We start from the raw sequence: 55,265 nt of genomic DNA on the forward strand, positions 1-55,265 counted from the left end.
GTCGAGCATGGCGGCGAGCCGGGAGCGGGGCACGCACACGTCGTCGATCATCGTGGCGGTCTTGAGTGCCTCCAGGGCGGGCAGGGTGAGGCGGCCCGCCGCCTCGCGCATCTTCAGCGCCGCCTCCTGCGCGGGCCCGTACGCCCACCCGGCGCCCAGGAACGTCCACTGTCCGGCGGCCAGTACGGCGGGCGGCAGTGGTTCGGTGACCGCCGTCTCCGCGTGTGCCGCCGCTTCGGCGACCGTCCGTACGCCTGCCGGGAGTGGGCCGCGCGCCTCCAGCCCGGCGCGCAGGAACGCGAGGGCCGTGGTCGCGAAGCGGGTCTGGACGACGGACTCCTCGTCCGCCCAGTCCAGCACCGCCAGCGTGGCGGCGGCGTCCCGTACCGGTGTCGCGGCGTCGGCGGTCAGCGCGAGCGTCGGGGTGCGGCCGCGGAGGGCCGCCAGCAGGTCCAGTACCTCGGTCGTGGTCCCGGAGCGGGTGATCGCCACGACCCGGTCGTACGCGCGGGCCGCCGGGAACTCGGACGCCGCGAAGGCGTCCGTCTCGCCCTGCCCGGCGGCCTCGCGCAGCGCCGCGTACGCCTGCGCCATGAACCACGAGGTGCCGCACCCGGTCACCGCGACCCGTTCGCCGGGTTCCGGCAGGCCGGACGCGCCGCCCGCCGCGTCGGCGGCGCGCCGCCAGCAGCCGGGCTGGGTGGTGATCTCTGCCGCCGTACGGGAGGGAGAAGGCTGCTGCATGCGCTGAGGCTCCTTGGAAGAGGTGCGGTGGGCGTCGGAACGTGGATAGCAGCCCCGTGGCGAGCGAGGGAAGAGGGGGACAGGAGGGGAAGGGCGATACCGAAGCGAAACCGGAGTCGGCTGGACCGTAAGGTTGCGCGCGGGAGAGACTCACGGTCTCCAGCGACGGACGAACCACGAAGGTGGGAAGCAGTAGTGCAGCGGCGGCGGTTCTTGGGTCTGACGGCGGCAGGTGCCGCCACTGCGGCGTTGGCGCCCGCACTGACGGCGTGCGGCAGCAGCGGTCCGGGCGGTGCCAAGAAGCTGAAGCTGATCGCCGCGGACTACGGCGACAAGTCCTCCAACAGCTCCAAGAAGTACTGGGACAACCTGGTACGCGCCTTCGAGGACCAGCACAGCAAGATCAAGGTCGAGGTCGAGGTCTACAGCTGGACCGAGGTCGACAAGAAGGTCGCCGACCTGGTCGCGGCGGGCAAGGCCCCCGACATGGCGCAGATCGGCGCGTACGCCGACTTCGCGGCGGCGGGCAAGCTCTACAGCGCCGACCAGCTGCTCTCCATCCCCACCCAGGCGGAGTTCATCACCTCGATCGAGCGGGCCGGCGAGGTGAACCGGGTGCAGTACGGCATGCCGTTCGTCTCCAGCACCCGCCTGCTCTTCTGCAACAAGACCCTCTTCGCCAAGGCCGGGATCGCCCAGCCCCCCGAGAGCTGGGACGAGCTCCAGGCCGCCGCGGTCAAGCTCAAGGCGGCGGGCGTGAAGATACCCTTCGGTCTGCCCCTCGGCCCGGAGGAGGCGCCCGCCGAGACCATGATGTGGTTCCTCAGCGCGGGCGGCGGCTACACCGACGCCAACGGCGTCTACACGATCGACCGCACCGAGAACGTCCAGGCCCTGACGTGGCTGCGCGACGAGCTCGTCGGCAAGCAGCTCACCGGCCCCGGCGACCCCTCCCGCACCAACCGGCAGGAGGTCTTCGACGCGTTCTGCCGCGGCGAGGTCGGCATGCTCAACGGCCACCCCACGCTGATGCAGCAGGCGGAGCAGAAGGGGATCGAGTACATCACCGCTCCGCTGCCGGGCGTCAAGGGCAAGGCCAGGTCCACGATGGGTGTGGCCGACTGGATGATGGCGTTCAAGCAGAACGGCAACCGCGACCAGATCGGCACCTTCCTCGACTTCGTCTACAGCAGCAAGAACGTGCTGGAGTTCACCGGCCAGTACGACCTGCTGCCGGTCACCTCGGCGGCCTCCAAGGCGATGGCCTCGGACGACAGCCGCAAGAAGCTCCAGCCGTTCCTGGCGCAGCTGGAGAACGCCGAGTTCTACCCCGCCGACAAGACGTCCTGGGCGGCGGTCAGCAAGGCGATCAAGGAGAAGGTCGGCGCCACGGTGAAGACCGGCGGTGATCCGGCGAGCGTCCTCAGCGAGATCCTGCGCGAGGCGAACTCCACGGAGAGCGCGAACCACAGCGGTTAGGTTGGGTCTGTGAGTCTGTCCGATCGGGATCGCGCGGTGCTGGCCCTGGAGCGGCGCACCTGGACCGGGGCCGGGGCGAAGGAACGGGCGATCCGCGAGGAGCTCGGTCTCACGCCCACGCGCTACTACCAGTTGCTGAACGCGCTGCTGGACGACCCGGCGGCACTGGAGCACGACCCGCTGACCGTGAACCGGCTGCGGCGCGTACGCGAAGCGCGCCGGGGCCGCCGGTAGTCCGCCGGTACGGCGCGCCGGGCGTCAGCGGCCTCCGCCGGTGATGTCGTGGACGCCCGGCAAGGGGTCCCGCTCGGTGGGGCGGTACTCCGGGTCGCCGTACAGGCGCAGCAGTACCGTGGCCGCGCCGATCTCCTCGGCGGGGATGTGGTCGACCAGGTCGTGCAGGTGCTTTCTCGGGTCCATGCGCGTGCTACAGGGCGCGGGAGATGACGACGCGCTGGATCTGGTTGGTGCCCTCGATGATCTGCAGGAGCTTGGCCTCCCGCATCCAGCGCTCGACCGGGTGGTCCTGGGAGTATCCGTAGGCGCCGAGGATCTGGACCGCGTCGGTGGTGACGCGCATGGCGGTGTCGGTGGCGAAGAGCTTGGCGCGGGCCGCCGCGGCCGTGATCTCGGTGGCGGGGCGTCCTTCGTCCAGGGTGCGTGCGGCGTCGCGGACCAGGGCCCGGGCCGCGGCGATCTGGGTGGACATGTCCGCGAGGGTGAAGGAGACGCCCTGGAAGTCGGCGATGGGCCGGCCGAACTGCTTGCGGTTCTTGGCGTAGTCGACGGCGTGGTCGAGCGCCGCCTGGGCGAGGCCCACCGCGCAGGCGGCGATGCCGAGGCGGCCGCGGTCGAAGAGGCCCATGGCGATGAGGAATCCCTTGCCGGGGCGTCCGACGAGACGGTCGGCGGGGATCCGCGCGCCGTCGAGGACGACGGTGGCGGTGGGCGAGGACCGCACGCCCATCTTGCGCTCGGCGGGCAGGACCGAGAGGCCGGGCGTCGCGGCGTCGGCGTTCAGGAGGGAGAGGCCGCGGATGCCGGGGCCGCCGGTGCGGCAGAAGACGTTGTAGAAGTCGGCGTGGCCGGCGTGGCTGGTCCATGCCTTGTTGCCGGTGACGGTGTAGTGGTCGCCGTCCTGCCGGGCGGTGCAGGCGATGGCGGAGACGTCGGAGCCGACGTCGGGCTCGGACAGGCAGTTGGCGCCCAGCTGTTCGCCGCCGAGCATGCCGGGCAGCAGCCGGGCGCGCTGTTCGTCGCTCCCGTAGGCCGCCACCCCGTAGCAGGACAGGACGTGGATGTTCACGGACTGGGCCACGCACAGCCAGCGCCGGGCGAGGATCTCCAGTACCTCGAGGTAGACCTCGTACCGCTGGCCACCGCCCCCGTACTCCACGGGGTAGGGCAGGCCCAGCAGGCCGCAGCCGCCGAGGGTGCGCAGCACCTCGCGGGGGAATTCGCCCCGGGCCTCGAAGTCGTCGGCGCGCGGGGCGAGTTCCCTGACGGCGAGTTCCTCGGCCAGCGCGAGCAGGGCGCGGACCTCTTCGGCGTCGTCGTGCGCCGCCGGGCGGGTGGTGTCGGGGGTCGGGGTGTGGGCCATTGGGGTGTGGTCTCCGCGGTTCGGTGTGGTGGTCGGGGCGTCGGAAGGCCGAGGGGATGGGAGCGGTGGCCGGGGGCCGCCGGGCGGACGTGCCCGGCGGCGCGGCCCGTCCTACGCGCGTCCCCAGTCCGCCGTCTCGGGCCAGATGCGGGTCACCCGGCGGACGGCGTACTCCCAGTACGAGCGGACGGAGAGGTCGGCGTAGATGAAGTCGCGCTTGAGCTGGACGTCGGCGGCCGTGGACCAGGTGTAGGGCCGGCCGCTCCCTTCGGCGAGCAGTTGCAGGCGGCAGGCCCGCTCCAGCACCTGGGCGAAGACGGTCGCGTGCCGCACGCTCTTGCCGACGATCACGCCGCCGTGGTTGCGCAGCATGATGGCCTCGTTGTCGCCGAGTGCCGTGGCGATGGCATCGCCGGTGGCCTGGTCGAGGACGGTGTTGCTGGTGTCGGTGAACAGGCCGAGACGGCCGGTGAAGTGCGCGCCGTCGTGGGAGACGGGGCGCACGGGCAGGTCCATGGTGCCGAAGACCAGGGTGTTCGGGGCGTGGCTGTGGACGATGCCGTTGACGTCCGGGCGCGCCCGGTAGATGGCCTGGTGCAGGGGCAGTTCAGGGGGCGCGAGGGGGTCCACGGGCGCCTCGGGGCGGACCGAGGCGGCGACCACCTGCGTGGGGGTGGCCTCGTCGAAGCCGCAGAGGGCGTTCTTGATGTAGAAGGTGTCGGAACCCGGGAGACGGGCGGATATCTGGCCTTGGTTGAAGTCGTCGTGCCCGTCGACGGAGAGCATGCGCGCGCCGAAGGCGAGCTGCACGGCGATGCGTTGGGGGATGGGCTGGGGGACGTGTCCTTCGGGACGGGGTGTGGTGCTCATAGGGGGTGTCCTCTGTCGTCGGCACCGGTGGTGGGTGGTGTGCCGGCCGCGCCGGCGGCCAGGTCGTCGAAGACGGAGTGCAAGCCGTAGAGGCCGGGGGCCCGGGTGGCGGCCCAGCGGGCCGCGGCCACCGCTCCGGTGGCCGCGGCCTCCAGGGAGTGCACTTCGTGCCGGACGACGAGGGTCTGTGCCTGCCATCCGAGCCGGATCTCGTGGTCGCTGACGGGGAGCCCGGCGCGCAGGGAGGCGATGTCGCCGACCGGGGTGCCGGTGCGTTCCTCCCAGCGCCGGGCCAGGGCGGTGGCCGTGGCGCTGGGCCGGTGGGCCTTGGCCGCCGTGTGGCGTTCCAGGACCGCCGCCTCGGGCAGGGCGGTGGCCAGCCCGGCGCGTTCCAGGCCGGTGAGCAGGTCCGTCAGCCGTTCGAGTACGCGGGTCTGGAGGTAGTTGCCCAGGGAGAGATTGGTGGCACGGACGACGGGGACGTCGCGGGCGAGGTGCGCCATCCGCGCCAGGTGGTCCTCGGTCAGGTCGGACACGCACTCGATCAGGGGGACGCGCAGGTCGGCGCAGAGGGCCAGGACCCGGTGGGTGGCCGCCCCGGCGCCGCAGTCCACGATGACGTCGGGCACGGGCAGGTGCGCCCAGTCCTGCGGGCTGCGTGTGTCGAACGTGCGGGTGGCCAGTCCCTCCCGCGCGCAGTGCCGGAGAACGGCCGTGCCCAGCCGGCCCGTTCCCGCGACGCCGACGGCGGGGCCGGACCGCGGTGCGGTCCGGCCGTCCGGCTCAGGCATGGGCCGGCTCGGGCAGTTCCTCGCGCACGAGGGCGAGGATGCCGTCGACGGTCGCGAAGTTCTCCTCCCGCACCTCGGGGTCGAGGTAGACGCCCAGTTCGTTCTCGACGGCGTCGATCATGCGGATGTAGGAGAGCGAGGAGTAGCCGAGGGCGGAGAGCGACCCGTCGACCGAGGCGAGCTCCTGCTCCGTGAGGCCGCCCTCCGCGGAGTTCACGATGATGCGGACGATGCGGGTGCGCAGGGCGTCCTGCTGGTTGGCGGACATGGTCTTGTTCTCCTTGGGTGTCACTCGGTGTCCTGGGGGTGCTCGAACATGCGGCGCAGTTCGGCCAGGGAGGGTTTGCCGGTGGTGCCGCGCGGGATCTCGCCCACGGTGCGCAGCAGGGTGGGCACCTTGTGGGCCGCGAGGTGCGCGGCGGTGTGGCGGCGTACGGCGGCGGTGTCGGGCGCGGGGGTGCCCGCGAGGACGGCGGCGAGCGCGGTGCTCCCGTGCCGGTCGGTCACTTCCAGGACGACGGCGTCCGCGACGCCCTCGGCGCGCCGCAGCACGTCGGCGACCTCGACGGCGTCGACCTTGCGGCCGCCCACGTTGATCACCTGGCTGGTGCGTCCGGTCAGCACGAGGCTGCCGTTGTCGAGATAGCCGAGGTCGCCCGTCCGGTAGTGGCCGTCGTCGGTGATCCTGCTTTCCAGCAGGCCGGGACCATTGAGGTAGCGCGTGCCCATGGACTCGCTGCGGACCTCGACGCCGGCCGGGGCGCCGGGGGTGCCCGCGCGCAGGGAGACGCCGGGCAGCGCCTGGCCGAGTCCCGGGTCGTGGGCCGGGTCGTCGGCGAAGGTGAGCGGTCCGGCCTCGGCGGCGCCGTAGTAGTTCTGGACGGGCACGCCGGTCAGCTCGGTGAAGCGGTCCTTGGTCCCGGCGCGCAACGGTGCCGCCGAGGAGATCGCCATGCGCAGGTCGGGGAAGTCGGCCCGGTCGCGCCGTGCGAGGGATTCGTACAGCGCGGGGAAGCCGACCAGCCGGGTCGCGCGGCTGCTCTCCAGCATGCGCGCGACGCGTCCGGAGGTGGGCAGGCCATGTCCGAGGTGGAGCTGGGCCCCGGTGAGGAAGGCGGCCAGCAAGGACGTGTTGAAGGCCAGGCCGTTGGACAGGGAAGCGAAGCACAGGATGCGGTCCTCGCCGGTCAGGCCGGTGCCCTCGATCCAGTTGACGGCCGCCCGGTGGACGGCTTCGCCGGAGAACTCGATGCAGTGCGGCCTGCCGGTGGACCCCGAGGTGAAGCGGCAGACCTGTGTGCTGTCGTGCAGCCGCGGACGGTCGTCACGGTGGGGGAAGGCGGAGACCACGAGCCCGTGGAGGGTGCCACGGCGCGTGGCGTGCGGGAGCCCGGGCGCTTCCTCGTCGTGCAGGAGCAGGTCGAGCCCGCAGTCGTCGACGATGGCCGCGGTCTCCTGGGGGCCAGTGGCGCGGTCGATCAGGAAGGGCACGCAGCCCGCGCGCAGCAGGGCGAGGTAGAGCACCACGTAGGCGATCGAGTTGCCCGCGCGCAGGCCGACGCGTTGCCGCTCGCCCGGCGGGAGGTGCGGGGCGAGTTCGCGCGCCGCGGCGGCGCCGAGCACGTCCAGCTCCCGGTAGGTGAGGGCCGTGCCGCCCGCGACGAGTGCGGTGCGGTCGCCCTGGGACAGGACGGCGGTGGAGATCAGAGCACTGAGCACGGTCCTACCTCTCGTTGTGGGCGTACGCCTGCTGCAGCCGGTCGAGCTTGACCGCGGTCCGCCCGGGCAGGCCCAGCAGCGCGATGTAGAGGACCTCGTGCCGCTCGGGGAGCCCCGCCAGGGTTCGCCAGCGGGTGGCGTCGAAGCCGCCGATCGTGGTGACGGCGATGTCCTCCCCGGCCGCGCCGAGGTAGAGCAGGTGGGCCAGGGCGCCGGCGCGCAGCAGGGTCTCGTCCAGGCCGTTGCCGCCGCGCTGGAGGACCTCGTGGCGCGGGGCGTGGAAGACCACGAGGGCGGACGCGTGCCGCAGGTGCTCCTGACCCATGCATGCCCGCACCAGGGTGTCGCCGTCCAGGGCCGTGCCGGTGGTGGCCTCCGGCGTGGGGGCGAACAGGGTGTGGTTCCCGGGCGCGCGGCCGGAGACCCGCCGCGCCACCAGGGTGGCGCCCAGCTCGCTGTCCGCCGTCAGGTCGGTGGCCAGGGGGGTGCGCAGTGCGGCGAGCGCGCGGTCGAGGTCCCGCCCGGACAGCTCCTGGGGGGCGAAGTCCTTCGTCGAGCGGCGCCGGGCGGCCAGGGCGGTCAGTGTGCCAGGGGCCGGAAGTCCTACGGGTCCGGGGGCCGTCGGCCGCAGGAGCGGCCGTACGGACACGGCGCTCCTCGGGTCGGTCCCGCCCGTGGGGCGGTTGGTGGTCAGCCAGTTCCAGCACTCCGTCTCGAGCCAGGTGGACGAGGCCCGGTTCAGGCCGCCCCCCAGGTCGTCGGTACAGCTCCAGCCGCCGTCGGCCGTGTCGACGGCGGGGGACGGCCGGTTGGTGAGCACCAGCACGCTGTGCACGAAACGGTGGCCGCCGGCCAGGCCGAGCAGCTCGGACAACGGCCGCGCGTCGATGTGCGCGCGCAGCTCGGCAGGGCCGTGGGAGTCGCTCGCGACGCACAGCAGCTGGGTCGCCACGTGCGCGGCGTCGAGCTGGGCGTACAGATAGCCGCGGTCGCCGTACTTGCGCATGGACAGCCAGGGTCTGACGACGGTCAGGACGAGCGCCTGCCCCTGTTCGCACAAGGGCAGTCCGCCGGTCTCCAGGGCGTGCCGCACGCGGGAGCCGGCGCGGACGAGCCGGCACGCGCGGCGGGCGGCGTCCACGGCGTAGACCGCGGGCCCGTCCTGGCCGGCGACGACGGCGTAGTGCTCGTAGGGATAGAGCGCCCCCGCCGAGGGCGCGGACGGTCCGCCGGTGCGTGACCCGTCGGCCGCCGCCGCGAACAGGCGCAGGACGCCGCGCAGTTCCTCCGGTACGGCCATGGGAGTGGCGGACGGCTCCGCGGACGGCATGGCGCTCAGCGTCATCCGGTCCCAGAACCGCGCCGCCCCGCCGGCCGGGCCGACGGCCAACTCGCCGGTACCGACAGGCTTTTCCAGGACGCCGACGCGTGTCGCGGAGGGCCTCACAAGCATGGATTCCTTCACCCGGTCACTCCTCGCTTCCTCTATCCGGACTTCAGTGACAGAACAGACAGGTGATCCCGGTGGAGTGGCCCGGGTGAACCTCGAAGTGTCGGAGCTTCGACATGTAGTTGCTCTTCTCCCGTGTGTAGGGGCCGGGCGGTCGCCGCTCGGCGGTGTCGGGCCGCTGGGCCCGCTGGGGCCCGGTGCGGGGTGGATGCCGGGAGCGCGGGGCGCGGGGCCCGCTCACGGGGCTGCCGCGTGCGCGCGCACCGATGGCCGGCCGCTGTCGGCGGCGGTGCGCGCGAGAAGGCGGCCCGCGCCCGACGGGTGGCGCCGCCGGGCGCCGGACGGGACGGACAGGTCCGCGGGCTTCCGGTCCACCACCTTCCCGTACCGGCTCGCCGCCGCCGTTCCCTCGTCTGCCTCTTCCGCCTCGTCGGCCGTCCGCCGGACCGGGCGGCGAAAAGCCATCCGGAAACGACGGAAATTCGAAAGTAGTAAGGGACCGGCTTTGCGACATTCCAAAATCGTGACGGCCGCGGGGCGGAAGTCCGTCAGTAACGTGATCTTCTCAGAGAATCATGGCCTGTTGAACGTGCATTGATGGCCCGTGGCGGTCGTGACCACGGGCGGACACCGATTCTCGGGGGAAGCGAATATGAGCGACCGGCTGACAGCACAGGACGTTGTCCCGGAGCCGGCGGCGCCGGAAGGGGACGGGCCGTGGGGCGGGCTGCTGAACCTCTTGCAGCAGCAGGAGGAGAGCCTGGCGACGGGCGCGGACCACATGCGCTCGCTCATGGCCCAGGTGTCCGCGCTGGCCCTGTGCGGCTGGTCCCCCCAGCCGGGCGTACCGGAGATCGAGGTGGTCAAGGACCCGCTGCGCGTGGCCGAGGTGCTCGACAAGGCCGTGCTGCTGGCCTCCCACCGCATCCTGTGGATGAGTCCGGCGGGGACCACCCACCACACGCTCGCCGACAGCCTCACCCGCAACCGGCTCGTCATCGACCGGGGCGTGGTGATCCGCACGATCCAGCAGAGCGCGACGAGCGACAGCGCGGGGACCGCCCATCTGGAGAGGCTGGCGAAGCTGGGCGTACAGGTCCGGACGGCGTCGCTGCTGCCGTTCCGGCTGATCGTGGCGGACGAGAACCTCGCCATGGTGTCGCTCGAACCCGCCGACGCCACCGAGGAACTGCTGCTGGTGCGGCAGCCGACGGTGGTGCGGATGCTCAGCCGCCTGTTCGAGTTCTGCTGGGACGGGACGACCGACTTCATGCCGCCCAGCGCCGTCGAGTTCCCGGACGCGGCGTTCGCCGACGGCGACGGGGTGGGGGACTATCCCTTCCAGCTCACCGAGCAGCAGATCCTGGTGCTGCGGCTGTGGGCGCGGGGCCGCAAGGACACTGCCATCGCACGGGAGTTGCAGGTCTCCCCGCGTACGCTGCGCCGCATCATCCCGGCGCTGCTGAACCGGCTCGGGGTCAACTCCCGCTTCGAGGCCGGTCTGGTGGCGGCCCGTATCCACGATCTGCTGGACGCGCCCGCGTACCCGGCGTCCCCCCTGGCGGGCGTCTAACGTTCGGCCCGGCGGGGGCCGCCCGGACAGCACAGCGGGGCCGCGCGTCGTGCTCGGCCCCGCTGTGCTGTCCCGTTCCCGATTTCCCGGATCGCTTTCGGATTACCGCCGCGCGTCCCGCCCGGTGGGCACCGCGACGCACGGGGACGCGGGCGCCGACACCTCGCCGGCCCGGCCTCCCATGGACATCCACACGGGCAGCGGCCTGCGGTCGTCGGTCGGCAGCCAGCGCCCGGCCACCTGCTCGTAGGTCCAGGACGGGCCCGACGTCACGAGGGCGTCCACGGCCCGGACGAGCCGTTCCGCGTCCTCCGGGCGCGAGCCGAGCCCGAAGCTCGCCCGCAGCGCCCCGGTGCGCGGCAGGCCGAGCCGTGCCGCAAGCGGGTGGGCGCAGAAACGGCCGTCGCGGACGCCGATGCCGTGCTCGGCGGAGAGGTAGGCGGCGACCAGGCCGGAGTCGTAGCCGTCGACGGAGAAGGCGACCACGCCGATGGAGTCGGCCGAGTCCGGCCAGATACGGTGCAGCCGCACCCGCTCGTGCCGGGCGAGCCCCTCGGTCAACTTCTCGCTCAGGAGCGCCTCGTGCCGCTCCGTGGCCTCGCCGAGCAGGCCGCTGATGGCATCGCAGGCGCGGGCCAGCGCGACGGCTCCCAGGACGTTCGGGCTGCCCGCCTCGTGCCGCTCGGGGCCGTGGGCCCACTCCGCACCGGTGGTGCGCACCTCGCGCACGGCGCCTCCGCCCGCCAGGTACGGCGGGGCCGCGTCCAGCCAGTCGGAGCGGCCGACCAGCACGCCCGCGCCGTAGGGCGCGTAGGTCTTGTGCCCGGAGAAGGCCAGGTAGTCGATGCCGGTGGCGGTGATGTCGACGCGCCGGTGCGGGACGAGCTGCGCGGCGTCGACGGCTATGCGTGCGCCGTGGCGGTGGGCGAGGTCCACCAGCCGCTCCAGGGGGAGGAGTTCACCGGTGACGTTGCTGGCTCCGGCGACGGCCAGCAGGGCGGCCGGGCGCTCGGTGAAGGCCCGCTCCAGGGCGTCCAGGGTCTCTTCGAGGGTGGCACCGGCCGGCACGACGCGATGGGGGCGGTCGAGCCAGGGCAGCAGGTTCGCGTGGTGCTCGGTGTCGAGGACGACGACTTCGCCCTGTCCGGGCACCGCGCGCGCCAGCAGGTTCATCGAGTCGGTCGTGTTGCGCGTGAAGATCACGTGGTCGTCGGGGCGCGCGGTGAGGAAACGCGCCACGCAGGCGCGCGCCGACTCGTACATGGTCGTCGACACGAGGGAGGCGTAACCGGCCCCCCGGTGGATGCTCGAGTAGAAGGGGGTCACCTCGGCCAGGTGGTCCACGACGGCCTGCAGGGGCGCCGTGCTCGCCGCCTGGTCGAGGTTCACGTAGCGCACCGAACCGCCCTGCACGAGCGGCACCGTGAGATCGGCGCCGAGCACGGCGGCCATCGGCTCGCTCCCGGCGGGGGCGGACGGGGTGGTACACACGTCGATTTCCTCGTTCATCTGGACTGTCACGAAGCGGTCCCCCATTTACTGATGGAGTGGAAGAATGTCGGTTGACGCGTCCGGGCGGCCTGCGCGTCACATCGGGCGCCGGGATATGAACCGGCGCGGAATGCGCCGTGTTTTCGGGGGTCTCGGGCCGGCGAAGCCCTTCACGCGCGATAACACTCGCCCAATAACGCGGACTTGGTGAATTCGGACGGGGATTCCGGTCAGCGGGACAGTGACCCGCCCGTCCCGCGGTACGGCTTCTCCCGATGCCGGGCGGTGGCCATCGGCGGTGCGGTCGTGGCCCGTTCGCGGACGGACAGATAGGCCGCGTAGGCCGTGCCCGGACCCATGGCCGACGGCCATCCGGCGACGGCCCGCCCGGCACCGCGGGCGGATCCGGTCATCGGGGCCGCGCGGACGGCGCTCTCCGTCATGGTTCCTCCCTCGATGTCCTGTGTCCTCGGCGGGTGGCGGCTGCCGGCGGGGCACGCGGCCCCGGCCGTGATCCTGTCAGAGAATCCGGTGCGCGCACGGTGTCCCGGGCGGCCCTCCGTGGTCGTGGCCACGAGCGGTCATGCCGCGTCCCCATGAGGCAAGTCGTGGGCCGGTCCGTCCGGTTGTCCGCATGAGGTCACGTCCGCGGTGGGCCTCGTGGGGCCGCACCCCCGGAGGCCGCCGCTCTGTCAAGATCGCACCTGACCGCGTCGCGGACACGTGCGAGCCCCGTCGTCCGGCGGCCGCCGCAGGTGCGCAGGGAGCAGCCACCGCTACAGGAGGAACCCTTTCCATGCATGTACTCGTCACCGGAGGCGCCGGCTTCATCGGTTCCCACTACGTGCGGACGCTGCTCGACGGCACCGGTGCCCGCGACATCCGGGTCACCGTCCTGGACAAGCTCACCTACGCCGGGAACCCCGCCAACCTGGCCGACGTGGCCCACGACGAGCGCTTCCGTTTCCGGCGGGGCGACATCAACGACCGCGCGGTGCTCGACGAGGTGTTCCCCGGTGTGGACACGGTCGTCCACTTCGCCGCGGAATCGCACGTCGACCGGTCCATCGACGACGGCACCGCGTTCATGCGCACCAACGTGCTCGGCACGCAGAGCCTGCTGGACGCCGCCCTGCGCCATGGCACCGGCCGGTTCGTGCACGTCTCCACGGACGAGGTGTACGGCTCCATCGAGCACGGCTCCTGGCCCGAGGAGCACCCGCTGAACCCCAGCTCTCCCTACTCGGCGTCGAAGGCGTCCTCCGACCTGCTGGCCCTGGCCTGCCACCGCACGCACGGACTCGACGTGCGCGTCACCCGGTGCTCCAACAACTACGGGCCCATGCAGTTCCCGGAGAAGGTGATCCCCCACTTCGTCACCCGGCTCCTGACCGGCCGGACCGTCCCGCTGTACGGCGACGGCGGCAACGTACGCGACTGGCTGCACGTCGAGGACCACTGCCGCGGCATCGACCTGGTGCGCACCGCGGGACGTCCCGGGGAGATCTACAACATCGGCGGCGGCACCGAGCTGTCCAACCTCGAACTCACCAGGCGGCTGGTCGGTATCGCGGGCGCCGACTGGTCGCGCGTCCGGCATGTGGCGGACCGCAAGGGACACGACCGACGTTACTCCGTGGACTGGAGCAAGGCCCGGGACGAACTCGGATACCGGCCGTTGCACAGCCTGGAGACGGGCCTGGCCGCGACCGTCCGGTGGTACCGGGACAACCCCCAGTGGTGGCAGCCCCTCACGGACCACGCGGGCACGGCTGTCGCCGCCTAGGCGCTCCGCCTGAGCGCTCCGCTGGGAGTGCAGGCGTTCGGCTGCGGGTCGTCGGTGGCTGGGCGCGCCCACGCGGCGGAGCCGCAGATCGACGCTTCCCCGCGCCCCTTACGGGGCGCGAGCATCCGGCCCCATGCGCCCTCCACAGGCGCATGGGGCCGGTTCGTGTGTCTGCGGCGGCTACGCCATCGCGAGCAGGGCGGACAGCGCCCGGCGCAGGGTCTCCGCGGGTTCCGGGGAAGGCGCGGTCCCGCGCCAGCCGACGAATCCGTCGGGCCGTACCAGCACGGCGCCACCGGGGCCGATGCCGACGGTGGACGGCCACCGTCCGTCGTCGATGACGTATCCCCGGGCGTCGACGCCGAGTTCGGCGGCCGGGCCGTCCAGGGCCGCGGCCCATGCCCCGCCCTCCGGCCCGGTGAGCAGGGTGAAGCGCGAGCGGACGAGGTCGAGCGTGGAGACGCGCTCGCCACCGCGCTCCAGCCACAGGTGCGGCAGCCGGGAGCCCGGGGCCCCGTCCAGGCCGAGCTCGACGTCCTCGGTGGAGGGCAGCCGCGGCTGTGCGCCGATCACGGCCGCCGAGTCGTAGCGGTAACCGAGGTGGACCACAGGGGCGTTGAGCGCCCCGGCCTCCGCGCGCCTGGCGACGGCGTCGGCGTCCCGGCCCCAGTGCAGGCCCGGGTCCCCGAGGCGCAGCATCGACTGCTCCAGGGCGGTCAGGGCCACGGGGCGGCGCTCGTCCTCGTAGGTGTCCAGGAGCCCCTCGGAGGCCGTACCCCGGAGCACCAGGGCGAGCTTCCAGGCGAGGTTGTGCGCGTCGGCGACCCCGGTGTTCATGCCGAAGGCCCCGACCGGGGGGATGACGTGGGCGGCGTCCCCGGCGAGGAAGACCCGTCCGGCCCGGAAGCGGTCGGCCACCGCGCCGCGTGCCTGCCAGGGCAGGACACCGACGACCTCGACGTCGAGGCCGGGCCTGCCGACGGCGGCCCGGATCATGGCGCGGCAGCGGTCGGGGGTGAAGTCCTCGAAGGACTCGCCCTGTTCGGGGTCGTAGTAGCTGTGGAAGATCCACTCGCGGTGCCCGTCGACGGGGAGCAGGCCGCCGGGCGCCTCGGGCGTGGTGATGTCGCAGACGATGAAGGTGTGGCCGCCGGTCAGGTCGTTCAGGTCGGCGCGGAACAGCATGCTGACCAGCGGCCGGCCGAGCGCCCCGGGGCCGGACGTGCCGATGCCGAGGGCCGGGCGCACGGAGCTGCGGGCGCCGTCGGCGCCCACGAGGTATCTGGCACGCACCGAGGAGACGCCCCGCGGGCCGCGGAGCACCGCCGTCACCCCGTCGTCGTCCTGCTCGAAGGACACGAGCTCGGTGGCGAAGTCCACGGACGCGCCGTGGGCGCGCGCGGCGTCGATCGCGACGGTGTCCAGCCGGCCCTGCGGGCACGTGCCGCGGAGGGCCTGGGGCGTGACGTGGTCGAAGTCGCCGGTGCGCGGCGGGGCGGCCGCGGCCAGCGCGGCCAGGTCGGCGTCGGCCAGCGTGCGGGCCGCGAACTTCTGCAGGTCGCTGCCGCTCATGTCCACGCAGAGCTCGTCCACGGCGTCGGCGATCCCGGCCTCGCGCAGCAGCTCCACGGTGCGCGGGCCGATGCCCATGGCCCGCGGGTGGGCGAGCGGTGCGGGGTGGCGGTCGACGACCTGGACCGCGACGCCCCGCCGGGCGAGGAACAGTCCGGTGAACAGACCGACCGTGCTTCCGCCGACGATCAGGACGTCGACCTGATTCGTGCGCATGGGATCCTTTCCGTAATCCGGTGCCGGTGCGCGCCGAGGAATTCTCGCGCTGTGTCGTCCGGGGCCGGGCATAGGTGCTGGAAGGGCATCCGGAAGAATTCCGGAATGCGACGGGATGGAAATCCCCTTGCCAGTATGGGTCCCTGACGGACCGCTACGGGTGTCCGCCCGTGGCCACGACCGCCACGGGCCAGCCGTGGGCCTCCCGTCGGGCACGGCGGTCTGTCAGGATCGCAGCGGGCCGCGGTTTCGACGAGGGCTCCCGCGGCCATTGCCGCCGAGCGGCTTCCCCTTTCCGGTTCCGCTTTCCGGTTCTGCGCCGACGCCGCCACCCGGGAAATCGAGCGGGCCGCGTACGGCCGTATCGCCGCCGGCCCTCGACCAAAAGCAAGGGAGAACCCAGTGGGGGGAGACATTGCCTCCGACCGCACCGCCGAATCAGCGTGTACCGGCCGGCTTTCGCCGGTCGACGATCTGGGCCGTTGGTTCACACTGCCGGTCGCGCAGCAGCCGGAGTGGGGCGATCCCTGGCTGCTGGAGAAGGTCCGGAAGGACCTGACCGCACTCACCCCGCTGGTGGACGCCGCGTCCGTCACCCGCCTGCGGTCCCTGCTCGCCCGGGTCGCGACAGGGCGCATGCGGATGGTCCAGGCGGGCGACTGCGCCGAGGACCCGGCCGCCTGCGGGCGCGAGGACGTCCGGGCCAAGGCCGGCATGCTGGACGTCCTGGCCGATGTGATGCGCGTCAATTCCGGCATGCCGGTGCTGCGCGTCGGACGCATGGCCGGCCAGCTCGCCAAGCCCCGTTCGCAGCCGACGGAACGGATCGGTGACGTCGAACTCCCCGCCTACCGCGGCCCCTTGGTCAACGCCCCGGAGTTCGAGGCCGCGGCGCGCGCCGCCGACCCGCTGCGGATGATCGCCGGATACCGGCTGTCCCGTACGGTCCTGGCCCATCTCGACGGCCTCGGCCGGGGGGCCGGCGCACCGGACACGGACGCCGTGTGGACCAGCCACGAGGCCCTGCTGCTCGACTACGAGCTCCCGCTGCTGAGAAGGACGGAGCCGGGGGAGCTGTTCCTGACCTCCACGCACCTTCCCTGGATCGGTGAGCGCACCCGCCGGCTCGACGGCGCCCATGTGCGCCTGCTCGCCGCCGTCGCCAATCCGGTCGCCTGCAAGGTCGGCCCCACGATGACCGCCGGCGAACTGCTGCGGCTGTGCGAGGTCCTCGACCCCCTGCGCGAGCCGGGCCGCCTCACCCTGGTCTCCCGGATCGGCGCCGACGGCGTGCACGACGTGCTGCCCGGCCTGGTCAGGGCAGTACGCGCGGCGGGCCACCCCGTCATCTGGCTGTGCGACCCCGTCCACGGCAACACCGTGCGCGCCGCGAACGGCCGCAAGACCCGTGTCGTCGCCTCTGTGGTGCGCGAGCTGGAGGGCTTCCAGGACTCGGTGCTCGCGGAGGGCGGCCTCGCCGGCGGCGTGCACCTCGAAGCCACCCCCGACCCCGTCGCCGAGTGCGTATGGACCGCCGACCAGCAGCCCGGTGAGCCCTATACGACCCTGTGCGACCCCCGGCTCAACCTGACCCAGGCCGTGGACGTCGTCTCGGCCTGGCGCGCCTGAGACGCCCTTCGCGCGGACGACGCACGGGCAACGCACAGGCGATCGAGGAGGAATGACATGAGTACGAACGAGTTCTCCGGCAAGGTGGCCCTGGTCACCGGCGCGGCCGGGGGCATCGGCGCGGCCGTCGCCCGCGCGCTGGCGGACGCGGGAGCGACCGTGGCCGCCGTCGACCGTGACCGCGCGGCCCTGGACGCCCTGGAGGGCGGCCGGGGGGACGGCCCCGGGACCATCACCGGATTCGTCGCCGACGTCGCCTCCGCCGCACAGGTCGAGGCGACGGTCGGGGAGGTCGAACAGCGCTGCGGCCCCGTCGACTTCCTGGTGAACGGTGCCGGAGTCCTGCACCCCGGCTCCGTCCTCGAACTCACCGAGGAGGAGTGGGAGCACACCTTCGCGGTCAACACCGGCGGCGTCTTCCGCTGCTCGCTGGCCGTCGCGCGCCACATGGTCCGGCGCGGGCGCGGGTCGATCGTCACCGTCGCCTCCAACAGCGCCGGCGTGCCGCGCGTGGGCATGGCCGCCTACGGCGCCTCCAAGGCGGCCGCGACCGCCTTCACCAAGACCCTCGGCCTCGAACTCGCCCGCCACGGCATCCGCTGCAACGTCGTGGCACCGGGATCGACCGACACCCCGATGCTGAGTTCCCTGTGGACCGATGACAGCGGCCCCGCCAACTCGCTCAAGGGCGTGCTGGAGGACTACCGCGTGGGCATACCCCTCGGCAAGTTCGCCCGCCCCTCCGACATCGCCGACGCCGTGCTGTTCCTGCTCTCCGACCGCGCCGGCCACATCACGATGCACGACCTGTACGTCGACGGGGGCGCCGCGCTGGGGCGCTGAGAGCCACCCCCCTCAGCCGGCGGCCGCGACGACGGCGGCCGTCGGCGACCCACCCGGACCGCCCGCGCCCGGAGCACGGGACGCCCGGACCCATGGCGCCGGCAGGGTGGTCCGGCACCGGGCCGCACGACCGGCAGACCGCCGGCGTCACGGCCCGCCTCCCGCCGGAGTCCACCTGCTCGGCGCATGCCATCCACGAGATCCTTCGGAGGAAGCCATGACGCCCGCAGAAGCACGGGACACCCGACCGCTCGACCGCGTGCTCGGCCCCGAACCCCCCGCCTTCGCCCTCCTGTACAGGCCGGAGGCCGGAACCGACGGTGTGGAGATCCTCCTCGGCGACGTCCGTTCCGTGGACCGGCTCGCCGACCTGCCCCTGCCGCCCGCCGCCGAGGACGGCGGCCCGCGCCACGAAGTGCTGGCCCTGGTGCCCTACCGGCAGATATCCGAGCGGGGGTTCAGCTGTCACGACGACGGCGCGCCCCTGCTGGCGATGACCGTGACGCAGCAGGAGTCCTGTCCGCTCCCCGAGATCATGCGGCGGCTGCCGGACACGCCCATCAGCCTCGACAACGCGCGCTTCGACGTGAGCGACGACGAGTACGCCTCGATCGTGCGCCGCGTACTGGAGCAGGAGATCGGCCATGGCGCGGGCGCCAACTTCGTCATCAAGCGCTCCTTCGTCGCCGAGATCCCCGACTACACCCCCGCGCACGCGCTCAGCCTGTTCAAGCGGCTCCTCACCGGTGAACGGGGCGCCTACTGGACCTTCGTGATCCACACGGGCGGGCGGACCTTCGTGGGCGCCACGCCGGAGCGCCACATCAGCCTGCGCGACGGCACCGCCGTCATGAACCCCATCAGCGGCACCTTCCGTTATCCGCAAGGAGGGGTGCGACTGCCGGACCTCCTGGCCTTCCTCGCCGACGCCAAGGAGACCGGCGAGCTCTACATGGTCCTCGACGAGGAACTGAAGATGATGGCGCGGATCACCGACGACGGCGGCCGCGTGGTCGGCCCGTTCCTCAAGGAGATGGCGAACCTCGCGCACACCGAGTACTTCATCGAGGGCCGCACGTCACGGGACGTCCGCGAGATCCTGCGCGAGACCATGTTCGCCCCCACGGTGACGGGCAGCCCCCTGGAGAGCGCGTGCCGCGTCATCCGCGACCACGAACCGCGCGGCCGCGGCTACTACAGCGGCGTCGCCGCGCTGATCGGCCGCGACGCGGGCGGGGAGCGGGTGATGGACTCCGCCATCCTGCTGCGCACCGCCGAGTTCAGGGACGGCGGCCTCGACATCGCGGTGGGCGCCACGCTGGTGCGCGACTCCGACCCGCAGTCGGAGGTGGCCGAGACCCACGCCAAGGCGCAGGGCCTGCTGCGCGCCCTGCGGGCCGGCACGGCACCCGCCACGCGGACCACCGTGCCGGGCCTGGCCGACCGCCCGGAGGTGCTCCGGGCGCTGGCCGCCCGCAACGACGACGTGGCACCGTTCTGGCTGGCCGCCCGCGGCGGCGACACCGGCACCGCCTTCCCGGTGCCCCGGCTCGCGGGCCGGCGTGTGCTGATCGTCGACGCCGAGGACACCTTCACCTCCATGCTCGCCCGGCAGCTGCGCGCGCTCGGCCTGCACACGGACGTACGCCGCTTCGACGAGCCGTACTGGACCGGCGGTTACGACCTCGTGGTCATGGGCCCCGGCCCCGGCGACCCCGAGGACGCGGACCACCCCAAGATCCAGCGGCTGCGCGCGACCATCCGCCAGCTCCTCGACGAGGGCACGCCCTTCCTCTCGGTGTGCCTGAGCCACCAGGTCCTCGGCATCCTGCTCGGCTTCGACGTGGTGCGCCGGACGCGTCCCAACCAGGGCGTGGCCAAGGACATCGACTTCTTCGGGCGGCGGGTGCGGATGGGCTTCTACAACACCTTCTCCCTGACCAGCGATGCCGACGAGGTCGTGTGCGAGGGCGTACGCGAGCCGGTGGCCGTCTGCCGGGACCCGCACAGCGGCCAGGTCCACGGCCTGCGCGGGCCGCGCTTCGCCTCCTTCCAGTTCCACGCGGAATCCATCCTCAGCCGGGAGGGCATGGCTCTCCTCGGCGACGCGGCCGACTCGCTGATCACCGCACGCGACCGCGTGGCCGTGCCGGTCGCCTGATCCGGTCCCCCTGCCCGCCCGCTACCCACAAGGTTCGAAACATGTCAAAGTTCGTCATCGTCGGCGGTGGCATCGCCGGACTGGCCGCCGCACTGAGCACCGCCCGCCGGGGCCACCACGTGGAGGTCCTCGAACGCAACGACCGGTTCGCCGAGCTGGGCGCCGGCATCCAGCTGGCGCCGAACGCCTTCCACGCCCTGGACCGGCTCGGCGTCGGCGACCAGGTCCGCGCCACGGCCGTGCACATCGACGACCTCCGGCTGATGGACGGCCGGTCCGGCCACGCCCTCGTCACCCTGCCGCTCGCGGACGACTACCGGCGGCACTTCGGCAACCCCTACGCCGTCGTCCACCGCGGCGACCTCTACGCACCGCTGCTGCGGGCCTGCCGGGAACACGACCGCATCCGGCTGCGCACCGGCAGCGCGGTCACCGGCTACGAGAACCGCCCCTCGTCGGTCCACTGCCTGCTGGCGTCCGGCGAGCGGATCGAGGCGGACGGCCTGATCGGGGCCGACGGCATCCGCTCCGCCGTCCGCCGGCAGCTCGTCGGCGACGGCGACCCGCGGGTGACGGGACACACCATCTACCGGGCCGTCATCCCGATGGAGAACGTGCCCCGGGCCCTGCGGTGGAACGCGGTGACCCTGTGGGCCGGGCCGGGCTGGCACCTCGTGCACTACCCGATCGCCGGTGGCACCAAGCTCAACCTCGCCGCCGTCCTGGACGACGGGGCCACCACCGCGGTCTCCGGCCTTCCAGTGGCCAGGGAGCAGGTGCTCGCCGCCTTCCCGGAAGCCGACGACACCCCGCGCCGGCTGCTCGAACTGGGGCAGGACTGGCGCACCTGGGTCCTGTGCGACCGGGCCCCCGTGCCCGGCTGGACCGATGGACGCGCCGTGCTCATCGGCGACGCCGCCCACCCCATGCTGCAGTACGCGGCCCAGGGGGCGTGCATGGCGCTGGAGGACGCAGTCGTCCTCGGCGACCTGCTCGACTGCGCGGACCACGAGGTGGGCGAGCGCTTCGCGCGGTTCAACACCGTGCGCCGGGAGCGCACCGCGCGGGTGCAGGACGTGGCCCGGTGGATGGGCGAGAAGCTCTACCACCCGGCCGGGGCCGAGGCCCGGGCCCGGGACGCGATGCTGGCCTCGCTGTCCACGGCGGACATCCTCGACGCGATGTCCTGGCTCCACGGCGCCAGGGAGACCCAGCCGGCCTGATCCCGCCGGACACACGAAAGCCTCCCGTGGCGGTATCCGCCGCGGGAGGCTTCTGTTTTCGGGGCGTTACGGGGTTCAGCGATCGGTGCCCGCGGGCGGCCACTGCTGGAGCATCAGGTGCAGCGCCGAGACGATCTTCCGCCAGGACGCGTCGATGTCGCGCGGGTGCCCGAACCCGCCGATGGACTCGATGTTGATGAAGCCGTGGAAGGTGCTGCGCATCAGCCGTACGGCATCGGTGAGTTCGGGCTCCTCGAGGTTGTAGGCGCGCAGCACGGCATAGGTCAGCTCCGCGTTGCGGACGAAGCCCTTGGTGTCGGCGATCTTGTCGAGGTCCATCTTCATCTGGGTCGCCGCGTAGCGGCCCGGGTACCGCAGGGCGTACTCGCGGTAGGCGCCGGCGAAGGCGGTCAGCGCGTCCTCGGCCGAGCGGCCCGCGATGGCCGTGGCGAGGGCGGCGCTCATCTCCTCGGCCGCCAGCAGGGCGACCCTGGTGCGGACGTCCTGCAGGTTCTCCACGTGCGAGTAGAGGCTGGCGTCCTTGACGCCGAAGCCGCGTGCGAGCGCCGAGATGGTGACCTTCTCGAAGCCGACCTCGTCGGCCAGGGCGGCCGCGGCCTCGACGATCCGGTCGACGGTCAGACCCACACGCGTTCGCGTAGCCATCCAGCACTCCTCATCTATAGCGCCCTAGGTTCATGCCTAACATGGCTAGTTTATCGCCTTGGGCGGTACAGACGGGTCTAGGAGGCCGGTATGCCCTCCAGGCGGAGGCTCTCGGCGTAGTCGGGGAGGATGCCCGCGGCGCGCGCCTCGGCCAGCGTCGGGGCCGACCGGTCCCGCTCCGACAGGAGCAGTTCGAGGTCCTCGGGGAACGGCAGCGCGAGCTCGGGGTCCAGGGGGTGGACGGCGTGCTCCTGGCTCGGCACATAGCCGGTGGAGAGCAGGTAGGAGATCGTGGTGTCGTCCTCCAGGGCCACGAAGAGGTGCCCGACGCCGATCGGCAGGTAGACCGACCGCCGGTTGTCCTCGTCGAGTTCCACCGAGTCCCACATGCCGAAGGTCGGCGAGCCCAGCCGGGTGTCGATGATGTAGTCGACCGCCCTGCCGCGCAAGCAGTAGGCGTACTTGCCCATGCCCGGCGGGACGGCGGTGAAGTGGATGCCGCGCACGACACCCCGCTTGGAGATGCTGTAGCTCGACTGCGCCACGGGGAACAGCGGGCGCCCGACGGCCTCCGTGAACACGGCCTCCTGGTACGGCGACAGGAAGACCCCGCGCGGGTCCCCGAACACCTGGGGCGTGAACTCGTAGGCTCCCTCGATCTTCAACTGCCGGACCTGCACCGCGTTCTCCTTACGTCATGATGTTCGCTCGTGCCGCGCCCGCTGCGGGGGCGGCGGTGTCGCGGGCGGCCCGTGCCGCCGCGCCGGTCAGAACGGGCCCTGGAAACCGGCGGCCACGGAGGCCAGTTCGGGCAGGTCCTCGCGGACCTCGCCGCAGACCTCCAGGCACGCGGCCACGATGCTGCCCGCGCCCGGGTGGAAGGCCTCCTCCAGGGGGTGGGAAACCGGCGCCGGGCTGTCCGGCAGCGCCACCCGCCGTACGGGCGCGCGCAGCGTGTGCGGCACGTGCTCGGCGACGACCGCGGCGACCTCGGCCGTGAAGCCGTACGGGGCCCAGCTGGTGTCGGCGACCACCAGGCGCCCGGTCTTCGCGACGGACTCGCAGATGAGGCGGTCGTCGAGCGGCCGGAGGCTGCGCACGTCCACCACCTCGACGCTGATGCCCTGTTCGGCCAGCTGTGCGGCCGCGCGCTCCGCCTCGTGCACCATCAGGGAGGCGGCGACGACGGTGACGTCGGTGCCCTGCCGGGCGATCCGGCCGGCGCCGAACGGGACCGGCACGGGCTCCTCGGGCACCTCGCCGACGAGGTTGTACAGGTTCCGGTTCTCGATGAGGACCACCGGTGTGTCCCCGGTGAGGGCCTGCACGAGCATGCCCTTGGCGTCGGCCGGGGTGGCGGGGACGCCCACGTGCAGTCCCGCGTAGTGCGCGAAGGTGGCGTGCGGGCTCTGCGAGTGCGTCGAGCCCTGGCCCCAGCCGCGCCCGACGACGCCCCGGGTGACGACGGGGACGCCGCCCTTGTCGCCGCCGTAGGTGTAGCGCCACTTGGCCGCCATGTTCACCAGCGGGTCCATGGCCAGGAACATGAAGTCCGCGCGGACGTGCACCACCAAGGGGCGCTGTCCGGCGGCGGCCGCGCCGATGGTGAAGGCCGCCATGCCGTTCTCCGCATTGGGCATGTCGATCACCCGGCCGGGGCCGAACCGCCGGAAGGCCTCCTTCGTGGTGCCGAAGGCGCCGGCGATGTCGTCCACGCCCTCGCCGGCGACGAAGATCCGGTCGTCTCTCTCCATGCACTGCACGGTGGCCTCGCTGATGGCCTGCCAGTACGTCAGGGTGCGCATGATCTGGATTCCTCTCGGGATGTGCGGTCAGCCGGCCACGGGCAGATACGCGCCGTCGAGCAGGCTGTCGACGGATGGGAAGGGCAGCGCCTTGGCGTACTCCACCGCCGTGTGGATCTCGTCCCAGAACTGCGCGCGCCAGGCGGCCACCTGGTCGTCGATGCCGGGTTCCGTCCCGCGCAGCGCGTCGGCGGCCCGCAGGATCGGGCAGCCGGCCATCCATGTGTCGATCTCCTCCTGGGACCGGTAGCCGTGGTCGTGGTCGAAGCCGGGACCGACGTGGGCGCGCCACCGGTACGTGGCCAGCTCCAGCAGGACGGGGCCGTCGCCCCGGCGGGCGTGCTCGACGGCCTCCTGTGCCGCGGCGTGCACGGCGAAGACGTCGTTGCCGTCCACCTGCACGGCGCGTACCCCGGCGGCCTCGGCGCGGCCGCGGACCGAGGTGCCGGGCGCGTGCCGCGCGCTCAGCGGCGACGAGATGGAGTACAGGTTGTTCTCGCAGACGAAGACCACCGGAATCCGGTGCACCGCGGCGAAGTTCAGGGATTCGGCGAAGATGCCCTCGTCGGCGGCGCCGTCGCCGAAGAAGGTGAGCGCGACGCGGTCCTCGCCCGCCCGGGAGAACGCCCAGCCGGTGCCCACGCCCACGCCGATCATCTCGCCGAGGATGGCGGCCGAGCCCGCGAAGCCCACCGACTGGTCGATCACGTGCATCGACCCGCCGCGGCCGTGCGAGCAGCCGTCCTGCTTGCCGTAGAGCTCGGCCACCAGTGCCTTGAGGTCACCGCCCTTGGCGAGGTAGGGCGCATGGGAACGGTGCCCGGAGTAGACCCAGTCCCGGTGGGTGGTGGCGGCGCACACGCCGACCGCGGTCGCCTCCTGGCCGATGGAGAAGTGCGTGGGCGTGCGCATCTCCTGCTCGTCGCGGTAGTAGTCGGCGAGGACTTCCTCCACCGTGCGGATGCGCACCATGTCCCGGATGAGCCGGGCGTGGGCAGACGCCATCTTCGGTCTTTCCTTTCGATGTGGTTCCGCGCTCGTGACGGGTGCGGCACGGCACGGCCGGACGCCCGGACAGAGGTACGGACCCGGGACCGCGCGGCCGCGGGAGAACGGTGGGACTCCCGTGGCCGCGCGTGGGGTGAAGAGGGGAGCGGTTACTCGCCCTTGGCCCTCGCGATGATCTCCTCGGCGACGTTCCGCGGAACCTCGGCGTAGGAGTCGAACTGCATCGAGTAGCTCGCGCGGCCCGAGGTCTTGCTGCGGAGGTCCCCGACGTAGCCGAACATCTCCGACAGCGGGACCAGGCCCTTGACGAGCTTGGCGCCGTGCCGGTCCTCCATGGCCTGGATCTGGCCGCGGCGGGAGTTGATGTCGCCGATGACGTCGCCCATGTGCTCCTCGGGCGTGGTGACCTCGACCGACATCATGGGCTCCAGCAGCACCGGACCGGCCTTGCGGGCGGCCTCCTTGAAGGCCTGGGAGCCCGCGATCTTGAACGCGAGCTCGGAGGAGTCGACCTCGTGGAACGCGCCGTCGAGCAGCGTGACGCGGACACCGGTCATCCGGTAGCCGGCGAGGACGCCGAAGTGCATGCTGTCCTGGCAGCCGGCGTCCACCGAGGGAATGTACTCCTTGGGGACGCGGCCGCCGGTGACCTTGTTGACGAACTCGTACGACTCGTCGCCGCCGTCGAGCGGTTCGACGGAGATCTGCACCTTGGCGAACTGGCCGGTGCCGCCGGTCTGCTTCTTGTGCGTGTACTCGACCTTGTCGACCGTCCTGCGGATGGTCTCACGGTAGGAGACCTGTGGCTTGCCGACGTTGGCCTCGACCTTGAACTCGCGCCTCATGCGGTCGACCAGCACCTCGAGGTGCAGCTCGCCCATGCCGCCGATGATGGTCTGGCCCGTCTCCTCGTCCGTGTGGACCTGGAAGGACGGGTCCTCCTCGGCGAGACGCTGGATGGCGACACCCAGCTTCTCCTGGTCACCCTTGGACCTGGGCTCGATGGCGACCTCGATGACGGGGGCCGGGAAGTCCATGGACTCCAGGATCACCGGGTGCGCGGCGTCGCAGAGGGTCTCGCCGGTGGTGGTCTGCTTCAGGCCCATGACGGCGACGATGTCACCGGCGCCCACCGACTCGATCTCCGCGCGCTTGTTGGCGTGCATGCGGTAGATCTTGCCGATGCGCTCTTTCCTGCCCTTGACGGAGTTCAGCACGGCGGTGCCGGACTCCAGGCGGCCCGAGTAGACCCGGATGAAGGTGAGCTTGCCCAGGTGCGGGTCGTTCATGATCTTGAACGCGAGGGCGGACAGCGGCTCGTCGTCGGACGGCCTGCGCACCACCACGGCCTCGGGGTCCTTGACGTCGTGGCCCTCGATGGCCTCGATGTCCAGGGGTGCGGGCAGATAGCGCACGATGGCGTCGAGCAGCGGCTGAACGCCCTTGTTCTTGAAGGCGGTTCCGCAGAAGACCGGGGTCAGGGTGGTGTCGCCGCCCTTGCCCGAGGCGATGGTGATACGGCGGACGGCAGCGTGCAACTGCTCCTCGGTGGGCTCCTGGCCCTCCAGGAACAGCTCCATGAACTCCTCGTCGTTCTCGGCGACCGTCTCCAGCAGCCTGCCGCGCCACTCCTCGGCCGCCTCGGTGTGCGTGTCCGGGATGTCGACGATGTCGTACACCTCGCCCTTGGCGGCCTCGACGGGCCAGACCAGGGCCTTCATGCGGACCAGATCGACCACGCCACGGAAGTCGGCCTCCGTGCCGATGGGCAGCTGCATGACGACGGGGGTCGCGCCGAGACGGTCACCGATCATGTCGACGCAGCGGTGGAACTCGGCGCCGGTGCGGTCGAGTTTGTTGACGAAGCAGATGCGCGGCACGCCGTAGCGGTCCGCCTGGCGCCATACGGTCTCGGACTGCGGCTCGACACCGGCGACACCGTCGAACACCGTCACGGCACCGTCGAGGACGCGCAGGTTGCGTTCGACCTCGACGGTGAAGTCGACATGGCCGGGGGTGTCGATGAGGTTGACGGTGTGGTCGACGCCGTCCAGCTCCCAGTGGCAGGTGGTGGCGGCGGAGGTGATGGTGATGCCGCGCTCCTGCTCCTGCTCCATCCAGTCCATGGTGGCGGCGCCGTCGTGGACCTCACCGATCTTGTAGGAGACGCCGGTGTAGAACAGGATCCGCTCGGTGGTGGTCGTCTTGCCCGCGTCGATGTGGGCCATGATCCCGATGTTGCGGACCTTGGCCAGGTCGAGCGAAGTGGTGGTCATGACAGTCAGTACTTTCCTTGACGGATGAGCAGTGGCGGTGGGGCCGGTCACTCAGGACTGCTTGGGCTGTCCCGCCGGGAGGAACAGTGCCGGGACGGCCGTGAGGACCACGAAGGCGAGGACCCACCAGAAGACGGAGTGGAAGCCCGCCGTCACTCCCTCGGACCTGTGGACGTGGTGCTGCAGGAGCAGGGCGACCACGGTGGTGCCGATGGCGCCGCCGAGCTGCTGCGACACCGCGTTGGTGGTGGTGGCGGCCGGGACGCGGGTGACGTCCAGCGAGTGGTACAGCGTGACCATGATGGGCGCCGACACCAGGGCCAGTCCGATGCCCATGACGACCAGCGCGGCCAGGAGCAGCGGGCCGGGCGAGGCGGAGCCGGAGGACGCGAACGCCGTGACGCCGAGGGCGACCAGGAGGAGTCCGCCGAGAACCAGGAGCCGGGGGTTGCTCTTGGTGTCGATGACGCGGCCGACGAGGAACACCGCGACGGCGGTGCCGACGCCCTGCGCCACCATGATCACGCCGGCGCCCAACGGGCCCTTGCCGCCCGCCTGCTGGAAGAACATCGGCACGAGGACGACCACGCCGTAGAGGCCGAAGTTGTTGAGCAGGGAGATCGACGTGGAGGCCGAGAAGGCCCGGTCGCGGAAGAGCGAGAAGTCCAGGATGCCGGCGGTCTTCGCCCGGGCGGCGCGCACGCCGTGGACGGCGAGCAGCAGCGCGCCGACGCCCAGGGGCAGGGCCACGGAGAGGTCCGTCGCGGACGTGCCGGCGGCCAGCTCGCTGAAGCCGTAGATGGCCGTGCTCAGTCCACCGCTCATGGTGAGCAGGCCGGCCAGGTCGAGCTTCCCGGGGTTCTCCCCCTTGTTCTTCGGGAGGAACAGCGCGGACAGGACGATCACCGCGAGGCAGATCGGCACGTTGAGGAAGAAGGCCCAGCGCCAGGAGAACTCCTGGATGAGGGTGCCGCCGATGACCGGGCCCGCCAGGGGCGCGACCAGCAGGGGCATGGCCATCAGGGCCATCATCTGCCCCATCCGCTCACGGCCCACCGCTTCGACCACGATGATGCGCATGAGGGGGAAGAGCATGCTGGCCCCGAGTCCCTGCACCGCGCGGAAGGCGATGAGGCTGCCGAGCGACCAGGCGAGTCCGCTGAGGACCGAACCGGCGAGGAAGACGCTGAGCGAGGCCGTCCAGCAGGCCGCCGCGCCGAAGCGCTGGGCCGCCCAGCCCGTGGCCGGGATGACCGCCGACATCGCGAGGAGATACGCGGTGGTCGCCCACTGGGCGTCCGCGAGGCCGGCGTCGAAGTACTGCGTGAAGGAGTGCAGGGCGACGCCGACGATCGTGGTGTCCAGCAGGGCGACGAAGGCCCCCAGGGCAAGGACGAGCGCCACGACGAGCGAACGGTCGGGCGCCTTGGCCGCCGGCTCCTCGCGAACCTCCTCCTTGACGCTCGTAGCGGTCATCTCCTCAGACATGGGACTGCCTTTCAAATCGCGGGAACGAGAGGGCCGCGCACCGCGCGACCCCGCAACCTAATGGTTATCGGCAGTTGCCTAATATACATAGGCAATGTGGCCGCCGCCCGTCACTCGCCCCACTTCAGGTAGATCACCGGCGCGTCGCGGCCCGGCAGCTGGCGCAGCCGCGCGTGGTCGAGGCCGAAGACCTCGCGCAGCGCGGCGGTCACGCCGGGCCACTTGGGGTGGGCCAGCTCGTCGAAGGCGAGGATGCTGCCCTTGGTCAGGTACGGCTTGATCGCCTGCAGGAGTTCCTTCGTCGGCTGGTAGAGGTCCAGGTCGAAGTAGGCCATCGCGATGACCGTCTCCGGGTTCTCCTCCAGGTACTGCGGCACGGTCTCGCGCACGTCGCCCTTGACGACGAACGTGCGCTGGGTGTGGCCGAAGCCCTCGGTCGCCTCGTGGGCGGCCAGGACCTCGCGCAGGTGCCTGACCTCGCCGTCCGGCACGGCGAACCGGCCCGGGACGGCGCTGGTGCTGACCTTGTCGACCGACGTGATGTCCTCCGGGAACCCGGTGAAGGTGTCGAAGCCGACGATGCGCCGCAGCGAGTTGTAGGGCTCGTAGATGCCGCGCAGTGCCGTCAGCGTGGCCAGGTGGCGGCCGTGCAGGACACCGAACTCCATGACAGTGCCCGGGACTTCGGGCAGCATGCGGTACAGCGCGTCCATGGACAGCAGGTCGGCCAGCTGGTGCCGGCGCATGTAGACCGGCAGGTTGTCGATCAGGTACTCCGGCGGGATCGGCGTCTCGACCAGCAGCTTCGTCAGCCGCTCGCGCGCGTCACGGTCCTGTGCCGACTCGTGCGGAACGATGCTCGGGTCGGTGAAGCCCTTCTCGGCCATGGGTGTTGTCCTTTTCGTCAGGGGAATGCTCGGGAAGTCGTACGGGGTCGTTCAGGAGAGCCACGCGTCGGGCGCGGGACCGCCGCGGCCGACCGGGGGGAAGAGCTCGTCGAGCCGGGCCAGGAAGGCCTCGGGCAGGGGGGTGTGCAGCGCGGCGACCGCGCTGTCGATGTGCCGCCCGGTGCGCGGCCCGATGACGGCACCCGTCACACCGGGGCGCGACAGCGTCCAGGCGAGGCCCGCCTGCGCCGGGTCCAGGCCGTACTCGGCGCACAGCCGCTCGTAGGCCTCGACGGCCGGGCGGTACCGCTCCAGGGCCTCCGCCGCCCGGCCCTGCGCGGACTTGACGGCGTCGTTCTCGCGCAGCTTGCGCAGGACGCCGCTGAGCAGGCCGCCGTGCAGGGGCGACCAGACGAACACGCCCAGTCCGTAGGCCCGGGCCGCGGGGATGACCTCCAGCTCGGGCTGCCGGGTGACGAGGTTGTAGACGCACTGTTCGGACACCAGGCCCAGGCCGTTCCTGCGCCGGGCGGCCTCCTGGGCGGAGGCGATGTCCCAGCCGGCGAAGTTGGACGAGCCGACGTAGCGCACCTTGCCCTGGGCGACGAGCAGGTCCATCGCCTGCCAGACCTCGTCCCAGCCGACGGACCTGTCGATGTGGTGCATCTGGTAGAGGTCGATCCAGTCCGTGCCCAGCCGCTTCAGCGACGCCTCGCAGGCGGCGACGATGTTCCGCGCGGAGAGTCCCCGGTCGTTCAGGCCGTCGCTCATCGGGTCGCCGACCTTGGTGGCGAGCACGACGCCGTCCCGGCGGGAGGGGCTCCTGGCGAGCCACCGGCCGATGACTTCCTCGGTGTGGCCCTTGTGGACGCGCCAGCCGTAGGTGTTGGCCGTGTCCACGAGGTTGATGCCCCGGTCCAGGGCGTGGTCCATGAGGCGGTGGGCCTCCGGCTCCTCCACCCGGCCGCCGAAGTTCACGGTGCCGAGGGCCAGCCTGCTGACGCGCAGTCCGGTGCGGCCCAGTCGGTCGTGGATCACTTGGCCGTCCCTTCGCGCGGCGCGGGCGCGTCGGCCGGTGCGGCCCCGGTGCGCTCCGGCCGCAGTCGTCGCACGATGTCCCGCGCCCCGATGACCGAGAGCGCGACGCTGGTGAGGGTGGGGTTGCAGGCCGTACGCGTCGGGATGACGCCGTTGCCGGCCACGTAGAGGTTCTCGACGCCCCACACCCGGCAGTCCGGGCCGCAGACACTGGTGCCGTCGTCGACGGCGCCCATGCGCACGGTCCCCTGGTAGTGCAGTGAGCTGCCCGAGGGCAGGACCCACGGGGTCTCGCCCGCCACCGGGCGGCCCAGGACCTTGCTCAGGCGGACCACCTCGGCCTGCGCGTAGGCGAGCGTCTCGCGGTCCTGCGCGCTCAGCGTGTGATGGATCGTCATGGCCGGCAGTCCGAGCCAGTCCGTGTCCGTCTCGCTGAACTCCAGCCGGTTGTCGAACCGCGGCTCCTGCGAGGTGAAGAAGTGCACCGAGAGCAGGGGCCTGTCCGTCTCGCCGCGCCCCGCGCCCCGGGCCACGGTGGCCGGGTCGATCCGGGTCAGCATGCCGTGGAACGGGAAGCGCTCGCCCTCGTAGGGAATCCAGGTCACCCCGCTCGCGGGCATGGTGGAGACCGTCGAGTCGGACATCACCGGCGCCCGGCCGGTGCCGTCCCCGTCCCCGGCGCCGGGCTCCGTGAAGTCCACCTCGGCCATGATCGAGACCTGGGGGTGTTCGTTGAGGTAGCGACCGAGGGCCTCGGGGCGCACACCGGAGGCGAACAGGAGCTGCGGGGTGCGCAGCGGGTCGGCCGCCACCACGACGTACGGGGCGCGGACGTCGGTCACGGTGCCGGTGGCGCGGTCGCGGACACGCACGCCGACCGCGCGGCCGTCCGTGACGAGGACCCTCTCGCAGACGGTCTCCGCGCGCAGTTCGAAGTCCGGGTGGCGGCCGGACAGCAACGGGCCGAGGACGACGTCCGTCCCGCACCGCCGCACACCCGAAGCGGTGCGCTCGACCGCCATCGGCATGGCCTGCACCCGTCGCCGGGGGCCGCGCCCCTCGTCGAGCTCCTCGCCGAGCACCCGCTCCACGTGGGCGGCGAAGGCGGAGTCGGTGAACTGTGTGCTCGACACCTTGAGCAGTCGCTCGGCGGCCGTGTAGGCCTCTTCGAGGACGTCCGGGGCGAGGAAGCCGATCCGCTCGGCGTCTCCCGGGCGCGGGCTCGCCCCGAACCAGTGGGAGCCCATGCCGCCGACGTTGCACGACTCCTGGGCCGCGGGGAAACCGTCCCCGCCGAGGTCGCCCGAGCCGACCGGGAAGAGCCCGGGACGCGTGATCAGTGCCCGTCCGCGCTCCTCGGCGGCCTCGTTGTGCGCGACGGCCGACGCCGCCGCGAGCCCGTAGCGGTACTGGTTCGGTCCCTGCGACGCGATCCTGGCCCGCTCGCGCTCGTCCGGGTCGACGATGTTGGCCACGTGCCCGCCGCGCGGCTCCGTCACGGCGGGACCGGCCTCGAGCATCAGGACCTTCGCGGACGGCAGCGCCTCGGTGATCAGACGCGCGTACGCCGCGCCGGTGGGGCCGCTGCCGACGATGGCGACGTCGGCGTCCTCGGTGAAGTCCGGTACCGGAACGGGGGACGCCGAGGCCCCGGTCACCGGGGCGCATGCGGGAAAGGTGATTTCTACGGCCACGGCAACGACCCTGCCAGACAGGATCAAAGCCCTGTAGGCCCTTTACCGTCCGACGGCGGTCATGGCCGCTCGCGGCCAATTCGAGTGCGCCCAGGCGTACTCGGAGGTTCGTTCCGGCTTTGGCACTTCGGCGTCTCCGACGTTAGCCCCGGATGGTAAAGCGGTCAATGTGCCGACAGAGAATTCAATGGATCTGCCCGCCGGTGTTCTTCTCCGGCAGCGGAGAAATCTGCCGGGTCAACTCCTCGTGTGCGGCGCCCTGTTGTCCGTGGATGACGGTTCCGTCTTCCACGTCACCGGTGGTACGGCCAGGAATTGAGCCGACCGCATTTCCGGCGGAGCGCTCAGCCGACGGCCCGGCCGTCCCAGGTCTCGGCCCGCCAGCCGTCCCCGGGAGCGCCGGAGAGAGCGACGACCCCGGTATTGCCCAGGACATGAGCGGACATGAACCCGGCGTCGATGTTCTCCGTCCGGGCCGCCGTCCAGGTATGGACGGCCGCGCCATGGCTCACCATGGCCACGGTTCCGGCGCCGGTGGCCGCGGCCTCCGCGACGACGTCGTCGAAACGCCGCAGCGCCTCCACGCCGTTCTCCCCGCCCGGCATCCGGCGCCGGATGTCCCCCTCGGCCCAGGAGGTTGTCGTGGCCAGGTAGATCCGGATCGCCTCGTCGTCCCCCCGCATCTCCAGATCGCCGGCGGACACCTCCCGTATGCCGGCGCGGATGTGAACGTCCAGGCCGGTCGCGGCGGCCAGTGGCGCGGCGGTCCGCCGCGTACGGATCAGGGTCGACGCGTACAGGGCGTCGATCCGTTCCGCCGCCAGCGTCGCGGGGAGGGCCGCTGCCTGTTGTTGTCCCAGAGGCGTCAGCCCGGGACCCGGTTCGGCCGTGTCCAGCAGGTGCTTGACGTTGGACGAGGTCTGGCCATGTCGGATGAGCAGCAAACGCATGTACGGGTCAGTCTTCCGGGAGAGCGGTGGACAGGGGGTGCGTGACGCGGGCGGTCAGCTGATCCGCGTCGTGGTGATGTCCGCCGTGAAGGCCGTCTCGTCGTTCTGGAGGGCGGTGACGCGGAAGGTCTCGTCGGGGACCCCGGCGCGCGGGGCGAGGCGCTCCGCCACGATCCAGCAGGGGCTGTCGAACTCGACGTAGTGGTGGAACGTCGAGTCCATCGACAGGGGGAACAGCAGGTCCGCCGAGGGTTCGAGGGCGTGGGTGGCCTGCCGTGCCGCCTCCATGAGGAGCATTCCGGGCACGTGGTCGACGGCGTGGTCGAAGAGGATGGGATGCATCGTGTCGACCCGCAGCTGCCAGCGGCCCCTGCGCACCGGCGGTGCGAGGACGACGTCCCGGGTGCTCTCCCGCCCCACGGTCCGCGGGGCGAGGGGGCGTACGGGCTCGGGGGCGTGCGTGAACACTTCGGTGACATCGGAGTGGCCGGCCCGCAGCCGCCGGTAGACGGCGGGTGTGATGCAGCCGAAGCGCGTGCTCGCGACGGCGAGCAGGGAGCCGTCACGGATGATCTCGGCGGTGAGGGAGAGGGACGTCGGCAGCGAACGGCGGTAGACGATGTCGCTGCAGCGCACCCTCAGTTCGAGTTCGGCCGGGTTGATCTCGACGCGCATCGCCCGCGGGTTGACGGAGAAGTCGAAGTGGGACCAGCTCAGCTGGTGGCCGAAGGGGACGCCGTAGGCGGCGTGCATCAGGAGCGGGAACGTCTGGCGGACGGTCTCGCTGAGCAGAAGCGGGTCGTACAGGTTCCGGCCGGTGCTGTAGAAGCTGTGGCTGCGGGGCCACTGGGCGGTGACGGTGAAGGCGTCGGTGCCGGTCCGTTGCCAGCCGCTGAGGAAGACCTCGGACAGGGCGGCGCGGTGGACGTACTCCCTGGCGACGGTGGTGGTGAGCCTGGGCAGCGTGGCGACCGTGTGGTGAACCGGTGCGACGGGCTGAGTGGTGGTGAGCATGCCTTTTCCCCCTTGGGCGTGCTTGGTGCGACGTGCGGCGCCGTGTGTGAAGTCTCGAATAAATCGATCTTCACGGGCCACCTGTAAAATAAAGGTTGTTCGTTTTGTTTGTCGAGGGTGGAGAGTGTGATCCATGACGGAACTGAAACAGGAACGGGCGGTCAGGACGCGGGAGGCCATCATCCGCGCGGCCGCCGAGATGTTCGACGAGCTGGGGTTCCACGGCGCCAGCATCAGCATGATCATGCAGCGGGCCGGGGTCACCCAGGGCGGGATGTACTTCCACTTCAAGTCCAAGCAGGCCCTGGCCCAGGCGGTGATGCTCGCTCAACAGGAGTACGTCGAGCTCCCGCCGGGTGAGGACGGTCTGCAGCGCCTGATCGACGTCACCTTCTACGTGGCCGGGGAACTGCAGCGCAATCCTCTCTTCCGGGCGGGCGTCCGGCTGGCCGTCGAGCAGGGGGAGTTCGGGCTCCAGGACGACACCGCCTACCAGGCGTGGGCCGAGCAGTTCCACGGACTGCTGCTGGCGGCCCGTGCCCGGGGGGAGCTGCTCCCCGACGTGGACGAGGAGGAGTTCGCCCAGGTCCTGGTGGGGGCCTACAGCGGTACTCAGCTGTACTCCAACATCGCCACGGGCCGCGCCGACCTCCCCCAGCGGGTCGCGGCGCTGTGGAGTTATCTGCTGCCGTCCATCGCGGCGCCCCGCACACTGGCCCAGCTGCGCGCCCGGCCGGAGCTGTGCGGCCTCGACGCCTCATGAGGCCGCTGACTGTCGCGCTGACCGGAGCGACCGGCTTCATCGGCTCGGCCGTCCTGCGTGAGCTGCGGCGGCCGGCCGGGGGCGAGGACCGCGTGCACGTCCGCGTAGTGGGGCGTCGGCCACCGGCCGGCGGACTCCTGCCGCACGAGTCATGGGCCGACGCCGACCTGGCGGAGCCCGGCTCGCTGCGCGGCGTCTGCGAGGGTGCCGACGTCCTGGTGCACCTGGCCTCCGCGATCAGCTCCGACGAGTCCTGGTGCGAGACGGTCAACGTCCGCGGGACGCGGGCGCTGATGGCCGACGCCGTCCGGGCCGGAACCACGCGGGTGGTCCACCTGTCGACGGCCGCCGTCTACGGGCCGGGACCGCACCGCGGCGTCGGCGTCGGCGAGCTCACCCCCGCGCCGGTCTCGGCGGCGAGCCGCACCCGGCTCGCCGCCGAGCGGTACGCGCTGGCGGCGGGGGCCACGGTGCTGCGGCCGGGGCTGGTCGTCGGAGCGGGCGACCGCTGGGTGGTGCCCGCCCTCGCCGGCCTGCTCGACCGCGTCCCCGCCCGCTGGGACGGGGGCAGGGGCCTGCTGTCCGTGGTGGCCGTCGCCGACCTCGCCCGGCTGCTCTCTTCGCTCGCCTGCCGGCCGACCGGCGGCATCCGGGCCGCCACCGTCTATCACGCCAGTCACCCGGAGCCCCTGCGCAACGGCGACCTGATGGCGGCCCTGGCGGAACACCGCATCCTCAAGGCGGTGGACGAGGACCTCGCCTGGGAGGAGTGCCTGCGGCGCCTGGAGGAGACGCCCTGTGGGATCAGCGCCCGCCAGTTCGCCCTGCTGGCCCAGGACCACTGGTACCGCAGCGACGAGGTGTGGAGGCTCGCCCGGTGCTCACCGGGGCCCGGCCCGCTGGGGCGCATCGCCGAGGCGGCCGACTGGTACCGGACGATCGTGAACCAAGGGGGGTAAACGGGCGTTTACTCGGGAAACATGCGGTCCGTGGCCCCGGAGCGCGGTTCCGCCAGGCCGTCGAGGGCGAGCCGCCAGATGTCGCCCAGCTCGGCCACCGCGCCGCCCGGCCCTTGGTGGCGCAAGGATGCCTCGACCCCCCACAGCAGGTGCCCGACGAACACGGCGACACCCTCGGGATGCGCCGAGGCGCGCAACTCCCCCTTGTCGTAGGCCTCCCGGGCCAGGCGCTCCACCACCGGCTGCCAGAGAGAGGGCCAGTCCTCGGAGTGCGGCCACTCCCGCGCCAGGTGGGCGGCGGACCGGGTCGTCACGTCGTCCTGGAGCAGGCGGGCGAGCTCGACGGTGACGCCGACGAGGCGCGACAGTGCCGGTGCCGGGCGGGCGGCCACGGCGTCCAGCGCCGCGCGGACCGCCGAGCGGCCCTCCGTCACGACGGCTTCGGCGAGGTCGGCCTTCGTGGCGAAGTGAAAGGTCACGGCCCCCATCGAAATGCCGGCGGTCCTGCTGACCTGTTTCAGGGAAGTGCCCGCGAATCCCGCGAGGTAGAACTCCGAGGCGGCCGCCTGCACGAGGGCGCCGCGCGTCCGTGCGGCCCTCTCCTGCTTCACCATGCTCTCTCCGATGTCGCCGCGCAGGCCAACTCGTGCCGTGCGCAGTGCCGTTCGCTTCCCCCGGTCGGCAAGGACGCCGACAGTCATGTGCTCAGCCTGAGGGCTCCTCGCCGCCGCGACAATGCCGAGTTGCCTAAGATGCCGCTTTTGGGTGCCAGCCTCGCAGGAGATCGGGCCTCCGCGGCCCCGAAGGGGAGGGGACTTGGTGAAGTTGCACGAAGTGCCGCACCCCCTCCTGAAAAAAAAGAGGTCGTTCGCTATTCTTTTCTCGTGATCATCTTCTGCTGACCCGGCACGGGTCCGCTGACCTGGCATGGGAAGGAACCACGACTACATGTACGCGTACGGCTCGGCTCACCCATGGGCGTCCGTCTCCGTGTTCGCCGAGACGGTCTTCGGCAGCCTGCACCGCACCGACCAGCGCCGGTGGGCCGACGCCTACCTCAAGGGGCTGCTCAGCACGCCGGGGAAGAAGACCGTGCGCCGGCTCGCCACCACGGTGTCCGACTCGCCCACGGCCTCCCAGTCCCTGCACCAGTTCGTCAACGCCAGCCCCTGGGACTGGGCGCCGGTGCGCGAGGAACTCACGCGCTGGACCGAGGAACGCGCCGTGCCGCGCGCCTGGGTGCTCGCCGAATCCTTCCTGCGCAAGCGCGGCGAACACTCCTGCGGCGTCCACCGCCGCTTCGCCCCGGCCACCGGACGCTCCATCAACTGCCAGGCCGCCGTGGGCGCCTTCCTGGCCACCGACGCCCAGGCCGTCCCCGTCGACTGGCACCTCCACCTCCCCGGCACCTGGGCCAAGGACCCCGAGCGCCGCCAGCGCGCCCGCATCCCCTCCGAGGTCCGCTACCAGGGCATCGAGGAACAGTCGCTCGACCTGGTGGACGGCCTCACCGCCCGCACCCTGCTCCCCGCGGCGCCGGTCGTCGCCGACGCCAGCGCCCACACCGACGCCGGCGCACTGGTCCAGGGCTTGAGCCTGCGCGGCCACGACTTCGTGGTGGCCGTACGCCCCAGCCTGGCGGTCCTGCCCGGCGGCCATCTCAGGCTCCAGCACCACCACGGCGGCGACGGGGCCGATCCCCTGGAGGCCCGGTCCGTCCTCGGCCACCCCGGGAACCAGGTCCGCATCGAGAACTTCCCGCCCACCGGGCCCGGCCAGACCGGCACCTCCGCGGTGACGACCCTGGTCCGCCTCCCGCACGGGCCCGCCGACCGTCCGGCGGCCCACCGCACCTACCGTCTCCTGGCCATCCGGCCCGCCACCGGACGCCGCGCGTCCCAGCTGTGGCTCACCAACATGCTCCACCGGCGCACCGACGAACTGCTCGCCCTCACCCGGCTGCACGCCCAGGCCAACGACACCGTCCGGCACCTGGAGAGCGACTTCGGCCTGGCCGACTTCGAAGGGCGCTCCTACCCCGGATGGCACCACCACATGACCCTGGTGTCCGCCGCCTACGCGCACTGCCGGCTCTCCGCCGCCGGCCCGTACCCCTGGCCCGCGCTGCCTGACGCCGCCTGACGCGACCGCCCTTCCGGCACCACCCCTCGAGAGGATCACCATGTCCGGCATACCGCCGATCCAGCCCTACCCCATGCCCGTCGCCGGTGACCTGCCTGCCAACACGGCCACCTGGACCGCCGACCCGGACCGTGCGGTCCTGCTCGTCCACGACATGCAGCGCTACTTCCTCGGCTTCCTGCCCGGGCCCCTGCGCGAGGAACTCGTCCGCAACACCGCGCTCCTGCGTGACCGGGCCGCGGCCCTCGGCGTGCCCGTGGCCTACACGGCGCAGCCCGGCAGCATGACCCCCGAACAGCGCGGCCTGCTCAAGGACTTCTGGGGACCGGGCATGCGCGTCGACCCCGCCGACCGGGAGATCGTCCCCGAGCTCGCCCCCGCCACCGGCGACTGGATGCTCACCAAGTGGCGTTACAGCGCCTTCTTCAGGACCGACCTGCTGGAACGCATGCACATGGGCAGCCGTGACCAGCTCGTCATCTGCGGGGTCTACGCCCACGTCGGCGTCCTGATGAGCGCCGTCGAGGCGTTCACCCACGACATCGAGACCTTCCTGGTCGCCGACGCGGTCGCCGACTTCTCCGAGGCCGAGCACCGGCAGGCCGTGGAGTACGCGGCCAGGCGCTGCGCCGTGGTGACCACGGCCGAGCGGGTCTTCGGATAGCCCGGCCCCGGGCGCCCCGCGGGGTGTCAGGCGCGTCTGACGTCCTCGGCGGGCAGGAACAGCGCGGGTACGACGGCGAGGGCGGCGAACGCCAGCACCGCCCCGAACGCCCAGCGGAACCCGTCGGTGACCCCGCTCGCGCCGGTGAAGCACTGCAGCAGCACCGCGGTCACGGCGACACCGGCGGCCGAACCGACCTGCTGCACCATGGCGTTGGCCGTGGTCGCTCCCGCGAACTTCGAACCCGGCAGCGTGCGGTAGAGCGTCGTCGTCGTGGGCGCGATGGCGAAGGCCGTCCCGATCCCGCGCACGAACAGCGCCGCGGCCAGCAGCGGAACCGACGCGCCCGGCCCGGCCAGGGCGAACGGAACGGTGCCCGCCGCGACGAGCGCGAGCCCGGTCGCCACCACGGTCCGCGGATCGCGCCGGGTTCCGGCGAACCGGCCGAAGAACAGCACCGCGGCCGACATCCCCAGCCCCTGGCACGCCAGGACGAGCCCGGCGTGCAGCGCCCCGGCGCCCGTCACCTGCTGGAAGAACAGCGGGACGAGCAGGACGGCGGCGAAGAGCCCCACGTTGTTGAGGAAGGACAGGGCCGAGGACATGGTGAACGCGCGGTCGCGCAGGAGGCCGGACGTCATGGCGCCGGTCCGTACGCTCCCGCGGCGGCGGGGGAGGAGGGCGGCGGACAGCGCGATCGCCGCCACCAGGACGGGAACGTTCAGGAGGAAGACCCAGTGCCAGGACAGATGCTGGGCGACGGCACCGCCCGCGACGGGGCCGAGGACCGGCGCCGCCTGGGCGGGGACGGAGACGAGGGCCATCATCCGGCCCAGCCGTTCGCGGCCCGCCACTTCGGCGACGATGATCCGCATCAGCGGGAAGAGCATGCCGCCGCCGATGCCCTGGAGCACACGAAAGGCGATCAAGGCGCCCAGGGAGAACCGGGTCAGCCCGCACAGGAGCGTTCCGGCGAGGAAGACGCACAGCGCGGCGATCCACACGTTCCGCGCGCCGAACCGCCGCGCGCACCGGCCCGCGACCGGGGTGACCGCGGCCAGGGCGAGGAGGTAGGCGGTGCAGACCCACTGCGTGGCCGACAGGCCGGCGGAGAAGCTCGTGGCGAGCGTGTCGACCGCGACGCCGACGACGGTGGAGTCCAGGAGCGCGGCGAACGCCCCCAGCGCGAGGACCAGGGCGATGCCCGGCAGCGAGCGGTCGGGCACCTCGGGGAGCGGGGCGCGCTCCGCCGCGGAGGTGTGCCGGGGGCTGGGCGGTGTCGGTTCAGGCATCACTTCCCTCTTCCTGTGTCATCCGTGCCGAAGGGCGGGGCCCGCCGTCGGCGGCCGCCCAGTGCTCCATCACGTCGACCAGGGCGGCGACCGTCCGCTCCCATGACGCCTGGACGCCGCGCGCGTGCCCGAACCCCCGGCCGGCCTCCAGGGTGACGAAGCCGTGGAAGGCGCTGCGCAGGAACCGCACGGCGTCCGTGAGGTCCGGTTCGGTCAGGCCGCGGGCGCGGAGCAGCGCGTAGGTGACCTCCACGAGGCGGTGATGGCCCGCGGAGCCGGCGGCCACGTCGGGCGCGAGCCGCACCTGGGCGGCCTCGTAGCGGCCGGGGTGCGCGAGGGCGAACTCCCGGTAGGCGTAGGCGAAGGCGGCCAGAGCGGTGCCCCGGACCCTTCCGTCGACCGCCGCCGTGACGTGGTCGGCCAGGTCGGACGCGGCGAGCCGGGCCACCCGGGTGCGCAGTTCCCCCACGTTCTTCACATGGGAGTACACGCTCGCGTCGGCGACCCCGAAACCCCGTGCCACCGCGGACACGGTGACGTTCCGGAACCCGATGTCGTCCGCCAGGTCCGCGGCCGCCTCGGCCAGGCGGTCAGCCGTCAGGCCGGCTCTCATCTGCTCACCTCCATGCGCAACCTAGCCTGCCTAGGTGCTTGCCTAGTATGCATAGTTGCTGTTAGCGTGCACATCATGAAGGCAGTCAGTGAGCAGGAAATCCGCGAATCGTTCATCAATTGCTCCAAGGGCGAAGCCAAGCGCCTGACGGTGCCGCGGAACCTGGAAGAACAGCCCTGGGACGACCTCGACTTCCTGGGATGGCGTGACCCCGCGGCACCCGACCGCAGCTATCTGGTCACCGAACACGACGGACGGCTCATAGGCATTGCGTTCCGTTTCTCTTCCCAGCTCCGTGGGCACCTGCACCGCAGCATGTGCTCCCTGTGCCTGACCACGCACTCCGGAAACGGCGTTTCCCTCATGACCGCCCGGAAGGCCGGAAAGGCCGGTCGCCAGGACAACTCGGTCGGCCTTTATGTCTGCACCGACCTCGCCTGCTCCCTCTATATCCGCGGGAAGAAGGACTACGAGGCGGGCGGCCGCTTCGAGGAGTCCCTCACGGTCGAGGAGAAGGCCGAGCGGACGCGCGACAAGCTGACGGCCTTCCTGGGCCGGGTGCTGTCCGACGCGTGACGGCCCCGGACCGTCCCGCGTCGGGCCGAGCCTACGCGTGAAGCCGATTTCTCCAGCTCCTCCGGAAGTGTCCGCCCGTGGCCACGTCCACGACCGGACACCGAAAGGCCGCGGCCGGTATTCCGGCCTCTGGCAGGATCGCAGCGGAGAAGTCGCCTGGGGAAAAATTCGGCGGCTCCCGCCGACCCCTCGAAAAACTACCCCGCTCCGGCGTCAATCCCCCGTCATCGCCGGAGCGGGGTCGCCCCCTTTTTTTGGGAGTTCGACGGCGAGTTGCCGGAGGGAAATCCCATCGCACCAGGGAGCTCTCCCGCAGGGATTCCAGGAGAGGGCACACCCATTCTTTCCCGGTGGTCCCGCACATGGCATTCGAACCACCCACGGAGGGGACGGCAGATGAATATGGACAAGCAGCCGATGGTGAAGGCGGCGCTGGCGATCCGGGATTTCCGGGAGGACGTCGCGGCGGTCCTGGGCATGAGCCCGGACGCCATTCCCGCGGACGCCGACCTCTTCGGCATCGGACTCGGCGACCGGGAACTCGGCCGCCTGGTCGACCAGTGGCGCGACAACGCCCTGCTCGTGGATCCCGACGTGCTGGCCGCCTCCCCGACCCTCGGCGCCTGGGGTGCCTACCTGCGGACCGTCAGCCCCCAGCCGGGCCTGTACCTGTGGGGATTGCGCTGAAGCACCGGCGGCACCCCGCACCGGGCCGGTGCGGGGTGCTCGTCCTTACGCGACGCCGCGTCAGGCCGTGCCGTGTCAAGAAGCGGTGTCCCCGTCGGGAGGTGTCACCAGGCTCCGCAGACAGGTGAGCAGGCTGCGGGCTTCCACGTCGAGGTAGTAGCTGTGCCCGAGCAGCCCGGTGAGCTGACGGACTGTCATCCAGCGGAAGTCCGGGTGCTCGCCGGACCAGTCCTCGGCCGTCTCGACGACCATGTAGCGGTTGCGCGTGCGGTAGAAACGGCCGCCCTCCTCCGACAGGACGGTGTCGAACCGGATCCGCCCGGGGTCCGCGTCCAGGACCTCGTCGAGGAAGGGCGGGCGGGCCTCGGTGGGCAGCGCCGCGTAGTTCGCGGGGCTGCACTGGACGGTCGGGGCCAGCTCGATCACGTCGGCGAAGCCCGGCTCCGCCTTGGTGCGCACCAGGACGTGCAGGACACCGTCGATCGGACGGGCCAGGAACGCGATCACCCCGGGGCGCTCGGCGGCGATCAGGGGCTGGGTCCACTGGTCGACCTCCCGGCCCCGCGCGCGGACACGTACACCCATGACGTCGAAGAAGAGCCCGCTCTCGTGGCGGATGCGGCCGTCGGCGGCGTGCCAGCCGGTGACCCGGTCCAGCGGTATCGGGCGGACGCGGATGTCGGTGGTGCTGCGGGCCTCGGTGATCGCGCGCAGGATCTCGGCCCGGGTGTGCCTGCTCTCGTGCTCCCCGGCGGAGCACGAGGCGAGCAGCGCGGAGTGGAACGCGTCCCCGGCAGGGGCCAGGGCCTGTGTCCCCGGGCCGGTGAAGGGCAGGCAGGCCAGCACGGCACGGGAGTCCATGTTGACCATGTCGTCGAGCCGGAGCAGCTCATGTATCTGACCCAGTGTCAGCCAACGGAACCCGTCGCGCACCTCGACCGGCTCCCGCACCTCGACGATCATGTTGCGGTTGGCCTTGCGGTAGAACCAGGCGCCCTGTTCCGACTGGCGCGTGTCGGCGATCACCGTGTGCCGGGTGGTGTCGCGGAAGTAGTCCACGTAGGGCACCGGGCGGCCCCGGTGGGCGCTGGTGTAGTTGCTGCGGGTGGCCTGCACGGTCGGCGAGAGCTGGAGCCCGTTGCAGTTGCCCGGCTCCACCTTCGCCTGCATCAGGAAGTGCGGGACGCCGTCGAACTCGGACATCAGGATGCCGAGGATGCCGGTCTCCGGCTGGTTGATGACCGGCTGGGTCCAGTGCGGTACGGCCGTGCCGGGCCGGTCGACCTCGATGCCCTCGACGGAGAAGAAGCGCCCGCTGTCGTGCACGAGGTTGCCGGTGCCCGGCTCGTGCCGCCAGCCGACGAGGTCCGCCAGCGCGACGGGCTCGACGTCGGTGGACGACCGCTCGGCGCACGAGGCGAACCAGTGGTGGTAGTCGGAGAGGTCCGTCACGCCGGTGCGGGCCGCCGCGGAGCGTGCCAGGCGTCCGGCGAGCGAGGCGGCCGGGGACCCGGCTCCGGCCGGGGGGGACGTCCGCATCAGACCACCGCCCCCGCGTGCCCGTCGACCACACGTTCCAGTGTCGCGACCACATCGGCGGGGGACGGCTGGGCGCGCAGCTCGTCGCGCATCCGGGCGGCGCCCGCGGCCAGGGCGGGATCGTCCAGCAGCCGGACGACGCGCTCGCGGATGGCGCCGGGGGTGGCGCTGTCGGCCGGCAGGCACAGCCCGGCACCCAGCTCCTCCTGCCGCCGGGCGAGGATCATCGTGTCGTAGCCGTTGCCGAGCACCAGTTGCGGCACACCGTGGTAGGCGGCGGTCAGGCGCGAACCGAGGCCGCCGAGGTGCACGATCGCGGAGCAGGTCGGCAGCAGGTCGTGCAGGGGCACGAAGTCGACCAGGCGGACGTTGTCCGGGAGCCGGCCGACCGCGGCCGCCTGGTCGGCGCCGAGCGTGGCCACCACTTCCGCGTCGAGGCCGGCCAGCCCTTCGAGGATCTCGCCGACGGTCATCGTCGTGTCCTCGATCTCGTTGGACAGCCCGAGCGTGAGGCAGACGCGCCTGCGGCCGGCCGGCTCCCGCAGCCAGCCGGGCACCACGGAGGGGCCGTTGTAGGGGATGTAGCGCAGGCTGACGGTCCGCCCGTCGACGTCGAGCCGGGTGCTGGGCACCGAGGTGTCGAGGGTGAACGTGCCCGTGCGCAGCCGCTCGGTCCAGCCGCCGCCGTGCCGGCGCATGACCTCATCGAGCCATTCGCGCGTGGGGTCCTCGCGGTGCGCGGGGTGCTGCCGGTCGCGCAGGCGGACGAACTCCTGGCGGGCCCGGCCGATGAAGTCCAGGCCGTAGACGAACCGCGCGTGGGGCACGCCGAGGAGCTCGGCCGCCACGGCGCCGGCGACGGTGAGCTGCTCCCAGATCACGAGGTCGGGCTGCCAGTGGCGGGCATAGGCCACCAACTCGTCGATCATCGGGTCGTGGTTGATGCCGCCGTACAGCGCGGAGACGAGAATTTTCTCCATCCCCAGCAGCCCCTCCCAGCTCCAGGCCGCGGGGTCGGTGCGGGGCCAGTCGAAGGCGCCCAGCCAGTCGGACGCGCCGTTGCCCATCAGCCGTGCGTACAGCCCGGGTTCGTGGACATCGTCGCCGTACCAGGCGGGCCTGCCCACCGGCACGAAGGTCAGACCGCCGCCGGTGGCCGTGTCCTCGAGATCAGGGTGCCCGGCGACGCGCACCTCGTGACCGGCCGCGCGCAGCGCCCAGGCGAGCGGCAGCATCGGCTGGAAGTGTGTCGGGTGCGGCATGCTGGCAATGAGGATCTTCACGTTTTCGCTCTTCCAGGCTCAGATCGTGGCCACAGGGCAGGCGATCGGCGATCGGGACACGGGGGCGGCGGCGCGGCGCACCGGCGCCGCGACCGGGCGGGGACGCAGCGGGGCCAGCCGGCGCAGGCCCTCCCGGGCACAGGCCTCGGCGAAGGGCAGCACGCGCGACCGTGCGGGGCCGGGCACCAGGACGGCCTGCTCGGCGGGGCGGTCGGGGTCGAACCGGCCGGGATCCGGGAACACTTCGGGGTCGCGGTTGGCGGCGCCCAGGGCCAGCACCACCCGCTCGCCGGCCCCGATCCGCTGCCCGGCCAGCTCGCACGGTGCGACGGCGACGACGGCGTGTAGTTGAAGGGGCGAGGCCAGGCGCAGCGTCTCGCGCACCACTCGCCCGGCCCGGTCCGGCTCCGCGGCCAGGCGCTCCCAGACCTCGTCGGAGCCGTGCCCGGCCGCCGCGGCGCACCGGTCGACGGCCTCGGCGACCAGCCCGGTCGCCACCGCCACTCCGGCCACCACGGTGACCACGTCGTCGTCGGTGCGCGCGTCGTGGGGCAGCAGGCGGCGCAGGGCGGCGAGGCCGTCCGCGATCTCGCGGGTGCGGGCGGGGTTCTGCGGGTAGAAGGGGGCGTCCAGAACTCCGGCGGTCCGTACGACGGCCGCGTGCAGGTCGTCCTCCGCCGCCCGGTCCAGGCCCCACGACCGGGCCAGCACGCCGACGGCCGTGTCCCGTGCGAGGGCGGCGATGTCCGCCTCGCCGGTCACCGCGGCCAGGGCCTGTTCCCAGGCCTGCGGGGCGTGCAGCGCGGCCTGTGCCCCGGCGCCGGGCGCGGGACGGGCAGGGCCGTCGGCCCCGTCGCCCCCCTCGAACCCGTCGATCAGGTGCTGGTCGCGCAGAGCCGTCTCCTCCTGGGCGGCGCGCACCACGGCGTGGCGTGCGGTGACCAGGTCACCGGTCGCGCTGCGGTGCAGCGGCTGCCGCGCCAGCGTGTTCCAGTGGACGGTGCGGTCGGTGTCCAGTCCTCGCAACAGGGCCGCGTAGGCGTCGCCTTGCGCGGCCGCGAGCCATATGAGGCCCTGCTGCAGTTGCAGCCGTCGGACCAGTCCTCGGTCGGTGTGCGGCACGTGTGAAGTCCTTCCGCTCGGGTCCGCGTGAGGCACGCGGCGGGTGCCGCCGGCCGCGGTGATCCGGTGATGCCTTTTCGGGCGGCGAACTCGGAAAATTTCCGGTGAATCGGCCATGAATTCGGGCGCATGACGGCTGAACCGGGCGCATGACGGGCGAAGGCGGCCCCGGCGCGGAGTTCGCACGGCGGCACGTCGCCCGGACGACCAGCAATGGGCACGCAATCTATGCAGCGCCCGGCCGATCGTCAAGCGCGCCATAAACCCCGGAACTTGCGTTGCCACCCGGCAAAGTCGGCGCGGCTGTCCCGGACTTGCCAGTGTCGCCGCGAGCGGCACCGGAAACTTGGCAATGTCGCCGTCGGCGCGGGGGCCGTGCTGTACGACGCCACTCGTGAAAATTAGGTTGAGGCGCACACATGGTTATGGTCTCCATTCCAGTCCCACGGGGGGATTGCATGCGAAAGGGCGCGCCGAGCGAGGGGTGTCCGGCCGGTACCCACGGGTCCCGGCCACCGGTGGCGCGGGCCTCGTCGGGCCGCACCGCGCGGGCATGCCGTTGCGCTCCCCCGGTCCGGGCGGAAGCGCTCTGACGGTCCCGGACACGCCGGCCCGAGGGAGCGCTTCCGCGGGCCGGCGGACACGTCCGCCGGCCGCCCCTAACTAAGGAAGCCCATCGCAATGCGCGGAATACTCCTGGCCGCCGGCTCCGGCACCCGGCTGCTGCCACTCACCTCCATCAGCAACAAGCAACTGCTGCCGGTCTACGACAAGCCCCTGATCTACTACCCCCTGTCGGCGCTGATGCTCGCCGGCGTGCGGGAGATCCTGATCATCAGCAACGAGCTGTACCTCGACTCCTTCCGCTCCCTCCTGGGCGACGGCAGCCAGTTGGGCCTGGATCTTCAGTACGCCGTCCAGGACGAGCCCCGCGGTATCGCCGAAGCCCTGCTCATCGGGCGCGAGTTCGCCGGTGACGAGGACGTCTGCCTGATCCTCGGGGACAACATCTTCTACGGTCCGGGTCTGCCCGAGCAGTTGCGCGAGGCCGCCGCCTCGGTCGACGGCTGCACGGTCTTCGGCTGCCCGGTCTCCGACCCCGAGCGCTACGGCGTGGCCACGATCGACGCCGACGGCACCCTCGTCGACATCGTCGAGAAGCCGTCCGTCCCGCCCTCCGACATCGCCGTCACCGGCCTGTACATGTACAGCAACGACGCCCTCTCCCACGCCGGGCGGATCACCCCCTCGGCCCGCGGGGAACTCGAGATCACCGACGTCAACCGGCTGCTCATCGAGGAAGGCCGCGGCCGCATCGTCCGGCTGGACAGGAGCGTCGCCTGGCTCGACGCCGGAACCCACGACAGCCTCCTCGAAGCCGGCCAGTACGTGCAGGTCATCCAGAAGCAGCAGGGCATGCAGATCGCCTGTCTCGAGGAAACGGCATTCCAGATGGGCTACATCGACATGAGCCAGCTCAGCGCCCTGGCCGAGCGGTATTCCACCGGCTCCGGCTACGGCCGCCACGTCCGCTCGCTCGTCGGCGCGTCCTGAACCATCCACATTTCCTGCGCACGCGGGTCGCATTCAAAACTGGAGAAAACAATATGGAGATCGCGGCGAGCCGTCGGCGCGAAAGACGCCTGGATTCCCTCACCGGAGCGCGATTTCTGGCGGCCGGACTGGTATTCCTCTGTCACATCGCCACCAGCGCATTCTTCAAGCCCGGCACGGCGGTGGGCGACGGACTGATGTCGGCCACCAAATCGGCCGGGACCATCGGTGTGTCCTTCTTCTTCCTGCTGAGCGGATTCGTCCTGGCCTGGTCCGCCCGCCCCGGGGACACCTACGGCGGTGTCCTGCGGCGCCGCCTGGTCAAGGTCTTCCCGAACCACCTCGTCACCTTCGCCCTCGCCATGTTCGTGTACGCGGCGGCCACCCCGGCGGGCACCGCGGTGCTCAACGCCCTGCTGCTCCAGGCCTGGTCCTCCGACCCCATGGTCTTCCTCAGCGTCAACGGCTCCAGCTGGTCGCTCTCCTGCGAGCTGCTCTTCTACGCGCTGCTCCCGCTGCTGCTCCCGCTGGTCCGCCGCATCAGCCCCGCCCGGCTGTGGTGGTGGGCGGGCGGCCTCGCCGCCGCCGTCATGCTGGTGCCCGTCGCGGCCCAGCTGATCCCGCAGGGCCAGACCTTCCCGCCCATGGGCACCTGGCTGGACGGCGTGTCCACCGACCGCATGTGGTTCACCTACATCTTCCCGCTCACCCGGCTCCTCGAGTTCGTGCTCGGCATCCTGATGGCCCGGATCGTCCTGTCCGGACGCTGGATCGGCTTCGGCGCGGGCAAGGCCGCGCTGCTCACCGTCGCGGCGTACGTCCTCGGGCTGTACACGCCGATGCTGTTCACCGTCTCCGCCGTGACCGTGGTGCCGCTGGCCCTGTTCATCGCCGCCCTCGCCGTCTCCGACACCGAGGGCACCGGCACCCCGCTGGCCACCGCGCCGATGCGCCGGCTCGGAGAGGTGTCCTTCGCCTTCTACCTCGTCCACGGCATCGTGCTCGCGTTCATCGGCAAGCAACTGGCCAAGGCCCACCACACCCTGACGCTGACCGAGGGCGTCCTCGTCTCGCTCCTGGCCTTCGCCGTCAGCACCGGACTGGCCCTGGCCATGTACCACTTGATCGAGATGCCCGCCGTACGGCTCTGGAGCCGCCCCCGCGCGGCTCGCACCCCGGCCACGGGCGGTACCACCGAGCGGGCGATGAGCCACAGCGCCTGAGCCGCCCCAGGACGCTCCCGCGATCCTTCCCTCCCTTCACCTGATTCACCAGTGAGGTCCTTCTCCATGCGCATCCTGTTCGTCACCGGCGGCAGCCCGGCCACCGTCTTCGCGATCACCCCCCTGGCGACCGCGGCCCGCAACGCCGGGCACGAGGTCCTGGTCGCCTCCAACAGGGAGACGATGGACGCGATCGCGGGAGCCGGGCTCGCCGGCGTGTGTGTGTCGGAGACCCCGATCCGCGAGCACATCTACTGCGACCGCGACGGCAACCCCCTCCCGGTCTCGGACGACTTCGACGTGCGGATGCGCTCCATCGGCCACGCCTTCGGCCGGATGGCCGCCCGCTACCAGGAGCCGCTGCTCGAACTGGCCGAGGCCTGGCGCCCCGACGTGGTCGTCGGTGGCACCCTGCACTACTCGGCCGCCGTCCTCGCGGCCCGGATCGGGGTGCCCTACGTCCGCCACTCCTGGGACTCCGGCGAGCCCCTGGCCGTCGACGAGGCCGCCGAGCTCGAGATGCGCCCCGAGCTCGACGCCCTCGGCCTCGACCGCGTCCCCGGCACCGACCTGTGGATCGACGTCTGCCCGCCCAGCGTGCGGGACCCGCAGGCCCCCGTGGGGACGTCCATGCGCTGGGTCCCCTGCAACGTCCAGCGGACGCTGGAGCCCTGGATGTACGCCAAGGGCTCCAAGCCCCGCGTGGCCATCACCGCGGGCACCAAGACCGCCCCCGGCTACTTCTTCGACTACCTCGTCCAGCTCGTCGACAAACTCAAGCCCCTCGACGCCGAACTCCTTGTCAGCGCACCGGAGGACGTCGCCGCCGAGCTGTCCGGGGCGACCGGCGCCAAGGTCGGCTGGCTGCCCTTCGACACCCTCGCCCCCACCTGTGACCTGCTCGTCCACCACGCGGGCGGCGGCACGGCACTGACAGGCATGGTCCACGGCATCCCGCAGCTGCTCGTGCCCAACATGCCCAAGCTCATCGCCCCGTCCGAGCGCCTCGCGGCCTACGGCTCGGCGCGCATGATCGTGCCCGGCGAGGACACGCCGGACGTGGTCGCGAGCGCGGCCGACGACCTGCTGACCGACCCGTCCTACCGCGAGCGCGCCCGCTCGCTCGCGGCGGAGGCCGCCGCCATGCCCGCCCCCGCCGAGGTCGTGGGCCTGCTCGAGAAGCTGGTCTGACCCGGTGTTCTACCACGTGTGCTTCGTCGTCCCGGACATCGGGAAGGCGATGGACGACCTGACGCGGAGCACCGGAGCCCGGTGGACGGGAATCCTGGAGGACTCGCTGGGGGAGTGGGACTACCGCCTCGCGTTCACCCGGGGCGGCCCCCCGTACATCGAGCTGGTCCAGGGCCCGCCCGGCAGCCCGTGGGACTCCTCCCTCGGCGCCCGCTGCCACCACCTCGGCTACTGGACCACCGATGTGACACGGAGCTCCGCCCGCCTGTCCGGCGAAGGCTTCACCGAGGAGTTCAACGCCTGCCCGCTGGGCCGCCCGTACGCCTACCACAAGGTGGCGAGCCTGGGCGTCGACCTGGAAATGATGGATCTCTCCCGGCAGGAACGCTTCCTCGCCGCCTGGGATCCCGGCGGCCCGCCGATGGCCGCCTTCGACGCCTGACCCGACCCCGCCCCATCGCCCTAGCCCACATTGGGGGACGAACCATGACGGAACCCGAGCCGCGCACCGCTCTTGTCACCGGAGGCAGCCGAGGCATCGGCCGGGCGATCTCCCAGCGCCTCGCCGAGGCGGGCCTGGTGGTGGCCGTGCACTACGGACACGACTCCGCCGCCGCCGAGGAGACCGTGGCCGCCGTACGCGCCGCGGGCGGACGCGCCTTCCCCGTCCACGCCGAACTCGGCACGGACGGCGCGATCGACGACCTGGCCGCCGGCCTCGAAGCCGGCCTGCGCGAACACACCGGCGACACCGGCCTGGACGTCCTGGTCAACAACGCGGGCATCGGCTGCCGCGCCGACATCACCACCCTCACCCCCGAGGACCTCGACCGCGTCCTCGGGATCAACGTCAAGGCGCCCGTCTTCATCGTCCAGCGCCTCCTGCCGCTGCTGCGCGACAACGGCCGGATCGTCAACGTCTCCTCCGTCGCCAACCGCATAGCCCACCCCCACGTCCTCGGCTACGCCATGAGCAAGGGCGCCCTGGAGGCCTTCAGCCGCTCGCTCGCCGCCCAGCTCGGCCCCCGCGGCATCACCGTCAACACCGTCGCCCCCGGCCTGATCGCCACCGACTTCCACCGCGCCCGCATGCTCGAACACCCCGAGGACGCCGTCCGGGCGGCGGAGATGACCGCCTTCGGCAGGCTCGGCCGGCCCGAGGACGTCGCCGACGTCGTCGCCTTCCTCGCCTCCGAGCAGGCGCGCTGGATGACCGGCGAACGCGTGGAGACCACGGGAGGCGCCTACCTGTGAACCCCGCCCCCCACCACCACTGAAAGAAGACCGGACATGCTTCTCGACGACATCTACCTGGAATCCCTCGGCGTATGTCTCGGCGACCGCCTCGACCTCGCCGACGCCGTCGCCGACGGGCGCTACTCCTCCTCCGAGTACACCGCCAACGGGCTGCTGGGCGTCACCGTCTCGGACGAGCTCTTCGCCCCCGACCTCGCCGTCGCCGCCGTGCGCCAGGCCCTCGAGCGCGGCACCGCCGACCCGGCGGACGTGCGGCTCCTGCTGCACACCACCGCGTACTTCCAGGGCGAGGACATGTGGACCCCCGCCTCCTACATCCAGCACCGGACCGTCGGCGGCAGCGCCCCCGCCATCGAGATCGACCAGAAGTCCAACGGCTCGCTGGCGGCACTGCCCCTCGCGGCCGGGTTCCTGGCCGGCTGCGACGAGAACGCGAGCGCCCTGATCACCACCGGCGAACGCTTCTGCCTCCCCGGCTTCGACCGCTTCCGCACCGAGGGCGGCACCGTCATGGCCGACGGCGGCACGGCCATGCTCCTCACCCGGCGCCCCGGCTTCGCCCGCGTCGTCTCCTGCGTGCTCACCTCGGACTCCTCGCTGGAGGGCATGTACCGCGGTGACACCCTCAAGGACGCCCCGGCCTCCGGCGACAAGCCCCTCAACATGCGCCGCCGCAAGACCGACTTCATGCGCAAGCATCTCAGCGACCTCGAGACCATCTCGGAGAAGGTCGCCGGCGGCATCGGCGACTGCATCCGGCAGGCCCTCGACGAGGCGGGCGCCACCGTCGCCGACATCCGCCGCTTTGTCATGCCCAACAACGGCAAGGGCGGCCGCTGGTGGAGCATGCTCGCCGACATGGGCGTCGGCGTCGAGCGCACCGCCTGGGAATTCGGCCGCGAGATCAGCCACCTCGGCTCCGGCGACCAGGCCGCCGGCCTCGACCACCTGCTGCGCACCGGGCAGTTGGCGGCCGGGGACCGCGTCGTGCTGGCCGGAGCCGGATACGGCTTCAACTGGGGCGCCGCCGTCCTCGAGATCCAGCACGTGCCCGCCTGGGCCACCCCGGCCGCCGAGGCCTGAGCCCTCCGCCGGAAGTCCGGTACGTCAACCGCGGGCGTCGTGGCTTCGCCAGGCCCGCTCGGAACCACGGCCGACAGTCCGCCGGCCGAGACCCGCACGCACGCCAGAGGAGTTCCCCATGCCCTTCCCCCCGCTCGTCCAGCCCCTGCCCGAACTCCCCGACCAGGAGATACGGCGCCAGGCCCACCAGCTGATCCTGGCCGACCACGGCTCGGACGGCCAGCGGCGGCTCGCCGCGGGCAGGGTCCTGGTGATCGGCGCGGACGAGATCGGCGCCCCGCTGATCGCCCACCTCGCCGACTCCGGCGTCGGCCTGATCGGCATCGCCGACGGCTCCCCCCTCAACCCCTGGGACCGCTACCTGGGCATCCCCGATGACGGGCCGGACAGCCGCGCGTCCGCCTGGGCACGGGCCCTCGAACGCACCCACCCGACGGTGCGGACCGTCGTGGAGGACCGCTTCGACCTCGCCGGCGCACGCGACATGGTCGCCCGCTACGACCTGGTGGTGTGCGCCGGCGAGGACCTCGCCCGTGCCCGGCTCGTCGACGACGTCTGCGCGGAGACCGGCACCCCCTTCGTATGGGGCGACATGAACGCCACCCGGGCACAGGTCACCGTCTTCTGGGAACCGCACGGCCCCGGCTTCCGCGACCTGCACCCCGCGTCCCCGGCCCCGTACTTCCGCGGCATGGCGGGCGCCCTGAAGGTGCTGGGTGCCTGGGCCGCCGTGACCATCGCCGCGGAGGTCGTCAAACTCCTCACCGGCACCGGCGAACCACTGGTGGGCCGTGTCATGACCTACGACGCCAAGGCCGCCACCTGCGCGACCGTACCGCTGCACCGCGACCCGCACACCACGCGCCCCACCGAGCTCACCGCGGCCGAGCCGTTCTTCGGCCTGCTGTCCCCCGAGGCGGCGGAGGCGGCCCGCGAGTCCACCATCCCCGCGGAGGAACTCAAGGCCCTGCTCGACTCCGGCGAGCCCGTCACACTCGTCGACGTACGCGAGCCGGACGAGTACGCCTTCGCCCACCTGCCCGGATCGCTCCTCATCCCGAAGGGCGAGTTCATGGACGGCGACGCCGCCGAGCGCCTGCCGAAGGACCGCAGAACCGTCCTCCTGTGCCGCGTGGGCATCCGGTCGGCCGAGGCGCTCGCGGTCCTCAAGCGCAGCGGCCACCCCGACGCCGTCCACCTCGGCGGCGGCATCCTCGCCTGGGCGGAGCGGATCGACACCTCGATGCCCACCTACTGATCCCACCCGGCTTCCCCGGCTTCCCCCGGCTTCCTCGGAAAGGGACCGGCGACCGGCCGCCGGGCGCAGTAGGGTCGCCCCATGGGCAGTCATCCGCTCCCGGAACCCTGTACTCCCGCAGGGCGGCACGCGCTCGCCGTGCTCCTCGCGGAGCCGAGCGCGGCGGTGGTCGCGCTCGACTTCGACGGCACGCTCGCCCCGATCGTGCCCGACCCCGAACGGGCCCGCGCCCACCCGGGCGCCGTGCCCGCGCTGGCCCGGCTCGCGCCGGAGGTGCGGTCCGTCGCGGTGGTCACCGGCCGCCCGGCAGGCGTCGCCGTGCGGTACGGCGGGTTCGCCGGGGTCGACGGGCTGGAGCACCTGGTCGTCCTCGGGCACTACGGCGCCGAACGCTGGGACGCCGTCAGCGGCACCGTGACGGCACCCGCCCCGCACCCCGGCGTCGCCGCCGTACAGGCCACGCTCCCCGGCGAACTGGACAGGTCCGGCTCCTGGCGCGGCACCTGGATCGAGGACAAGGGCCGCGCCATCGCCGTCCACACCCGGCGCGCCGCCGATCCGCAGGCCGCGTACGACGCCCTGCGTGCCCCCCTGGAGGCGCTCGCCGAGCGCCACGGCCTGATCGTCGAACCCGGCAGGCTGGTCCTGGAGCTGCGCCCGCCCGGCGTCGACAAGGGCGTCGCCCTCGCCGAGTACGTCCGTGAGACGGGCGCGGGCTCCGTCCTCTACGCCGGTGACGACCTCGGCGACCTCGCCGCCTTCGCCGCCGTGGAGAAGCTGCGCGCCGAAGGGCTGCCCGGCCTCCTGGTGTGCAGCGGCAGCGCGGAGGTCACCGAACTCGCCGAACGGGCCGATCTCGTGGTCGACGGCCCGAGCGGCGTCGTGGACCTGCTGACGGCCCTCGCGGACCGCCTCACCACCGGCTGACTCAGCCGTCGTCCGGGTCCTTGGCGGCGGCCGATTCGCCGCTGCCCGCCTTGTCCGGGATGCCGAGGGTCTTGAGGGCCGTCGTCCAGTCGTGGGCGATCGCCTGCTGCGCCTTGGCCAGGTCGGTCTTCCCCGAACAGATCGCGTTCTTCAGCTTGGTCTCGACCACGTCCTTGGGGTTGTTGGGCCCGGCGCCCTCCTTGTGACCGGGGGAGGGCGGCTCGACCCACAGGTTGCGCGAGTCGTTGGGGTCGCCGCCGAGCTGGAGGCTGATCAAGTGGTCGTACTCGTAGTCCTTCAGCGAGCCCTTGTAGCCGTACGACGCCGCGTTTGCGGTCTTCTCGCGGCTGGTGATGTTGACGGGCGGCCTGATGCCCTTGGTGTAGCCGCTGCTGCAGATCGTCGTCTTCAGCGTGGCCTGGGTGACCTTCGGATTGGTCGCCCCCGGGGTGCACTTGGGGTCCGGCAGCGGCTGCTTGTCCGCCGTGTACTGATAGTGGCAACTGCCCGGATCGGGCTGCTTCTGCACGGTGTACGCGGGCTGCGGCCCCGGCCCGACCGGGATCGCGCCCCCGGCGGAGGCCGGGCCGCCGCCCGTCGACGCCGAGGAGGAGGACGAAGTGGAAGGGGATGAAACGGACTTGTCGTCCTTGGCGTCGGAGCTCTTGCCCCCGGAGTCGGAGGAGCAGCCGGCGGCTGTCAGGACGAGTACTGCTGCGCAGGCCGTGGTGAGAGTGGCGCGGCGGTTGGCGATGTGCATGCCGCTATGGTTACCCGGCGGGGTGGGGGCGCAGGCTGGGGGTGGAGGCTTTTTGCCTTCTGCTGGGGCAGGTTGTGCCGCCCGCGCTCCCCGCCCGCCCGCCCTTTCACCACCCGCCGGCCCGGTGCGCGCCGCTGCCTGCGGGGCTGCGCCCCGGACCCCGCAACACGGCTTCGCTGCGTTGTCCTCAATCTCCCCCAGCTACCGCTGGGAGGTGCCCCCAGGACGGGCTGATTTTGCGGACCGTGGTCCGCACATTGCGGGCCCGTAGGCTCAAGGCCACGGTCCGCACATTCAGCCTGTCCGGCGTTTGAGGACGCGGCCGCAGGCCGCTCCCGCCGCAGGCGGCGAACCGGGCCGCAGGCTCAGAGGGCCTTCAGCTGGGCGAGGAACCATTGC

At 72.1% G+C, this 55,265-nt stretch carries 52 protein-coding genes; 22 read left to right on the forward strand and 30 right to left on the reverse strand.

The annotated features are described in order from the left end of the window. Positions 1-744: SIS domain-containing protein (locus ACWD4A_RS21740; protein ID WP_451196198.1), on the reverse strand; the 744-nt coding region annotated here is incomplete at its 3' end. A gap of 195 nt (positions 745-939) precedes the next feature. Here ACWD4A_RS21740 and ACWD4A_RS21745 point away from each other — a divergent pair. Together ACWD4A_RS21745 and ACWD4A_RS21750 are read left to right on the forward strand one after the other, a co-directional pair. Next, on the forward strand, positions 940-2,223 hold the full coding sequence (locus ACWD4A_RS21745) for an extracellular solute-binding protein (RefSeq protein ID WP_451196201.1): 1,284 nt from the start codon (positions 940-942) through the stop codon (positions 2,221-2,223). Positions 2,224-2,232: 9 nt separating this feature from the next. Further along, complete coding sequence (locus ACWD4A_RS21750; RefSeq protein WP_451196203.1) at positions 2,233-2,457, forward strand: DUF3263 domain-containing protein; 225 nt, start codon at positions 2,233-2,235, stop codon at positions 2,455-2,457. 24 nt (positions 2,458-2,481) lie between these two features. On the opposite strand, the gene ACWD4A_RS21755 is transcribed toward ACWD4A_RS21750, so the two are convergent. The 8 genes from ACWD4A_RS21755 to ACWD4A_RS21790 all read right to left on the reverse strand — a co-directional run bounded on the left by ACWD4A_RS21755 (position 2,482) and on the right by ACWD4A_RS21790 (position 9,118). After that, the gene (locus ACWD4A_RS21755; RefSeq protein ID WP_451196206.1) at positions 2,482-2,643 is read right to left on the reverse strand and encodes a hypothetical protein; all 162 of its coding nucleotides are present in this window, start codon (positions 2,641-2,643) and stop codon (positions 2,482-2,484) included. Between the two features lie 7 nt (positions 2,644-2,650). Then, a complete protein-coding gene (locus ACWD4A_RS21760; RefSeq protein WP_451196207.1) occupies positions 2,651-3,823 on the reverse strand; it encodes an acyl-CoA dehydrogenase family protein in 1,173 nt (390 codons plus the stop codon). 111 nt (positions 3,824-3,934) lie between these two features. Continuing rightward, positions 3,935-4,693 (reverse strand): class II aldolase/adducin family protein, encoded by a 759-nt coding sequence (locus tag ACWD4A_RS21765; protein ID WP_451196210.1) that lies wholly within the window; start codon positions 4,691-4,693, stop codon positions 3,935-3,937. Further along, entirely contained in the window at positions 4,690-5,484 is a 795-nt protein-coding gene (locus tag ACWD4A_RS21770) for a dihydrodipicolinate reductase C-terminal domain-containing protein (protein ID WP_451196212.1), read from the reverse strand. Before ACWD4A_RS21770 ends, ACWD4A_RS21765 begins: the two co-directional genes overlap by 4 nt. After that, on the reverse strand, positions 5,477-5,776 hold the full coding sequence (locus tag ACWD4A_RS21775) for a phosphopantetheine-binding protein (protein WP_451196214.1): 300 nt from the start codon (positions 5,774-5,776) through the stop codon (positions 5,477-5,479). The genes ACWD4A_RS21770 and ACWD4A_RS21775 overlap by 8 nt, the downstream gene beginning before the upstream one ends. Then, on the reverse strand, positions 5,773-7,203 hold the full coding sequence (locus ACWD4A_RS21780; protein ID WP_451196217.1) for a class I adenylate-forming enzyme family protein: 1,431 nt from the start codon (positions 7,201-7,203) through the stop codon (positions 5,773-5,775). Before ACWD4A_RS21780 ends, ACWD4A_RS21775 begins: the two co-directional genes overlap by 4 nt. Before the next feature lie 4 nt (positions 7,204-7,207). Continuing rightward, the gene (locus ACWD4A_RS21785; RefSeq protein WP_451196219.1) at positions 7,208-8,656 is read right to left on the reverse strand and encodes a nitroreductase family protein; all 1,449 of its coding nucleotides are present in this window, start codon (positions 8,654-8,656) and stop codon (positions 7,208-7,210) included. A 234-nt stretch (positions 8,657-8,890) separates the two neighbouring features. Next, on the reverse strand, positions 8,891-9,118 hold the full coding sequence (locus ACWD4A_RS21790) for a hypothetical protein (RefSeq protein ID WP_451196221.1): 228 nt from the start codon (positions 9,116-9,118) through the stop codon (positions 8,891-8,893). A gap of 187 nt (positions 9,119-9,305) precedes the next feature. Between ACWD4A_RS21790 and ACWD4A_RS21795 the strand changes: the two genes are divergently transcribed. After that, the gene (locus tag ACWD4A_RS21795; RefSeq protein ID WP_451196222.1) at positions 9,306-10,226 is read left to right on the forward strand and encodes a LuxR C-terminal-related transcriptional regulator; all 921 of its coding nucleotides are present in this window, start codon (positions 9,306-9,308) and stop codon (positions 10,224-10,226) included. A gap of 102 nt (positions 10,227-10,328) precedes the next feature. Here the strand turns inward: ACWD4A_RS21795 and ACWD4A_RS21800 are convergent, their stop codons facing one another. Together ACWD4A_RS21800 and ACWD4A_RS21805 are read right to left on the reverse strand one after the other, a co-directional pair. Then, positions 10,329-11,717, reverse strand: a complete 1,389-nt coding sequence (locus tag ACWD4A_RS21800) for an aminotransferase class V-fold PLP-dependent enzyme (RefSeq protein ID WP_451196225.1) — start codon at positions 11,715-11,717, stop codon at positions 10,329-10,331. A gap of 230 nt (positions 11,718-11,947) precedes the next feature. Continuing rightward, positions 11,948-12,160: a hypothetical protein gene (locus ACWD4A_RS21805; protein WP_451196228.1), complete on the reverse strand. Its 213-nt coding sequence runs from the start codon at positions 12,158-12,160 to the stop codon at positions 11,948-11,950. Positions 12,161-12,513: 353 nt separating this feature from the next. On the opposite strand from ACWD4A_RS21805, the gene rfbB reads away from it, so the two are divergent. After that, positions 12,514-13,503 (forward strand): dTDP-glucose 4,6-dehydratase, encoded by a 990-nt coding sequence (rfbB, locus tag ACWD4A_RS21810; RefSeq protein WP_451196230.1) that lies wholly within the window; start codon positions 12,514-12,516, stop codon positions 13,501-13,503. Positions 13,504-13,683: 180 nt separating this feature from the next. On the opposite strand, the gene ACWD4A_RS21815 is transcribed toward rfbB, so the two are convergent. Further along, positions 13,684-15,291: an FAD-dependent monooxygenase gene (locus tag ACWD4A_RS21815; protein ID WP_451196232.1), complete on the reverse strand. Its 1,608-nt coding sequence runs from the start codon at positions 15,289-15,291 to the stop codon at positions 13,684-13,686. A 474-nt stretch (positions 15,292-15,765) separates the two neighbouring features. On the opposite strand from ACWD4A_RS21815, the gene ACWD4A_RS21820 reads away from it, so the two are divergent. From ACWD4A_RS21820 to ACWD4A_RS21835, 4 genes are all read left to right on the forward strand, one after another. Further along, entirely contained in the window at positions 15,766-16,920 is a 1,155-nt protein-coding gene (locus ACWD4A_RS21820; RefSeq protein ID WP_451196312.1) for a 3-deoxy-7-phosphoheptulonate synthase, read from the forward strand. 57 nt (positions 16,921-16,977) lie between these two features. Next, positions 16,978-17,763 carry a 2,3-dihydro-2,3-dihydroxybenzoate dehydrogenase gene (locus tag ACWD4A_RS21825; RefSeq protein WP_451196234.1) on the forward strand — a complete coding sequence of 262 codons (786 nt, stop codon included), beginning with the start codon at positions 16,978-16,980 and terminating at the stop codon, positions 17,761-17,763. A gap of 217 nt (positions 17,764-17,980) precedes the next feature. Further along, positions 17,981-19,924, forward strand: coding sequence for an anthranilate synthase family protein (locus tag ACWD4A_RS21830; RefSeq protein WP_451196235.1), 1,944 nt, complete (start codon positions 17,981-17,983; stop codon positions 19,922-19,924). 41 nt (positions 19,925-19,965) lie between these two features. Beyond that, on the forward strand, positions 19,966-21,147 hold the full coding sequence (locus tag ACWD4A_RS21835) for a 3-hydroxybenzoate 6-monooxygenase (protein ID WP_451196237.1): 1,182 nt from the start codon (positions 19,966-19,968) through the stop codon (positions 21,145-21,147). A 75-nt stretch (positions 21,148-21,222) separates the two neighbouring features. Here the strand turns inward: ACWD4A_RS21835 and ACWD4A_RS21840 are convergent, their stop codons facing one another. From ACWD4A_RS21840 to ACWD4A_RS21890, 11 genes are all read right to left on the reverse strand, one after another. Next, positions 21,223-21,813, reverse strand: a complete 591-nt coding sequence (locus ACWD4A_RS21840; RefSeq protein WP_451196238.1) for a TetR/AcrR family transcriptional regulator — start codon at positions 21,811-21,813, stop codon at positions 21,223-21,225. Between the two features lie 77 nt (positions 21,814-21,890). Next, the gene (locus tag ACWD4A_RS21845; RefSeq protein WP_451196241.1) at positions 21,891-22,493 is read right to left on the reverse strand and encodes a dTDP-4-dehydrorhamnose 3,5-epimerase family protein; all 603 of its coding nucleotides are present in this window, start codon (positions 22,491-22,493) and stop codon (positions 21,891-21,893) included. Between the two features lie 87 nt (positions 22,494-22,580). Next, the gene (locus ACWD4A_RS21850) at positions 22,581-23,618 is read right to left on the reverse strand and encodes an alpha-ketoacid dehydrogenase subunit beta (RefSeq protein ID WP_451196243.1); all 1,038 of its coding nucleotides are present in this window, start codon (positions 23,616-23,618) and stop codon (positions 22,581-22,583) included. Positions 23,619-23,645: 27 nt separating this feature from the next. Further along, positions 23,646-24,623 carry a thiamine pyrophosphate-dependent dehydrogenase E1 component subunit alpha gene (locus ACWD4A_RS21855; protein ID WP_451196245.1) on the reverse strand — a complete coding sequence of 326 codons (978 nt, stop codon included), beginning with the start codon at positions 24,621-24,623 and terminating at the stop codon, positions 23,646-23,648. A gap of 152 nt (positions 24,624-24,775) precedes the next feature. Next, positions 24,776-26,902 (reverse strand): elongation factor G, encoded by a 2,127-nt coding sequence (fusA, locus tag ACWD4A_RS21860; protein WP_451196247.1) that lies wholly within the window; start codon positions 26,900-26,902, stop codon positions 24,776-24,778. A 51-nt stretch (positions 26,903-26,953) separates the two neighbouring features. Then, positions 26,954-28,378 carry a DHA2 family efflux MFS transporter permease subunit gene (locus tag ACWD4A_RS21865; RefSeq protein ID WP_451196249.1) on the reverse strand — a complete coding sequence of 475 codons (1,425 nt, stop codon included), beginning with the start codon at positions 28,376-28,378 and terminating at the stop codon, positions 26,954-26,956. 122 nt (positions 28,379-28,500) lie between these two features. Next, positions 28,501-29,277 carry a class I SAM-dependent methyltransferase gene (locus tag ACWD4A_RS21870; RefSeq protein WP_451196251.1) on the reverse strand — a complete coding sequence of 259 codons (777 nt, stop codon included), beginning with the start codon at positions 29,275-29,277 and terminating at the stop codon, positions 28,501-28,503. 51 nt (positions 29,278-29,328) lie between these two features. Beyond that, the gene (locus tag ACWD4A_RS21875) at positions 29,329-30,315 is read right to left on the reverse strand and encodes an aldo/keto reductase (protein WP_451196253.1); all 987 of its coding nucleotides are present in this window, start codon (positions 30,313-30,315) and stop codon (positions 29,329-29,331) included. Next, complete coding sequence (locus ACWD4A_RS21880) at positions 30,312-32,009, reverse strand: GMC oxidoreductase (RefSeq protein ID WP_451196255.1); 1,698 nt, start codon at positions 32,007-32,009, stop codon at positions 30,312-30,314. Before ACWD4A_RS21880 ends, ACWD4A_RS21875 begins: the two co-directional genes overlap by 4 nt. A gap of 344 nt (positions 32,010-32,353) precedes the next feature. Then, positions 32,354-32,959 (reverse strand): histidine phosphatase family protein, encoded by a 606-nt coding sequence (locus ACWD4A_RS21885; protein WP_451196256.1) that lies wholly within the window; start codon positions 32,957-32,959, stop codon positions 32,354-32,356. 54 nt (positions 32,960-33,013) lie between these two features. Then, on the reverse strand, positions 33,014-33,973 hold the full coding sequence (locus ACWD4A_RS21890) for a ScbA/BarX family gamma-butyrolactone biosynthesis protein (protein ID WP_451196259.1): 960 nt from the start codon (positions 33,971-33,973) through the stop codon (positions 33,014-33,016). Between the two features lie 133 nt (positions 33,974-34,106). On the opposite strand from ACWD4A_RS21890, the gene ACWD4A_RS21895 reads away from it, so the two are divergent. Both ACWD4A_RS21895 and ACWD4A_RS21900 read left to right on the forward strand, forming a co-directional pair. Then, positions 34,107-34,736: a ScbR family autoregulator-binding transcription factor gene (locus ACWD4A_RS21895; protein ID WP_451196261.1), complete on the forward strand. Its 630-nt coding sequence runs from the start codon at positions 34,107-34,109 to the stop codon at positions 34,734-34,736. Beyond that, positions 34,733-35,695 carry an NAD-dependent epimerase/dehydratase family protein gene (locus ACWD4A_RS21900; RefSeq protein ID WP_451196263.1) on the forward strand — a complete coding sequence of 321 codons (963 nt, stop codon included), beginning with the start codon at positions 34,733-34,735 and terminating at the stop codon, positions 35,693-35,695. Before ACWD4A_RS21895 ends, ACWD4A_RS21900 begins: the two co-directional genes overlap by 4 nt. A gap of 8 nt (positions 35,696-35,703) precedes the next feature. On the opposite strand, the gene ACWD4A_RS21905 is transcribed toward ACWD4A_RS21900, so the two are convergent. Next, entirely contained in the window at positions 35,704-36,396 is a 693-nt protein-coding gene (locus ACWD4A_RS21905) for a TetR family transcriptional regulator (RefSeq protein ID WP_451196266.1), read from the reverse strand. A 247-nt stretch (positions 36,397-36,643) separates the two neighbouring features. Here ACWD4A_RS21905 and ACWD4A_RS21910 point away from each other — a divergent pair, with 247 nt between their 5' ends. Next, positions 36,644-37,837, forward strand: a complete 1,194-nt coding sequence (locus tag ACWD4A_RS21910) for an IS701 family transposase (RefSeq protein WP_451196315.1) — start codon at positions 36,644-36,646, stop codon at positions 37,835-37,837. Between the two features lie 40 nt (positions 37,838-37,877). Beyond that, entirely contained in the window at positions 37,878-38,501 is a 624-nt protein-coding gene (locus ACWD4A_RS21915) for an isochorismatase family protein (RefSeq protein ID WP_451196269.1), read from the forward strand. Between the two features lie 26 nt (positions 38,502-38,527). Here ACWD4A_RS21915 and ACWD4A_RS21920 read toward each other — a convergent pair whose 3' ends face one another. Both ACWD4A_RS21920 and ACWD4A_RS21925 read right to left on the reverse strand, forming a co-directional pair. Continuing rightward, positions 38,528-39,793, reverse strand: coding sequence for an MFS transporter (locus tag ACWD4A_RS21920; protein ID WP_451196272.1), 1,266 nt, complete (start codon positions 39,791-39,793; stop codon positions 38,528-38,530). After that, on the reverse strand, positions 39,786-40,406 hold the full coding sequence (locus ACWD4A_RS21925) for a TetR-like C-terminal domain-containing protein (protein ID WP_451196275.1): 621 nt from the start codon (positions 40,404-40,406) through the stop codon (positions 39,786-39,788). The genes ACWD4A_RS21920 and ACWD4A_RS21925 overlap by 8 nt, the downstream gene beginning before the upstream one ends. Positions 40,407-40,481: 75 nt before the next feature. Here ACWD4A_RS21925 and ACWD4A_RS21930 point away from each other — a divergent pair, with 75 nt between their 5' ends. Both ACWD4A_RS21930 and ACWD4A_RS21935 read left to right on the forward strand, forming a co-directional pair. After that, positions 40,482-40,982 (forward strand): FBP domain-containing protein, encoded by a 501-nt coding sequence (locus tag ACWD4A_RS21930; protein WP_451196278.1) that lies wholly within the window; start codon positions 40,482-40,484, stop codon positions 40,980-40,982. Positions 40,983-41,378: 396 nt separating this feature from the next. Continuing rightward, entirely contained in the window at positions 41,379-41,669 is a 291-nt protein-coding gene (locus ACWD4A_RS21935) for a phosphopantetheine-binding protein (RefSeq protein WP_451196280.1), read from the forward strand. Between the two features lie 75 nt (positions 41,670-41,744). Here the strand turns inward: ACWD4A_RS21935 and ACWD4A_RS21940 are convergent, their stop codons facing one another. Genes ACWD4A_RS21940 through ACWD4A_RS21950 form a run of 3 tightly spaced genes read right to left on the reverse strand, consistent with a single transcriptional unit; the run spans position 41,745 to position 45,613 of the window. Then, complete coding sequence (locus ACWD4A_RS21940; protein WP_451196283.1) at positions 41,745-43,208, reverse strand: NDP-hexose 2,3-dehydratase family protein; 1,464 nt, start codon at positions 43,206-43,208, stop codon at positions 41,745-41,747. Beyond that, positions 43,208-44,491, reverse strand: a complete 1,284-nt coding sequence (locus ACWD4A_RS21945) for an activator-dependent family glycosyltransferase (protein WP_451196284.1) — start codon at positions 44,489-44,491, stop codon at positions 43,208-43,210. Before ACWD4A_RS21945 ends, ACWD4A_RS21940 begins: the two co-directional genes overlap by 1 nt. Before the next feature lie 18 nt (positions 44,492-44,509). Continuing rightward, positions 44,510-45,613, reverse strand: a complete 1,104-nt coding sequence (locus tag ACWD4A_RS21950) for a cytochrome P450 (RefSeq protein ID WP_451196287.1) — start codon at positions 45,611-45,613, stop codon at positions 44,510-44,512. 681 nt (positions 45,614-46,294) lie between these two features. On the opposite strand from ACWD4A_RS21950, the gene rfbA reads away from it, so the two are divergent. From rfbA to otsB, 8 genes are all read left to right on the forward strand, one after another. Continuing rightward, on the forward strand, positions 46,295-47,167 hold the full coding sequence (gene rfbA, locus ACWD4A_RS21955; RefSeq protein ID WP_451196289.1) for a glucose-1-phosphate thymidylyltransferase RfbA: 873 nt from the start codon (positions 46,295-46,297) through the stop codon (positions 47,165-47,167). 53 nt (positions 47,168-47,220) lie between these two features. Next, entirely contained in the window at positions 47,221-48,390 is a 1,170-nt protein-coding gene (locus ACWD4A_RS21960) for an acyltransferase family protein (protein ID WP_451196292.1), read from the forward strand. A 66-nt stretch (positions 48,391-48,456) separates the two neighbouring features. Beyond that, the gene (locus tag ACWD4A_RS21965; protein WP_451196295.1) at positions 48,457-49,581 is read left to right on the forward strand and encodes a nucleotide disphospho-sugar-binding domain-containing protein; all 1,125 of its coding nucleotides are present in this window, start codon (positions 48,457-48,459) and stop codon (positions 49,579-49,581) included. Positions 49,582-49,585: 4 nt separating this feature from the next. After that, positions 49,586-50,023 (forward strand): VOC family protein, encoded by a 438-nt coding sequence (locus ACWD4A_RS21970; protein WP_451196297.1) that lies wholly within the window; start codon positions 49,586-49,588, stop codon positions 50,021-50,023. A 44-nt stretch (positions 50,024-50,067) separates the two neighbouring features. After that, positions 50,068-50,835, forward strand: a complete 768-nt coding sequence (locus tag ACWD4A_RS21975) for an SDR family NAD(P)-dependent oxidoreductase (RefSeq protein ID WP_451196299.1) — start codon at positions 50,068-50,070, stop codon at positions 50,833-50,835. 36 nt (positions 50,836-50,871) lie between these two features. Then, on the forward strand, positions 50,872-51,921 hold the full coding sequence (locus tag ACWD4A_RS21980) for a ketoacyl-ACP synthase III family protein (protein ID WP_451196302.1): 1,050 nt from the start codon (positions 50,872-50,874) through the stop codon (positions 51,919-51,921). A gap of 118 nt (positions 51,922-52,039) precedes the next feature. After that, positions 52,040-53,179 (forward strand): ThiF family adenylyltransferase, encoded by a 1,140-nt coding sequence (locus ACWD4A_RS21985; RefSeq protein ID WP_451196305.1) that lies wholly within the window; start codon positions 52,040-52,042, stop codon positions 53,177-53,179. An 81-nt stretch (positions 53,180-53,260) separates the two neighbouring features. Continuing rightward, positions 53,261-54,106 (forward strand): trehalose-phosphatase, encoded by an 846-nt coding sequence (gene otsB, locus ACWD4A_RS21990; RefSeq protein ID WP_451196307.1) that lies wholly within the window; start codon positions 53,261-53,263, stop codon positions 54,104-54,106. Between the two features lies 1 nt (position 54,107). On the opposite strand, the gene ACWD4A_RS21995 is transcribed toward otsB, so the two are convergent. Beyond that, complete coding sequence (locus ACWD4A_RS21995; protein ID WP_451196310.1) at positions 54,108-54,866, reverse strand: hypothetical protein; 759 nt, start codon at positions 54,864-54,866, stop codon at positions 54,108-54,110. Positions 54,867-55,265: the final 399 nt, after the last annotated feature.

It is taken from the genome of Streptomyces sp. NPDC002537, assembly GCF_053594975.1.

Bases quoted from the DNA above. Each gene is read 5' to 3' on its own strand.
- ACWD4A_RS21905 (WP_451196266.1), bottom strand. From the start codon at position 36,396: ATGACTGTCGGCGTCCTTGCCGACCGGGGGAAGCGAACGGCACTGCGC.
- rfbB (WP_451196230.1), top strand. From the start codon at position 12,514: ATGCATGTACTCGTCACCGGAGGCGCCGGCTTCATCGGTTCCCACTAC.
- ACWD4A_RS21790 (WP_451196221.1), bottom strand. From the start codon at position 9,118: ATGGCTTTTCGCCGCCCGGTCCGGCGGACGGCCGACGAGGCGGAAGAG.
- ACWD4A_RS21940 (WP_451196283.1), bottom strand. From the start codon at position 43,208: ATGCGGACGTCCCCCCCGGCCGGAGCCGGGTCCCCGGCCGCCTCGCTC.
- ACWD4A_RS21870 (WP_451196251.1), bottom strand. From the start codon at position 29,277: ATGGCCGAGAAGGGCTTCACCGACCCGAGCATCGTTCCGCACGAGTCG.
- ACWD4A_RS21765 (WP_451196210.1), bottom strand. From the start codon at position 4,693: ATGAGCACCACACCCCGTCCCGAAGGACACGTCCCCCAGCCCATCCCC.
- otsB (WP_451196307.1), top strand. From the start codon at position 53,261: ATGGGCAGTCATCCGCTCCCGGAACCCTGTACTCCCGCAGGGCGGCAC.
- ACWD4A_RS21830 (WP_451196235.1), top strand. From the start codon at position 17,981: ATGACGCCCGCAGAAGCACGGGACACCCGACCGCTCGACCGCGTGCTC.
- ACWD4A_RS21865 (WP_451196249.1), bottom strand. From the start codon at position 28,378: ATGACCGCTACGAGCGTCAAGGAGGAGGTTCGCGAGGAGCCGGCGGCC.
- ACWD4A_RS21920 (WP_451196272.1), bottom strand. From the start codon at position 39,793: ATGCCTGAACCGACACCGCCCAGCCCCCGGCACACCTCCGCGGCGGAG.
- ACWD4A_RS21965 (WP_451196295.1), top strand. From the start codon at position 48,457: ATGCGCATCCTGTTCGTCACCGGCGGCAGCCCGGCCACCGTCTTCGCG.
- ACWD4A_RS21760 (WP_451196207.1), bottom strand. From the start codon at position 3,823: ATGGCCCACACCCCGACCCCCGACACCACCCGCCCGGCGGCGCACGAC.
- ACWD4A_RS21785 (WP_451196219.1), bottom strand. From the start codon at position 8,656: ATGCTTGTGAGGCCCTCCGCGACACGCGTCGGCGTCCTGGAAAAGCCT.
- ACWD4A_RS21975 (WP_451196299.1), top strand. From the start codon at position 50,068: ATGACGGAACCCGAGCCGCGCACCGCTCTTGTCACCGGAGGCAGCCGA.
- fusA (WP_451196247.1), bottom strand. From the start codon at position 26,902: ATGACCACCACTTCGCTCGACCTGGCCAAGGTCCGCAACATCGGGATC.
- rfbA (WP_451196289.1), top strand. From the start codon at position 46,295: ATGCGCGGAATACTCCTGGCCGCCGGCTCCGGCACCCGGCTGCTGCCA.
- ACWD4A_RS21980 (WP_451196302.1), top strand. From the start codon at position 50,872: ATGCTTCTCGACGACATCTACCTGGAATCCCTCGGCGTATGTCTCGGC.
- ACWD4A_RS21795 (WP_451196222.1), top strand. From the start codon at position 9,306: ATGAGCGACCGGCTGACAGCACAGGACGTTGTCCCGGAGCCGGCGGCG.
- ACWD4A_RS21995 (WP_451196310.1), bottom strand. From the start codon at position 54,866: ATGCACATCGCCAACCGCCGCGCCACTCTCACCACGGCCTGCGCAGCA.
- ACWD4A_RS21930 (WP_451196278.1), top strand. From the start codon at position 40,482: ATGAAGGCAGTCAGTGAGCAGGAAATCCGCGAATCGTTCATCAATTGC.
- ACWD4A_RS21770 (WP_451196212.1), bottom strand. From the start codon at position 5,484: ATGCCTGAGCCGGACGGCCGGACCGCACCGCGGTCCGGCCCCGCCGTC.
- ACWD4A_RS21895 (WP_451196261.1), top strand. From the start codon at position 34,107: ATGACGGAACTGAAACAGGAACGGGCGGTCAGGACGCGGGAGGCCATC.
- ACWD4A_RS21960 (WP_451196292.1), top strand. From the start codon at position 47,221: ATGGAGATCGCGGCGAGCCGTCGGCGCGAAAGACGCCTGGATTCCCTC.
- ACWD4A_RS21805 (WP_451196228.1), bottom strand. From the start codon at position 12,160: ATGACGGAGAGCGCCGTCCGCGCGGCCCCGATGACCGGATCCGCCCGC.
- ACWD4A_RS21755 (WP_451196206.1), bottom strand. From the start codon at position 2,643: ATGGACCCGAGAAAGCACCTGCACGACCTGGTCGACCACATCCCCGCC.
- ACWD4A_RS21910 (WP_451196315.1), top strand. From the start codon at position 36,644: ATGTACGCGTACGGCTCGGCTCACCCATGGGCGTCCGTCTCCGTGTTC.
- ACWD4A_RS21825 (WP_451196234.1), top strand. From the start codon at position 16,978: ATGAGTACGAACGAGTTCTCCGGCAAGGTGGCCCTGGTCACCGGCGCG.
- ACWD4A_RS21885 (WP_451196256.1), bottom strand. From the start codon at position 32,959: ATGCGTTTGCTGCTCATCCGACATGGCCAGACCTCGTCCAACGTCAAG.
- ACWD4A_RS21855 (WP_451196245.1), bottom strand. From the start codon at position 24,623: ATGGCGTCTGCCCACGCCCGGCTCATCCGGGACATGGTGCGCATCCGC.
- ACWD4A_RS21850 (WP_451196243.1), bottom strand. From the start codon at position 23,618: ATGCGCACCCTGACGTACTGGCAGGCCATCAGCGAGGCCACCGTGCAG.
- ACWD4A_RS21900 (WP_451196263.1), top strand. From the start codon at position 34,733: ATGAGGCCGCTGACTGTCGCGCTGACCGGAGCGACCGGCTTCATCGGC.
- ACWD4A_RS21985 (WP_451196305.1), top strand. From the start codon at position 52,040: ATGCCCTTCCCCCCGCTCGTCCAGCCCCTGCCCGAACTCCCCGACCAG.
- ACWD4A_RS21925 (WP_451196275.1), bottom strand. From the start codon at position 40,406: ATGAGAGCCGGCCTGACGGCTGACCGCCTGGCCGAGGCGGCCGCGGAC.
- ACWD4A_RS21890 (WP_451196259.1), bottom strand. From the start codon at position 33,973: ATGCTCACCACCACTCAGCCCGTCGCACCGGTTCACCACACGGTCGCC.
- ACWD4A_RS21915 (WP_451196269.1), top strand. From the start codon at position 37,878: ATGTCCGGCATACCGCCGATCCAGCCCTACCCCATGCCCGTCGCCGGT.
- ACWD4A_RS21815 (WP_451196232.1), bottom strand. From the start codon at position 15,291: ATGCGCACGAATCAGGTCGACGTCCTGATCGTCGGCGGAAGCACGGTC.
- ACWD4A_RS21840 (WP_451196238.1), bottom strand. From the start codon at position 21,813: ATGGCTACGCGAACGCGTGTGGGTCTGACCGTCGACCGGATCGTCGAG.
- ACWD4A_RS21935 (WP_451196280.1), top strand. From the start codon at position 41,379: ATGAATATGGACAAGCAGCCGATGGTGAAGGCGGCGCTGGCGATCCGG.
- ACWD4A_RS21835 (WP_451196237.1), top strand. From the start codon at position 19,966: ATGTCAAAGTTCGTCATCGTCGGCGGTGGCATCGCCGGACTGGCCGCC.